58 protein-coding genes (1 of these 58 running past the window's edge) are annotated in these 57,671 nt (G+C 37.8%); 31 read left to right on the plus strand and 27 right to left on the minus strand.

Annotated elements, in window-relative coordinates:
• Positions 1-132: 132 nt before the first annotated feature.
• The gene (gene rpmA / locus MB14_RS06200; protein WP_062303575.1) at positions 133-408 is read right to left on the minus strand and encodes a 50S ribosomal protein L27; all 276 of its coding nucleotides are present in this window, start codon (positions 406-408) and stop codon (positions 133-135) included.
• 9 nt (positions 409-417) lie between these two features.
• Positions 418-729, minus strand: coding sequence for a 50S ribosomal protein L21 (rplU, locus tag MB14_RS06205; protein ID WP_053222506.1), 312 nt, complete (start codon positions 727-729; stop codon positions 418-420).
• A 475-nt stretch (positions 730-1,204) separates the two neighbouring features.
• On the opposite strand from rplU, the gene MB14_RS06210 reads away from it, so the two are divergent.
• From MB14_RS06210 to MB14_RS06225, 3 genes are all read left to right on the plus strand, one after another.
• Positions 1,205-2,203, plus strand: a complete 999-nt coding sequence (locus MB14_RS06210) for a ribonucleotide-diphosphate reductase subunit beta (protein WP_053222507.1) — start codon at positions 1,205-1,207, stop codon at positions 2,201-2,203.
• 33 nt (positions 2,204-2,236) lie between these two features.
• A complete protein-coding gene (locus MB14_RS06215) occupies positions 2,237-4,606 on the plus strand; it encodes a ribonucleoside-diphosphate reductase subunit alpha (protein ID WP_062590541.1) in 2,370 nt (789 codons plus the stop codon).
• 344 nt (positions 4,607-4,950) lie between these two features.
• Complete coding sequence (locus MB14_RS06225; RefSeq protein ID WP_062590545.1) at positions 4,951-5,577, plus strand: hypothetical protein; 627 nt, start codon at positions 4,951-4,953, stop codon at positions 5,575-5,577.
• A 280-nt stretch (positions 5,578-5,857) separates the two neighbouring features.
• Here MB14_RS06225 and MB14_RS06235 read toward each other — a convergent pair whose 3' ends face one another.
• The 5 genes from MB14_RS06235 to MB14_RS06255 all read right to left on the minus strand — a co-directional run bounded on the left by MB14_RS06235 (position 5,858) and on the right by MB14_RS06255 (position 8,707).
• Positions 5,858-6,541 carry an NRDE family protein gene (locus MB14_RS06235; RefSeq protein WP_062590549.1) on the minus strand — a complete coding sequence of 228 codons (684 nt, stop codon included), beginning with the start codon at positions 6,539-6,541 and terminating at the stop codon, positions 5,858-5,860.
• On the minus strand, positions 6,529-7,044 hold the full coding sequence (locus MB14_RS06240) for a hypothetical protein (RefSeq protein ID WP_062590551.1): 516 nt from the start codon (positions 7,042-7,044) through the stop codon (positions 6,529-6,531). Before MB14_RS06240 ends, MB14_RS06235 begins: the two co-directional genes overlap by 13 nt.
• A gap of 111 nt (positions 7,045-7,155) precedes the next feature.
• The gene (locus tag MB14_RS06245; protein WP_062590552.1) at positions 7,156-7,623 is read right to left on the minus strand and encodes a YHS domain-containing (seleno)protein; all 468 of its coding nucleotides are present in this window, start codon (positions 7,621-7,623) and stop codon (positions 7,156-7,158) included.
• A gap of 118 nt (positions 7,624-7,741) precedes the next feature.
• Entirely contained in the window at positions 7,742-8,107 is a 366-nt protein-coding gene (locus tag MB14_RS06250; protein WP_062590554.1) for a TonB-dependent receptor plug domain-containing protein, read from the minus strand.
• A 180-nt stretch (positions 8,108-8,287) separates the two neighbouring features.
• Positions 8,288-8,707 (minus strand): TonB-dependent receptor plug domain-containing protein, encoded by a 420-nt coding sequence (locus tag MB14_RS06255; protein WP_062590556.1) that lies wholly within the window; start codon positions 8,705-8,707, stop codon positions 8,288-8,290.
• A 188-nt stretch (positions 8,708-8,895) separates the two neighbouring features.
• Between MB14_RS06255 and MB14_RS06260 the strand changes: the two genes are divergently transcribed.
• From MB14_RS06260 to MB14_RS06275, 4 genes are all read left to right on the plus strand, one after another.
• Positions 8,896-10,761: a sigma 54-interacting transcriptional regulator gene (locus MB14_RS06260; protein WP_084375981.1), complete on the plus strand. Its 1,866-nt coding sequence runs from the start codon at positions 8,896-8,898 to the stop codon at positions 10,759-10,761.
• Positions 10,762-11,148: 387 nt separating this feature from the next.
• Positions 11,149-12,213 carry an ATP-grasp domain-containing protein gene (locus MB14_RS06265; protein WP_062590561.1) on the plus strand — a complete coding sequence of 355 codons (1,065 nt, stop codon included), beginning with the start codon at positions 11,149-11,151 and terminating at the stop codon, positions 12,211-12,213.
• Positions 12,210-12,833, plus strand: coding sequence for a LysE family translocator (locus MB14_RS06270; protein WP_062590563.1), 624 nt, complete (start codon positions 12,210-12,212; stop codon positions 12,831-12,833). Before MB14_RS06265 ends, MB14_RS06270 begins: the two co-directional genes overlap by 4 nt.
• 5 nt (positions 12,834-12,838) lie before the next feature.
• Positions 12,839-13,519: a Crp/Fnr family transcriptional regulator gene (locus tag MB14_RS06275; RefSeq protein WP_062590566.1), complete on the plus strand. Its 681-nt coding sequence runs from the start codon at positions 12,839-12,841 to the stop codon at positions 13,517-13,519.
• Positions 13,520-13,530: 11 nt separating this feature from the next.
• Here the strand turns inward: MB14_RS06275 and MB14_RS06280 are convergent, their stop codons facing one another.
• The 5 genes from MB14_RS06280 to acs form a co-directional block, all read right to left on the minus strand.
• Positions 13,531-13,848 carry a type II toxin-antitoxin system RelE/ParE family toxin gene (locus MB14_RS06280; RefSeq protein WP_062590568.1) on the minus strand — a complete coding sequence of 106 codons (318 nt, stop codon included), beginning with the start codon at positions 13,846-13,848 and terminating at the stop codon, positions 13,531-13,533.
• Complete coding sequence (locus tag MB14_RS06285; RefSeq protein WP_062590570.1) at positions 13,848-14,054, minus strand: hypothetical protein; 207 nt, start codon at positions 14,052-14,054, stop codon at positions 13,848-13,850. The genes MB14_RS06280 and MB14_RS06285 overlap by 1 nt, the downstream gene beginning before the upstream one ends.
• Positions 14,055-14,180: 126 nt before the next feature.
• On the minus strand, positions 14,181-15,068 hold the full coding sequence (locus tag MB14_RS06290) for a cation diffusion facilitator family transporter (RefSeq protein ID WP_062590572.1): 888 nt from the start codon (positions 15,066-15,068) through the stop codon (positions 14,181-14,183).
• A 66-nt stretch (positions 15,069-15,134) separates the two neighbouring features.
• Positions 15,135-16,355 (minus strand): DUF4221 family protein, encoded by a 1,221-nt coding sequence (locus tag MB14_RS06295; protein ID WP_062590574.1) that lies wholly within the window; start codon positions 16,353-16,355, stop codon positions 15,135-15,137.
• A 112-nt stretch (positions 16,356-16,467) separates the two neighbouring features.
• Entirely contained in the window at positions 16,468-18,366 is a 1,899-nt protein-coding gene (acs, locus tag MB14_RS06300; protein WP_062590577.1) for an acetate--CoA ligase, read from the minus strand.
• A gap of 106 nt (positions 18,367-18,472) precedes the next feature.
• On the opposite strand from acs, the gene MB14_RS06305 reads away from it, so the two are divergent.
• The 11 genes from MB14_RS06305 to MB14_RS06355 all read left to right on the plus strand — a co-directional run bounded on the left by MB14_RS06305 (position 18,473) and on the right by MB14_RS06355 (position 29,648).
• Positions 18,473-18,949, plus strand: a complete 477-nt coding sequence (locus tag MB14_RS06305) for a YdeI/OmpD-associated family protein (protein WP_062590580.1) — start codon at positions 18,473-18,475, stop codon at positions 18,947-18,949.
• A gap of 159 nt (positions 18,950-19,108) precedes the next feature.
• Positions 19,109-19,897 (plus strand): glycosyltransferase, encoded by a 789-nt coding sequence (locus tag MB14_RS06310; RefSeq protein WP_157716551.1) that lies wholly within the window; start codon positions 19,109-19,111, stop codon positions 19,895-19,897.
• Positions 19,894-20,841 (plus strand): hypothetical protein, encoded by a 948-nt coding sequence (locus MB14_RS06315; RefSeq protein ID WP_062590584.1) that lies wholly within the window; start codon positions 19,894-19,896, stop codon positions 20,839-20,841. Before MB14_RS06310 ends, MB14_RS06315 begins: the two co-directional genes overlap by 4 nt.
• On the plus strand, positions 20,834-22,300 hold the full coding sequence (locus MB14_RS06320) for a B12-binding domain-containing radical SAM protein (protein ID WP_062590586.1): 1,467 nt from the start codon (positions 20,834-20,836) through the stop codon (positions 22,298-22,300). The genes MB14_RS06315 and MB14_RS06320 overlap by 8 nt, the downstream gene beginning before the upstream one ends.
• Positions 22,297-23,085, plus strand: coding sequence for a class I SAM-dependent DNA methyltransferase (locus MB14_RS06325; protein ID WP_062590588.1), 789 nt, complete (start codon positions 22,297-22,299; stop codon positions 23,083-23,085). The genes MB14_RS06320 and MB14_RS06325 overlap by 4 nt, the downstream gene beginning before the upstream one ends.
• Positions 23,082-24,470, plus strand: coding sequence for a B12-binding domain-containing radical SAM protein (locus MB14_RS06330; protein WP_062590590.1), 1,389 nt, complete (start codon positions 23,082-23,084; stop codon positions 24,468-24,470). Before MB14_RS06325 ends, MB14_RS06330 begins: the two co-directional genes overlap by 4 nt.
• A gap of 22 nt (positions 24,471-24,492) precedes the next feature.
• Entirely contained in the window at positions 24,493-25,674 is a 1,182-nt protein-coding gene (locus MB14_RS06335; RefSeq protein ID WP_062590593.1) for an SGNH/GDSL hydrolase family protein, read from the plus strand.
• Positions 25,664-26,461 carry a class I SAM-dependent methyltransferase gene (locus MB14_RS06340; protein WP_062590595.1) on the plus strand — a complete coding sequence of 266 codons (798 nt, stop codon included), beginning with the start codon at positions 25,664-25,666 and terminating at the stop codon, positions 26,459-26,461. Before MB14_RS06335 ends, MB14_RS06340 begins: the two co-directional genes overlap by 11 nt.
• Before the next feature lie 10 nt (positions 26,462-26,471).
• Positions 26,472-27,221: a glycosyltransferase family 2 protein gene (locus MB14_RS06345; protein ID WP_062590597.1), complete on the plus strand. Its 750-nt coding sequence runs from the start codon at positions 26,472-26,474 to the stop codon at positions 27,219-27,221.
• Positions 27,187-28,659 carry a glycosyltransferase family protein gene (locus MB14_RS06350; protein ID WP_062590599.1) on the plus strand — a complete coding sequence of 491 codons (1,473 nt, stop codon included), beginning with the start codon at positions 27,187-27,189 and terminating at the stop codon, positions 28,657-28,659. Before MB14_RS06345 ends, MB14_RS06350 begins: the two co-directional genes overlap by 35 nt.
• A 26-nt stretch (positions 28,660-28,685) precedes the next feature.
• Positions 28,686-29,648, plus strand: a complete 963-nt coding sequence (locus tag MB14_RS06355; RefSeq protein WP_084375982.1) for an acyltransferase family protein — start codon at positions 28,686-28,688, stop codon at positions 29,646-29,648.
• Positions 29,649-29,685: 37 nt separating this feature from the next.
• Here the strand turns inward: MB14_RS06355 and MB14_RS06360 are convergent, their stop codons facing one another.
• Positions 29,686-30,780 carry an SGNH/GDSL hydrolase family protein gene (locus tag MB14_RS06360; protein ID WP_132644155.1) on the minus strand — a complete coding sequence of 365 codons (1,095 nt, stop codon included), beginning with the start codon at positions 30,778-30,780 and terminating at the stop codon, positions 29,686-29,688.
• Between the two features lie 8 nt (positions 30,781-30,788).
• On the opposite strand from MB14_RS06360, the gene MB14_RS06365 reads away from it, so the two are divergent.
• The 9 genes from MB14_RS06365 to MB14_RS06405 all read left to right on the plus strand — a co-directional run bounded on the left by MB14_RS06365 (position 30,789) and on the right by MB14_RS06405 (position 40,692).
• Entirely contained in the window at positions 30,789-31,856 is a 1,068-nt protein-coding gene (locus tag MB14_RS06365; protein WP_062590605.1) for a glycosyltransferase, read from the plus strand.
• Complete coding sequence (locus MB14_RS06370) at positions 31,843-32,934, plus strand: radical SAM/SPASM domain-containing protein (RefSeq protein WP_084375983.1); 1,092 nt, start codon at positions 31,843-31,845, stop codon at positions 32,932-32,934. The genes MB14_RS06365 and MB14_RS06370 overlap by 14 nt, the downstream gene beginning before the upstream one ends.
• 120 nt (positions 32,935-33,054) lie before the next feature.
• A complete protein-coding gene (locus tag MB14_RS06375; protein WP_132644156.1) occupies positions 33,055-33,795 on the plus strand; it encodes a class I SAM-dependent methyltransferase in 741 nt (246 codons plus the stop codon).
• 164 nt (positions 33,796-33,959) lie between these two features.
• Entirely contained in the window at positions 33,960-35,111 is a 1,152-nt protein-coding gene (locus MB14_RS06380; protein ID WP_062590612.1) for an SGNH/GDSL hydrolase family protein, read from the plus strand.
• An 87-nt stretch (positions 35,112-35,198) separates the two neighbouring features.
• Entirely contained in the window at positions 35,199-36,365 is a 1,167-nt protein-coding gene (locus tag MB14_RS06385) for an MATE family efflux transporter (protein ID WP_062590613.1), read from the plus strand.
• A 76-nt stretch (positions 36,366-36,441) separates the two neighbouring features.
• On the plus strand, positions 36,442-37,956 hold the full coding sequence (locus tag MB14_RS06390) for a B12-binding domain-containing radical SAM protein (protein WP_062590615.1): 1,515 nt from the start codon (positions 36,442-36,444) through the stop codon (positions 37,954-37,956).
• 1 nt (position 37,957) lies between these two features.
• A complete protein-coding gene (locus MB14_RS06395; RefSeq protein ID WP_221405467.1) occupies positions 37,958-39,370 on the plus strand; it encodes a B12-binding domain-containing radical SAM protein in 1,413 nt (470 codons plus the stop codon).
• Positions 39,357-40,055, plus strand: coding sequence for a methyltransferase (locus MB14_RS06400; protein ID WP_062590619.1), 699 nt, complete (start codon positions 39,357-39,359; stop codon positions 40,053-40,055). Before MB14_RS06395 ends, MB14_RS06400 begins: the two co-directional genes overlap by 14 nt.
• The gene (locus MB14_RS06405; protein ID WP_062590622.1) at positions 40,045-40,692 is read left to right on the plus strand and encodes a class I SAM-dependent methyltransferase; all 648 of its coding nucleotides are present in this window, start codon (positions 40,045-40,047) and stop codon (positions 40,690-40,692) included. Before MB14_RS06400 ends, MB14_RS06405 begins: the two co-directional genes overlap by 11 nt.
• A gap of 2 nt (positions 40,693-40,694) precedes the next feature.
• Here MB14_RS06405 and MB14_RS06410 read toward each other — a convergent pair whose 3' ends face one another.
• From MB14_RS06410 to MB14_RS06465, 13 genes are all read right to left on the minus strand, one after another.
• The gene (locus tag MB14_RS06410) at positions 40,695-41,567 is read right to left on the minus strand and encodes a 2OG-Fe(II) oxygenase (protein ID WP_062590624.1); all 873 of its coding nucleotides are present in this window, start codon (positions 41,565-41,567) and stop codon (positions 40,695-40,697) included.
• Complete coding sequence (locus tag MB14_RS06415) at positions 41,554-43,170, minus strand: glycosyltransferase family 39 protein (protein WP_062590626.1); 1,617 nt, start codon at positions 43,168-43,170, stop codon at positions 41,554-41,556. The genes MB14_RS06410 and MB14_RS06415 overlap by 14 nt, the downstream gene beginning before the upstream one ends.
• 132 nt (positions 43,171-43,302) lie before the next feature.
• Entirely contained in the window at positions 43,303-44,421 is a 1,119-nt protein-coding gene (locus MB14_RS06420; protein WP_084375986.1) for an SGNH/GDSL hydrolase family protein, read from the minus strand.
• Between the two features lie 94 nt (positions 44,422-44,515).
• Positions 44,516-45,439: a GNAT family N-acetyltransferase gene (locus MB14_RS06425; protein ID WP_062590630.1), complete on the minus strand. Its 924-nt coding sequence runs from the start codon at positions 45,437-45,439 to the stop codon at positions 44,516-44,518.
• 203 nt (positions 45,440-45,642) lie between these two features.
• Complete coding sequence (locus MB14_RS06430) at positions 45,643-45,852, minus strand: hypothetical protein (protein WP_062590632.1); 210 nt, start codon at positions 45,850-45,852, stop codon at positions 45,643-45,645.
• 228 nt (positions 45,853-46,080) lie between these two features.
• Complete coding sequence (locus tag MB14_RS06435) at positions 46,081-46,440, minus strand: hypothetical protein (RefSeq protein ID WP_062590633.1); 360 nt, start codon at positions 46,438-46,440, stop codon at positions 46,081-46,083.
• A gap of 54 nt (positions 46,441-46,494) precedes the next feature.
• Positions 46,495-47,469, minus strand: coding sequence for a polysaccharide deacetylase family protein (locus tag MB14_RS06440; protein ID WP_062590636.1), 975 nt, complete (start codon positions 47,467-47,469; stop codon positions 46,495-46,497).
• Complete coding sequence (locus MB14_RS06445; protein WP_132644157.1) at positions 47,459-48,424, minus strand: hypothetical protein; 966 nt, start codon at positions 48,422-48,424, stop codon at positions 47,459-47,461. Before MB14_RS06445 ends, MB14_RS06440 begins: the two co-directional genes overlap by 11 nt.
• Positions 48,425-48,477: 53 nt before the next feature.
• Positions 48,478-48,870: a hypothetical protein gene (locus tag MB14_RS06450; RefSeq protein WP_062590639.1), complete on the minus strand. Its 393-nt coding sequence runs from the start codon at positions 48,868-48,870 to the stop codon at positions 48,478-48,480.
• Position 48,871: 1 nt separating this feature from the next.
• Positions 48,872-49,021 (minus strand): DUF5989 family protein, encoded by a 150-nt coding sequence (locus tag MB14_RS19100; RefSeq protein ID WP_221405281.1) that lies wholly within the window; start codon positions 49,019-49,021, stop codon positions 48,872-48,874.
• Between the two features lies 1 nt (position 49,022).
• Positions 49,023-50,831 (minus strand): carbamoyltransferase family protein, encoded by a 1,809-nt coding sequence (locus MB14_RS06455; RefSeq protein ID WP_062590641.1) that lies wholly within the window; start codon positions 50,829-50,831, stop codon positions 49,023-49,025.
• 12 nt (positions 50,832-50,843) lie between these two features.
• Positions 50,844-51,590, minus strand: a complete 747-nt coding sequence (locus tag MB14_RS06460; protein ID WP_132644158.1) for a ZIP family metal transporter — start codon at positions 51,588-51,590, stop codon at positions 50,844-50,846.
• Between the two features lie 86 nt (positions 51,591-51,676).
• Positions 51,677-52,702: an FAD:protein FMN transferase gene (locus MB14_RS06465; protein WP_062590645.1), complete on the minus strand. Its 1,026-nt coding sequence runs from the start codon at positions 52,700-52,702 to the stop codon at positions 51,677-51,679.
• Between the two features lie 113 nt (positions 52,703-52,815).
• Between MB14_RS06465 and ruvB the strand changes: the two genes are divergently transcribed.
• Together ruvB and queG are read left to right on the plus strand one after the other, a co-directional pair.
• On the plus strand, positions 52,816-53,850 hold the full coding sequence (gene ruvB, locus MB14_RS06470) for a Holliday junction branch migration DNA helicase RuvB (RefSeq protein WP_062590647.1): 1,035 nt from the start codon (positions 52,816-52,818) through the stop codon (positions 53,848-53,850).
• Between the two features lie 223 nt (positions 53,851-54,073).
• Positions 54,074-55,003: a tRNA epoxyqueuosine(34) reductase QueG gene (queG, locus tag MB14_RS06475; RefSeq protein WP_062590650.1), complete on the plus strand. Its 930-nt coding sequence runs from the start codon at positions 54,074-54,076 to the stop codon at positions 55,001-55,003.
• A gap of 41 nt (positions 55,004-55,044) precedes the next feature.
• Here the strand turns inward: queG and MB14_RS06480 are convergent, their stop codons facing one another.
• The gene (locus MB14_RS06480; protein WP_062303634.1) at positions 55,045-55,233 is read right to left on the minus strand and encodes a hypothetical protein; all 189 of its coding nucleotides are present in this window, start codon (positions 55,231-55,233) and stop codon (positions 55,045-55,047) included.
• A gap of 143 nt (positions 55,234-55,376) precedes the next feature.
• Here MB14_RS06480 and MB14_RS06485 point away from each other — a divergent pair, with 143 nt between their 5' ends.
• On the plus strand, positions 55,377-56,825 hold the full coding sequence (locus tag MB14_RS06485; RefSeq protein WP_062590652.1) for a BatD family protein: 1,449 nt from the start codon (positions 55,377-55,379) through the stop codon (positions 56,823-56,825).
• Positions 56,826-57,671, plus strand: the 5' portion of a protein-coding gene (aroC, locus tag MB14_RS06490) for a chorismate synthase (RefSeq protein ID WP_062590654.1). The gene runs 231 nt beyond the window's last position; only the first 846 of its 1,077 coding nucleotides appear in the window; it begins with the start codon at positions 56,826-56,828; its stop codon lies off the right edge, out of view.

Here is a 57,671-nt window from a genome sequence, read left to right on the forward strand (position 1 = left end):
TGCAGCATATTTTATGTCATTACTCTGAAAGTTTATTGCCAATTCCTGTTAGCGTCATCTTGGTCAAAAGTAAACAGAGAAAGCCCAATCCTTTTGAGATTGAGCTTTCTTATATTTTAAGAACCTTATTGATTAAGCTTCAGCAGCTTCTCCTGAAAAAGGAACAACAGAAACGTATGATCTGTCTTTTTTACCTTTTCTGAATTCAACTACACCATCAGATAAAGCAAATAAGGTATGGTCTTTACCAATGCCTACGTTTGTACCTGGGTGATGTTTAGTTCCTCTTTGTCTTACAATGATGTTACCAGCAATAGCGGCTTGTCCACCGTATATTTTAACACCTAGTCGTTTACTTTCCGATTCACGACCGTTTTTCGAACTACCTGCTCCTTTCTTATGTGCCATGGTAAGTTGTTATTTAGATATTGTTTCGATTAAGACTTTGGTGAAGTTCTGGCGATGGCCATTTTTCTTCTTGTAACCTTTTCTTCTTTTCTTCTTGAAGACGATTACTTTATCACCTTTAACGTGTCCGATAATTTTACCGGAAACTTTTGCACCACTAACGGTAGGTGCGCCTACCTCGACTGTGCCATTATTGTCTAACAATAAGACTTTGTCGAACTCTACGGAAGCGCCTTCTTCGCCTGCCATTAATGGGGCATAAACGAATTGGTCTTGTGTTACTTTGAACTGCTTTCCTGCTATGTCTACAATTGCGTACATTATTTTGAATCTTTTCAAAAACGGACTGCAAAGATAACAGTTTGATTTCTAAAACCAAACCAAATGTTCGGCATAAATGCAAGAGATTTAACAATATTAAATTTTCATTTTTTTTGATCTTCAATTACGTTGAATACAAGTGTAAGTTATTGATTATATAAAGTGTATTAATTAATTGTTAATTAGTTATTTATACGATCATATTGAAGGTGCTACATATGAAAAATAATCAAAAAAATCACGTTGATTTTTACGCAGTTTTGTGTAATATTTGTTTCAGGTTACGACCCCAAAACAACAACCTATCTTTCTGCTAAAGTCTCATTCCCAAGAATGCCAGACACTTATAGTAGAAGTACCTTATATTGTATAGGAATACTATCCAGAGGTGATGCCTCAAGGATAAAAATTTGCGTCAGGCAAAACTTGATGCAGCGTAATCTTTTTATTTAAAAAATAAAACCGATATCGAGAGATGAGTGAGCGAAGAGCGATAACAGAAGAACCATTATTGAAAGAGAACAAGGACAGATTTGTGCTTTTTCCAATCAAGCATGATGACATCTGGGGTTACTATAAAAAGGCAGAAGCCAGTATGTGGACTGCTGAGGAAATAGATTTGCATCAAGATTTAACCGATTGGGAAAATAAGTTAAATGATGACGAGCGCTATTTTATTAAGCACGTGCTTGCGTTTTTTGCAGCTTCTGATGGTATCGTAAATGAAAACTTGGCAGAGAACTTTATTAATGAGGTTCAATATACTGAAGCAAAGTTCTTCTACGGTTTTCAGATCATGATGGAGAATATCCATTCTGAAACGTATTCGCTTTTAATAGATACTTATATAAAGAACCCTAAAGAGGCCGATGAGCTTTTTCACGCTATCGAAAATTTTGATGCGATTAAGAAAAAAGCAGAGTGGGCACTGAAATGGATTGAGTCTCCTTCTTTTGGTGAAAGGCTGATTGCTTTTGCGGCAGTAGAAGGTATTTTCTTCTCTGGTAGCTTCTGTTCATTGTTTTGGTTAAGAAAAAGAGGCCTAATGCCTGGACTTACCTTTTCGAATGAACTGATCTCTCGTGATGAAGGTTTGCATTGTGATTTTGCAGTACACCTTCACAATCAGCATTTAATTAACAAGGTGCCGAAAGAAAGAATTAAAGAAATTATAGTTGATGCTTTAGATATAGAGAGAGAATTTATTACTGAATCTCTTCCCGTGCGTTTGATTGGAATGAACTCCGATTTGATGACGCAATACTTAGAGTTTGTTGCAGATCGACTGTTGATGGAATTGGAATGCGAAAAAGTATACAACTCCACCAATCCTTTTGATTTCATGGAAATGATTTCACTTCAAGGTAAAACCAATTTCTTCGAAAGAAGAGTAGGCGAATACCAAAAAGCTGGCGTGATGAAGGAAGGAGATGACGCGGATGCTCACAAGTTTAGTATGGATGAAGATTTTTAGTTTATATTTATAGACACCCCCAAAACCCCAAATATGTTAGTAGTAAAAAGAGATGGCAGACACGAGTCGGTAAAGTTCGACAAGATTACTGCCAGGATAGACAAACTATCCTACGGATTAGACCCTGCTTTCGTTGAGCCAGTGGAAGTGGCTAAGAAAGTAATTGAAGGATTGTATGACGGAGTAAGCACGCTAGACTTGGATAATCTAGCAGCTGAAATTGCGGCTACTATGACCGTGAAACACCCTGATTATGCAAAACTTGCGGCAAGAATTGCCATAAGTAACTTGCATAAAACTACCAGTAAGTCGTTTTCAAACACTATGAAAAGGCTCTACACTTATGTAGACCCTAAAACAGGTGAAAATGCACCATTGGTATCGAAAGAAACTTATGGAATAGTGAAGGCCAACGCTGCCACACTAGATTCCAATATTATCTACGATAGAGATTTTAGTTACGATTACTTCGGTTATAAAACCTTAGAGCGTTCGTACTTAATGAAAATCGATGGTAAAATCGTTGAACGTCCACAACACATGCTCATGAGAGTAGCTGTGGGTATTCACGGAGAAGACATTGAAAAGGCAATCGAAACCTACAATCTGCTTTCAGAAAAATGGTTTACACATGCCACTCCTACTTTATTTAATGCAGGTACGCCAAAACCACAGCTTTCATCTTGCTTTCTACTAACAATGAAAGATGATAGTATTGATGGTATTTACGATACCCTAAAGCAAACTGCTAAAATTTCGCAGTCGGCTGGCGGTATTGGGCTTAGCATTCATAATGTGAGAGCAAAAGGTTCATATATCAAAGGAACAGGTGGGGTTTCCAATGGTATCGTTCCTATGTTAAGAAATTTTGACATGACGGCTCGTTATGTAGATCAAGGTGGTGGGAAAAGAAAGGGGTCTTTTGCCATCTATATGGAACCTTGGCATGCCGATATCTTCGATTTCCTTGACTTGAAAAAGAACCACGGAAAAGAGGAGCTAAGAGCTAGAGATTTATTTTATGCACTTTGGATTTCTGACCTCTTCATGAAGAGAGTTGAGAATAACGAAGATTGGACACTTTTCTGCCCTAACGAAGCGCCAGGTTTGGCCGATTGTTATGGTGAAGAGTTTGAAAGATTGTATGAAAAATACGAGCGAGAAGGCAAAGGTCGTAAGACAGTAAAGGCGCAAGATCTTTGGTTCGAAGTGTTAGAATCTCAAATCGAGACGGGTACACCTTATATGTTGTATAAGGATTCGGCCAATAAAAAATCAAACCAGAAAAACTTAGGTACAATTAAGTCATCCAACTTATGTACTGAAATTATAGAATACACTGCTCCTGACGAAGTAGCGGTTTGTAACCTTGCTTCTTTGGCATTGCCAAAGTTTGTGAACGAAGAAACTCGTCAGTACGATTTCCAAGCGTTGTATGATGTTACGTATGTAGCAACTAAAAACTTGAACAAGGTAATTGATGTGAATTATTACCCTGTTGAAGAGGCTAAGAATTCAAACATGCGCCACAGACCAATTGGTTTGGGTGTACAAGGTTTGGCCGATGCATTCATCTTAATGAGAATGCCATTCGATTCTCCTGAAGCGCGTAAGTTAAATAAGGACATTTTCGAGACCATTTACTTTGCTGCCATGACGGCTTCTAAAGACTTGGCAAAAGTAGAAGGGCCTTATCAAACGTTTAAAGGTTCGCCAGTATCTAAAGGTATCTTCCAATACGATATGTGGGGTGTTACTCCAGAGTCAGGCCTTTGGGATTGGGATAACTTGAAAAAAGAAGTGAAGAAGCACGGAGTGAGAAACTCGCTATTAGTGGCACCAATGCCAACGGCTTCAACTTCTCAGATTTTAGGAAATAACGAGTGTTTTGAGCCATATACTTCAAACATTTACACAAGAAGAACTTTATCAGGCGAATTCATTATTGTGAATAAGCATTTAATGAAAGATTTGATTGAGCTTGGTTTGTGGAATGACAACATGAAGAATAAGCTAATAGCAGCGAAAGGTTCAGTTCAGGCCATTCCTGAAATTCCTCAGCACATCAAAGACCTTTATAAAACTGTTTGGGAAATTTCTCAGAAGAGTATTATTGAAATGTCTGCCGATAGAGGTGCCTACATCTGTCAGTCTCAGAGTTTGAACATTCACATTCAAGATCCGAATTTCGGAAAAATGACTTCTATGCACTTCTACGCTTGGAAGAAAGGCTTGAAAACAGGAATGTACTACTTGAGATCAAGAGCCGCAGCCGATGCTATTCAGTTTACAGTAGACAAGGCCGCAGCCAGTACACCAACTGCAGCACAGCTAGAACAAAAAGCAGCCGATATGGCTTGCTCGCTAGATAATCCAGATGCTTGCGAAGCTTGCGGTAGCTAAATTAGAATTATCATACTTGATAAGGAGCCCTTACAGCAATGTGAGGGCTCTTTTTAAGCTAAAATTTAGATATGAAAATATCTTTATTTTTTTAAGAAAAGGAGGTTTAAACAATAGAAAATAAAAAAACCGAAAGGATGCTGTAACATCTTTTCGGCTTCACAGGCTTGTAACCTGATATGAATTTTTAAAGCAGTCTTTTGGTTTGCTTTGATTAGTTTGATAGAGTCAAATGTAATTGAATTTTCCTTTCTAAGGAAACCGTTCAAAACATATTTCACCAGAGTAATCCGTAAGGCTGTGATTTTTAATCATTTAATTTTTAACAAAAAATAAATAAAATCATGGCTGAAAAAATAATAATATCAGCAACTGATTTAGTTGACTTTTCTCAAAGAAGAGGAGTAACTAAAGTAACTAAGGTGAAAAATGTGTTTGAGAGAGAGCCTTATAGCCCCGAAAAGGATTTTTATTTTCGATTAAGAAGAAAACTTATATCGAATTTAAAAGGAGCCAAAGGGGCAGAAGATCTATTGACTTTTATAGAAAATGAATCTGATGCTCGAAAGAAGCCGCATTTCTTGGCCATAGTAAAAGGTTATATCAAATTTCTAAAGAAGAAGAATGTGAGTTGGTTAGTCCCCAATCATGCTGATTGGAACTATAAAAATGAACTGATAATTAAGGTAAATCCTGAATTAGGTTTACTTATAGGTGAAGAAAAGTACCTTGTTAAGCTTCATTTTAAAGATTCGAAAATAAACTCTTCTGAGGCTCAATATATTTTGAGGCTGATGGAAATGAGTTTGTGTAATGGCCTCTATAAAGGCTATAAGTGTGCACTCTTAGATTTGAGGAAAGGTAGTTTTCATGCGGTTAATACAAAAAGTATCATGTTAGATGAGCTTTTAGAGGCAGAGGCAGAGTCTTTTCTTAAGATTTGGAAGGGATTTGAGCGAAGAAGCGCATAGTCCCATTATATACTTGATTGAAAGCCCTTACAGCAATGTGAGGGCTTTTTTTGTATCTTTAATAGACTAATGGATTGCAAATGAAAGTCTTAGGTTACTTTTTTATGTTGCTGGGTATTCTTGCTGGGGTGCTTGTCTTTTTTGTTTCTGGAGTTATTGAAATAGAACTGTTCGAAGGGCTATGGAATTTACCCATTAAGGCATTTACCCTAATTCTTTCGGTGATCTTACTTTTCTTTGGAATAAGAATTTTGAGAAGAAATAACAGGAGGCTAGAAGTTTAGCTTAGCAAATCTTCATACACCATGTTGTAATCAGAGTCCTTTTCAATAGAAGTAACGCTCACGGTCTGTACTTTGCCCTCTCGGTTCATTACGAAGTCATTCCATTCATCGCCTTTACCGCCAGTTTTATGGAAATCAATAATCTCTTGTTGCACAAATGTATCGTGCGTTTCGAGCCAAAGTTTAAACCAATGTCTTCTTTCTGCCCTAACCGCTTCAGGGTAAAGTGTGCTTGAGCTCCAAATGTGAGGTTGAGTTGCATCTAATGACTTTACATGCAAGTTATTTTCATCCCAAACCAATTCAGTAGCGCTTAGATTTCCTTTGTCTTCAATTAAAATTAAAGTAAAGGGTTCTATTCCACCAAAGTCGTATTGATCTACAAAGCGCTGAACATTGCTGTATTTGAAAAAATCGAGCAGCATAATGCCTCGACTTAGTTTGTAAGGTGGTTTGTGATGGTGCTTTTCGAATGCCCCATTCAGTAAACATAAGGTAAATTGCTTCTTGTCCGTAGCTACCCAAGTTCCTCCGGCAAGCGGATCTTTAGGAAAGAACACTTCTTTACCATGGACTTCATAAGCTTGAGGCACATGGGCAGCCCGCTTAGGGGTTTCGTCCCGGTTAGAAGTTAAAATATATGATGAAGCTCCTTTAGGAAGGAAGGTTACTGTGCACATTCAGAATCTCTCTGATATTTTATAGTAGAATAAGCCACCCCAAAACTTTCAGGGATTTTGACCTCAGAAAAGGCGTTCATCAATGCAATTTTAATAATCGCCATATGGTGTACAGCATGTTCAATATTGTATTGCAATTCTCTAAATAAAGTGGTGTTGATTGTTACGGGTTCATTACCATCAAGAGAATAGTTGGCGTACATTGTTACAGGCTGATCTTCTGAAATGGCCATGATTTCTAGTCCTAGGCTATTCATTTTTTCAATGGCCAAAACACGATTTTCTTCTAATACTTTATCATGCGAGCGCTTATCATAATCTACTTTTCCAGATATGTGCCCCACCATCATTAGGTCATAAAACTCAATGATATGTCTGATGTGTTTCCCAATAGAATTCTTAGATAGAATATTCAAAGGAGACCTAAACTCATTATCCTTAAGTTGATTTGAGATGGTAATGAGCTGGTTGAGTATTTCAACCGAAATTTGCTGTAACTGCATTTAAAGTGTGTTAAAATTTAGGCCACTAATAGGCGAAGTTACCAAAATATTCAATTATGTACATCTGCCTAAGCCTAAAGAAATTAAGCCTGTGTTTAAAAAGCAAGAAGATTAATTTTTAGAAATAATTTTTTCCCATTCGCTTTCTGCCTTCCTAAAAAGGTTGGTTTCGTCCTTATTCCAATCCTTTAATGTGTTATTGAACCTAAAGTTATAGAAAAGGAAAAGTCGATCGTCCTTTATTTTAAATGTTTCTGGGTCAATTTTAACCTTATCTCCAAAGGCCATGGCATAAGCACAATAGCCCCCATAGGCAGGTTCGTATTTTGAAGGTTCGTTATCAAACAATGTTTTGTGTTTGATATTGGCAAAGTAATAAGTAGCTCCGTTATGGGTTGATGAAATACTTTTATTGCCCTCTAGTGCTTTATTTTCTGTAAAGTAGGCTACAGGATCGTAGCCCTGTATGGCCAAGCCCTTTTCTAGATTATAATTTCCTGAATTAATGGTTTGTGCATTCAGTCCGTTAAGGGAAGAAAAACAGATAAGTAGTAGCAAGGCGAAACTTAATTTTTTCATTCACTTTTATTTTGTCTGTCAGGTAACGCTAGTTACACTTTAGTAGTTGCTACATCCACTTACGTAATTAGCTAAAGTGTTAGATCGAAGACATTTTTAACTCGTAAGAAATTGAGGATTAATTATTTTTGTCTGGTTCTTTTTCTTTCGTTGTGATAAGCACTACGCCACCTGTTCCGCGTTCACCCCACCTCATCACTGCTTCAGGACCATTAAGTACGCGAATAGATAAAATATCTTTAGGAGTAACTAAGGATGAAACTGCTCCATAGTCTTTGCTTCGGTCGATACCATTGACCACATACAATACACTCCCTGGGTTAGACATAAAGTTGGTGTTGGCATACCTCCCTGCTATAAGATTTACTGTATACATACCACCCTGACCTGTTACTTTTAGCGTGCCTAAACTTTGTAGGGCGTCACCTAAGGTTTGATAAATGGAATAGTCTTTTTTGGGAGCTCGGGTTCTCGAGTTTTGCATATTTTGTGCACAAGAGGAGCTAAATAGAAGGATTGAAAAAATAATGACTGATTTGGTTAAGTGCTTCATAACAAAAGTTTTGGTTGATTGCTTGTTAAAGAAACAATGCAATCAACGTAAGCCCTTACAAAAAAGAGTTTAATTGGTTTTGTCGGCTCGAATACAATTAATAAATATAGATTATGGTGCGTTATTGGTCGAAGTCTTTATTTCGACAACTCCTCCAGTACCTCTTTCTCCCCATCGCATAACCGCCTCCGGGCCATTCAAAACGCGTATCGATATGATGTCTTTTGGAATCACCAACGATGAAGCATTGCCATAGTCTTTCCCTTGGTCAACTCCATTAATTACATAAAGTACACTTCCAGGATCAGCACCAAAATTGGAGTTGGCAAACTTACCAGCTACCAGTGTTACAGTAAATGCCCCGCCTTGCCCAGATACCCTTAATGTGCCGACACTTCGCAATGCATCGCCAAGGGTTTGATAAATAGAATAATCCTTTTGCTTTTTACTGCTTGATCCAGAACTACTCGCGCATGCTCCTATAGAGAGAGATAAGAGAATGATTAAGAAGGGTTTAATAAGAGGTTTCATAGTTAGTAAAGGTTGATTTTGTTCAACTAAATATACAAGAATGGAAAGGAAATCCCTTACTTAATTTTAATTCGTAGTTACACGAAATTCTCAAGAGATGCTTTTTTGCGTTGTAAATCCAATCATGACTATCCCTTGAAAATTCAGATTAGCAATAAATTGACGATATTTCGTGAAAAATTGCTTCGATGGCACAACGGAAATATAGCTTAGAGGACCTTACTCGATTATCGTACTTTACCCTAGAGCGAGCTTTGGCTTCCATTTTTTGGATGGATAGTGAAGGTAGAATTGTGTATGCCAACGATACTGCCTGTAAGAATTATGGCTACACAAAAGAGGAGTTTCTTAAAATGCTCATTTATGATGTAAACAGAAACTACACAGAAAGTAGCTATAAGGAGATGTGGAAGCGTTTTCCTACTGAAACCAGATTCACCATGGAATCTACACATTTCACTAAAAATGGAGAGGAAATTCCGGTGGAGATATTTTTAAACTATGCCGAATTTGAAGGCGAGGCCTATAACATCAGTTTTGTTCTTGACATCAGCGAACGAAAACGAAAGGAAAAGCTATTAAAATCCATTACTCAAAATACCACTGCAGCAATTGGTGAAGACTATTTTAAACTACTGGTAGAGAATATTACTGATGCCTTAGGAGTAACCATGTCGATTGTAACGGAATGTACCAGCGAAGAAAAAACTCGCTTGCGTACTTTGGCTTATTATGAAAATGGGCAGCTACAAGAAAACATTGAATATGATGTGGAAGGAACGCCTTGCGAAATTATTCTTAAGACACTGAAGCCTTACCATCAGAGTAATAGTGTAGGGAATGATTTTTATAAAGATGAAGGAGTAGAAGGCTATATCGGTTTTCCTATTGTGTCTAGAGTGGGGGAGTGCATTGGCAATTTGGCTTTGTTTAGTGACCATGAACTCCATATTTCTGAAGAGGAAATTCAGATCTTAAACACCTTGGCCGAAAGGGCAAGTTTGGAGATTGAACGAAATGCGGCAAACGCTAAATTGATTAAGGCCTTAAATGAAGTTGAAGACTTGAAAGATCGCCTCGAGGCAGAAAACTCATACCTACAGCAGGAAATTAAAACTGAACATAACTTTGAAGAGATCATAAGTCAGAGTCTAAAATTCAAACAGATTCTGACCCAAGTAGAGCAAGTAGCCAAAACGGATGCTACCGTTTTGGTGTTGGGTGAATCTGGTACTGGCAAAGAGTTGCTTTCACGTGCGGTGCATAATATCAGTAATCGAAAGAATAGGCCATTGGTAAAGATTAATTGTGCGTCACTTCCTTCCAACCTAATTGAAAGTGAACTTTTTGGACACGAAAAAGGAGCTTTTACTGGTGCATTGATGCGTAAGTCGGGTAGGTTTGAGTTGGCCGATGGCGGCACTATTTTTTTAGATGAAATTGGAGAGTTGCCTATTGAGCTTCAGGCCAAGCTGTTGCGCGTATTACAAGAAGGAGAGTTCGAACGGCTTGGTGGTACAAAAACCATTAAGGTGAATGTTCGAATTATAGCGGCTACCAACCGCGAGTTAGAAAAAGAAGTGGCAGAAGGAAGATTTAGGGCCGATCTCTATTATCGGTTGAATGTATTTCCGATTTACAGCATTCCGTTACGAGAACGTAAAGAAGATATTCCTTTATTGGTCAGTCATTTTGTAGACAAGTATGGAGCAATATTGGGTAAGAAAATTACTAGTATTCCGAAGGGTGTAATTAAGGCGCTCCAAACGTATCATTGGCCTGGTAATATTCGGGAATTAGAAAATGTAATAGAAAGAGCTGTAATCATTAGCGGTACTCAAAAGCTCGAATTGGTAGGCTGGATGCCCAATAAAACAACTGAGCAATCAGAAACAGAATTACTAACCTTAGAAGACTTTGAAAGAAAATACATTCTCAAAGTATTGAACGAAGTGATGTGGAGAGTAAGCGGAGAGAAGGGAGCCGCTAAAATCTTAGGAATGAAACCTACTACGCTAGAGTCGAGAATGAAGAAACTAGGGATAAAAAGGTAGTTTGAATGAAATTTATTTTTCCCGAAATATCGTGACTGTTTCTTATGGTTGCTAACTGCTGAAGGGAGTTTAGCTCATAACTTTCTGAATAAGTGATGCTTGTCGAATTAGTCGCCCAAATTACATTCTCGAAATACGATTCCGCTTATTTCATGATATTCACTTTATATCGGGAATATTTATCAGTGTTTTTGGCATGGTATATTTGAAAATTGTGATCAATTAACTGTATATCAACCAATTAAAACTATAAGTTGTTGCTTGGCACATTCATTGTCTTAATGCAGACAATTCTGCAGACGGCAGAATGACAAGTATGGCTTAGTAATTAAAGTAGGGCTAAAAGTGTCTAAGGTTTTAATCGGTTGTTTATCTTTCAGCCCTCAAATGAAGAAGAAGAAATTACCTCTGTTTATTGTTAAGTGGTTGAGCTATGAGTACTGGCCCTTTTGGTTGTTTTTTATGCCATTGGTGCCATGGTGGATTTACCTTGCTTTCAGAGCTCGATCCTTCACTTACTTTACGGCTGCCAATCCAGGCATAGAACACGGAGGTGTTTTTGGCGAATCTAAAATTGATATTCTTAAGAAAATTGATTCAAAATATTTACCTAAAACCCTTTTCTTCAAGAAGCTAACCCCTTGTGAAATTGTAACGCAAGAGTTGAAAAACTTAGCATTAGAGTTTCCGATTATTGTGAAACCCAATGTGGGTGAGCGTGGTAACGAGGTGGAGAAAGTTGAAAATGCAGCTGCATTGGATCGATACATCAAAAGGTCGAAAGAAGATTTTATTATTCAAGAATTTGTGAGTTATGATATCGAGTTGGGCGTTTTGTACTATCGCTTTCCAGACAGTGATAAAACCGGAATTACCTCTATTGTAACCAAGGAGTTTTTGACGGTAACGGGCGATGGTAAATCCACCATTCGCGAACTGATGGAGTACAACGACCGCGCTAGACTTCAGCTGGAAAGCATGACGAAAAGACTGGGTGCTGCATTGAATGAAATAATTCCCGAAGGTGAAAAGAGAAATCTAGAACCGATAGGAAATCATTGTCGAGGTACCAAGTTCTTAAGCGGAATGCATCTGTTGAATGACCAGTTGGTAAACGTGTTCGATGATGTAGCTTCTGGAATTGATGGTTTCTATTTCGGTCGGTTCGACTTAAAAGTGAAATCGGTGGAAGACCTTTATAAGGGTGAAAACATCAAAATTTTAGAACTCAACGGAGTAACTTCCGAACCAGCGCACATTTACGACCCATCTTACTCATTGTTCAGGGCTTATAAAGAAACGGCTGAGAATATGATGATGATGTACCGAGTGAGCAAGGCCAATATAAAACAAGGGGTAAAAGTGACTCCAGTTTTTGAAATGGCGCGTTTGATCAAAACACACTTTGGTCGTGAGAAAAATGAAACTGTAAACCAAAGCATGACTACATGATTTGGCACATATTTCAAGCTTTAATTTTAGCAACAGCAATTAGTTTCGCAGGGTCGATTCAATTGGGGCCGGTTAATTTCGGAACCATCAGAACTGCCCTTCGGTACAATAAAAAATCAGCCATACTTTTCGGTTTTGGGGGAAGTTTACCCGAATTATTCTATAGCGCTTTGGCCTTAGGTAGTTCGAATTTACTCAGTCGTTACGAATATCTTGATGACTACCTCAAATACCTGACAATCGGTGTTTTATTCATTTTTGGAATATATCTGATATTTCAAAAGCCCACTGAGGCAAGTGAAAAGGACAGTCCAGATAAAGGCAACCACGTATGGCGCGGTATGGGTTTCGGAATTCTAAACCCTCAATTATATCCTTTTTGGCTCTTCATTATTACAAACCTCAGAAGCAATAATCTGCTTACGGATGAGCGCTGGCCCGTGCAAGCCGCATTCGTGATTGGAACTGCTGCAGGGGCTTTTCTGCTACAATATATTGTAGCGATAGTAACCTCTAAAAAGAGGGAGTTTGTATACATGAAATTAACGAAGAACTACAACAAAGTACTCGGGGCAGTAATCCTCGTAGTGGCAGTTTTTCAACTGGTAATAAACCTGTAAGAGCAATGCAAAGAGAAATTAAGTACTGGTATTTGAGGAACTACGACCTTTTCTCAAATCTCACAAAAGAACAAATCAATGACCTTTGTGGTATTTCTAAATTCGTGAGAATGAAGAAAGGCCACACCATTTACTTTGCTAGCGATGAAGTGAAACGCGTTTATTTTCTCATTAACGGGAAAATAAAAATCAGCGAAATGGATCAGTCTGGCAATGAAATGATCAAGGATATTTTACTTACGGGCGACTTGTTTGGAGAAATCTCTTTCAATATGCTTACGCTCAGTCATGAGTATGCTGAAATACTTTCTAGCGAAGTAATTCTCTGTACTTTCACTATGGACGAGTTTGAAGAACTGATGCACAAACACCCAATGCTGTGCTTAAACTTCACCAAAAAGATCGGGGATAAGCTGCGCAAACTCGAGCATCGACATGCCAATTTGGTGTTTAAAGATGTAAAAGAAAGGCTCAAAGACTTCCTTAAAATGTGGGCGATCAATGAAGGCAAAGACACTCCCGAAGGCGTATTGATCAAAAACTACTTAACCCATAATGAAATCGCCAGTTTGATCAGCTCTTCTCGCCAAACCGTAACCACCATTATCAACGAACTTAAAGAAGAAGGCGCATTGTCTTACTCCCGCAGCCAAATTGTTATTCCGAATATTGCGGTGTTGAGTTAGGGTTTAAGTGGTTAGTATATGTTACTGGCCTCGGCCAGCTTTTTAAGAAGCTGTTCTGGATTTTGTCTATTGTCCCAAATAAGTAAGAGTTTAATGTATTCTGGATAGCTCCGATAAAAGAGTGATGTGGATTTGTGAATAAGAAGTTGACGAAATTCACTGTTTATAAAAGTAGGAGCTAGATCTGGATTTCTTTGAATTTGCGTTATTCGATAGTCCAATTGATTTACAAACTCATCGACTATCTGGTCATTCCATATCTCTGAAAGGAAGTCAGCGGTTTGCCGAAGAGATTTTATTGCAACAGGAGTCCAGATGACCTTCTTCATTACCTGCCCAATATCGCTTTGGCGTTTGTGTGTTCAATGCAGTTAGTTTCTTCCGCAGAATCCGACATTTCTAGAAGTGCTAGAATTTCCTTTGGCAGTTCGTCCAGAGATTTTTTTCGAAAACTCTCCACTTGACTTATTACGGATTCCTCATGGAGGTTTGTAATCCAGTTAATTAAAGCTATTTTTCTTTGTTCGAGAGTCATAATTTAAAGTTAATGAATTTCTGTTCTGAGAACAACCTATAATCAAACGACAGATTCAGTGTCCTAGTTCACGCAGCCAAATTGTAATCCCGAATACTGCGGTGTTGAGTTGAGAATAATGTTTTGTCAACACCCCCCACAATGCTCATCTTTCCCTTCAAATTCAAAAGTGGCGTGGTCGATGTGTTCTTCTTTAAGTAGGGATTTAGCTTTTGATTTTATGCTGGCCATTTCATCCATTGAGATTTCTTTTTCGATGACAAGGTGTGCAGAAAGTACATTGTATTCTCCGTCCATTGACCAGACATGGCAATCGTGTACGCCCGTAATTTCAGGAATGGAAAGTAGGGTCTTGTGGATTTCCTCAATGTCCACCTCATTGGGTTTGGCCTGAAGAATTATCAGTGTGCTCTTTTTAAGATTTCGGAAGGCATTGTAAATAATGTACACCGCAATGAGTAGGGATAAAATTGGGTCAATAATGGGCAAGTCCCAGAACATCATCACCAAGCTACCGATGAGCACCGCCACCCAGCCTAAAACATCTTCTAACAGGTGCAGAGAAATAACTTCTTCATTGATGGAAGAACCCTTTCTAAGTTTCAACACCGCAGCTCCATTGACGATGATACCAAAAATAGCGAGGAACATCATGCCTTTAGCATCTACAGTTTCAGGGGCGAATAATGCAGGAATGGCTTGACTAAGAATAATACCCGACCCCACCAACAGCACTACGGAATTGATAATGGCGCCCAGCAGTGAAAAACGCTTGTAGCCGTAAGAGAAATTTTTGTCGCGGCCTTTTAGGGAAAGCTTCTGGAAGTACCATGAAAGTCCAATGCTGAGGCTATCGCCTAAATCGTGAAGAGCATCGGAAAGAATGGCCAAACTGCCGGTATAAATTCCGCCAACAATTTCAACCAGTGTGAAAAATAGATTTAAGAAGAAGGCAACGCGTAAGTTACCCGTGCCATGATGATGATGGTGTCCGTGATGATGATCGTGCCCCATGCCCAAATGTACAAGACAAAACCGTGCAACAGGGCTTCAAGAAGACTTTGCTTTATGAGTGAATATTTATTGAGTCACTTTGAAAAACCTAAACTGTACCTGATCTTCATTTTGCTGGTCTTTCACTCGAAAGAAAATGCCTTCATTGCTGACAAATAGACTATTCTCGAAATATAAGGGCAAGTCAATTTCACCTGCCGGTAAGTCGTAGTAACTCAATGTTTCTGTTTCTGTATCCATTACAATTAGAGTCGCACCTAAAGGCTTGGGAATAGGCCTTTCTTCCCCTTGAATAAATTCTGGTTTTGTGCCATGATGTAAGACTCTATATATAAATCGGCCATCGGGAGATAATAGCATGCTCTTATAATGAGGTGGTTGCTTAGGGTTCTCAAAAGCCCTTGCCCCATTATCATAGCGTTCTATAATTTGTAGGGTTGAGTAATCAGAATAGTTGGCTATTTCTATTGTTGGAACTCCAGCATAAATAGCTTTGGAAAGCTTGCCTTCTTTGAAAAGAAAGAGGCTATCGGAAATGGAATTGTTACTATAGAGGTAGTTTTTATTACTAGCGAAAAACCTATTAATGGCATAAGCACTTTCACGCCTTTCGTTTGCTTCTTCTTGCACTTTCTGAATCTCTCTAAAGTTGTTAATTATTTCTTCTGTTTGAACAAATTCCTCGATGATGGAGTCCTTCTCAAAATTGAAAATTGCATATTCATGATTTTTACTATCTCTACGCATTTGGGAAATCACCATTTCTATCTGGCCGTTCTTGAGGCGTGAATCTGGGTGAAAACGGTAGAATTTTGAGTCAGAAGTAATCAGTGGCATCCCATTGTGGAGTTTGGCACCCTTGCTCTTCTTTGTAAGCACTTCTCCTTTACTGTTGATGAGATGGATGCCCATTGAACCGTCAACAAAAATTGAATCTATGGTATGTATGAAGAATTTGCTAGCATTTTTTACTGCGTTAGGACCATCTTTTTCCATACTTACCTTCTTGAAAAGGTTATTAGTCTCATAATCGTACAAGTAAATGGAGTGGGTAATGCGGTCGTAAAAAGTAATGTATGCCTTGTTATCGATGGTGGACAGTTTGAGGGCAGTTAAACCTTCAAAATTGACCCCGTCTTCAAGGGCTAAGGTTTTAATGCCACCATCAGAAATGGTTAAGGCTTGAGTTGTGCTGTTTTCATTGGTGCTCTCCTTTTCCTGCTGGCAAGAAAAAAGGGTAAGAATACAGGCTGATAAAAGTAGTATCGTATGACTTGATCTATTCATCTCATTTATTTGAACTATTAATTTAGTTAAAATAAATGTAGCCACAACAATTCCGTGAAATTCTTAACCAAGGATTTCACTCTTAACTAATTCACTGATCCCTGATTTCTGATCACCGATTTGCTCCCTCCTTAATCGCCTCCACCACTTCTGGGTTAAACAGCGTTGAAATATCTCCCAAATTATCACCTTCACCAGAGGCTATCTTTCTCAGGATTCTACGCATAATCTTGCCCGAACGGGTTTTAGGCAAGCCTGGAACAATCTGTAATTTATCTGGTCTGGCAATTGGGCCAATGATTTTAGTAACCGTTTCTTTGATTTCCTTGATCAGACCTTCTTCAGTTCGGCCATCCATATCGCAAATAACAAAAGCGTAAATGCCTTGCCCTTTTATATCGTGCGGATAACCTACCACGGCTGATTCAACAACTTTAGGATGTTCATTGATTGCATTCTCAACTTCCGCTGTACCCATTCTGTGGCCAGAGACATTGATTACATCGTCCACTCGACCTAGAATTCTGTAGTAGCCGTCTTCATCTCTTTTCACGCCATCGCCAGTAAAGTAATGGTTAGGGAAAGTAGAAAAGTAAGTTTGCTTGCATCGGTCGTGGTCGCCATAAGTGGTGCGGAGCATAGAAGGCCACGGGAACTTGATGCAAAGATTTCCTTCCACAGAATTGCCTTTTAATTCGTTTCCTTCATTGTCTAAAATAACGAGTTGAACCCCTGGTAATGGTAAAGTGGCATAGGCTGGTTTGGTAGGGGTAATTCCCGCTAAAGGTGAAACCATAATTCCACCCGTTTCGGTTTGCCACCAAGTGTCTACGATTGGGCATTTTCCTTTTCCAACATGGTCGTGATACCAATGCCAAGCTTCTTCATTGATGGGTTCGCCTACAGAACCCAATACTTTCAATGAATCTAGTTTATATGGTTCAATCGGTTCGGTGCCATAAGCTTGCAAAGCCCTGATGGCCGTTGGCGCGGTATAAAATTGATTGACTTGATGTTTGTCGCAAATAGCCCAGAATCGGCCTGCATCAGGAAAAGTAGGTACACCTTCGAAGATGATAGACGTGGCGCCAGCCAATAATGGCCCATATACAATGTAAGAGTGGCCAGTGATCCAACCGACATCGGCCGTACACCAATACACATCGCCTTGGTTGTACTGAAATACATTTTGAAAAGAATAGGCAGTGTAAATCATATAGCCACCGCAAGTGTGCACTACACCTTTGGGCTGGCCTGTGGACCCAGAAGTATATAGAATAAAAAGGATGTCTTCTGAATCCATTTCTTCTGCTTTGTTTTCGGAAGAAACGCCTTCAATTACATCGTGCCACCAAATGTCGTGGCCTGAAGTCATTTGAATGTCTTGACCCGTTCTTTTTAATACAATTGTGCTTTCAACGGAATCGCAATTCTTTAGAGCTTCATCTACCACTTCCTTTACTGGAATTTGCTTGCTGCCTCTAAAGTTGCCATCTGATGTAATTACCATTTTGGCCTTACAGTCATTAATGCGGTCGCTTAACGCATTGGCCGAAAAGCCAGCAAATACAATAGAATGTATGGCACCTATTCGAGCACAAGCTAGCATGGCGATGGCTGCTTCAGGCACCATCGGCATGTAAATAATTACACGGTCGCCTTTACAAACTCCTTTGGCTTTAATAGCATTAGCAAACTGACAAACTTTGGCGTGAAGCTCTTTATAGGTGAGGGTGATATGCTCTTCTTCGGGGTCATTCGGTTCCCAAATGATGGCCGCTTGGTCGCCTCGGGTGTACAGGTGGCGATCTAAAATATTTTCGGTGATATTCAGTTTTCCGTTAACGAACCACTTTACATCTGGTGTTTCAAAATTCCAGTCCACAACCTTATCCCATTTTTTCCTCCAGTGGAAGGAATCGGCAATTCTAGACCAAAAAGATTCTGGATCTTGAACACTCTTTTGGTATTCGTACATATAACCGCTTAGACTGTGGATTCTATCGCTCATGTTTTCTGATTTTACAGCCCATTTTAATCATTTATGTGCTTAACTGAAAGAGGTTTTTCTATTCTAAGTGTAGGAATGTTAGATTTGGTAAAAGCCAATAATCATTATGAGTGAAAAAAATTACAAGTTCGAAGCTGTTATCCAAAATGGAGGAGAAAAATGGCCAAATGCAGCTTGTGTTACGCTTCCGTTTAATGTAGAGGAAGAGTTCGGGACTAAAGGTCAGGTTAAAGTAAAAGCTACTTTTGATGGGGTGCCATACCGCGGCTCTATAGCCAATATGGGTGCTGGACATATTCTGATTTTAAGAAATGATGTTAGGGCTGCGATTGGAAAAAGTCATGGAGACACAGTAATTGTAACCGTTCAGAAGGATACTGAAGAAAGAGTGGTAGATGTGCCAGATATATTAATTACCCAGTTTAAGGTTCATCCAAAAGCCGAAGCTTTTTATAATTCGCTCTCTTATACCAATCGCAAAGAATACGCCCGATGGATTGACACGGCCAAACGTGAAGAGACTAAAGCCAAGCGTTTAGAAAAAACGATTGAGATGCTCTTGACTGGGGTGAAGCATCCGTAAAGAACTGCGTGAAAATATTAGCAGGGTTTACTTTTTTGTATTGAAAAAGCCGTTTTTTTTGTCAAAAATTGGTATTCTTGCTATATGTCGTCAGTTAAGAATCGACTCACTATTTCAATAGTACTATATAAGAATGACTTAATTCACATCAGGCAATTGATGCGCAGTCTTTTGCACTGTACTTTATGTCCTGAAGTCTATTTTGTTGATAATTCTCCTACAAAGGAATTGGAAAGTCATGTGCATAGCGACTTTCATTATCAGTGGGTAGGAGCGAATATAGGTTTTGGGAGGGCTCATAATATTATTATTGAAAAAGTGATTGGCTATGGGGATTACCATTTAGTCATGAATGCGGATGTTTTTTTTGATAAAGGCATGCTCGAGAAAATAGTGGCATTTATGGATCGAAATGAGCGTGTTGGACTTTTATTGCCAAGAGTTCTTAACCCAGACGGAACCGCACAGCCACTTTTTAAATTACTGCCTCACCCTCAAGATCTTTTTACGAGGAGGTTTATACCTGATTCATTTAAAAGAATTTTTGGACTCAATAACCAAAAGTACAGTATGTTATTTGCTGATGATAAGAGTACTTTTGATGCGCCCTACCTTTCTGGGTGTTTTATGTTTCTTAGGAATGAGGCTCTCAGAGAGGTTGGTGGTTTTGACCCTAGGTTTTTTTTGTATTGTGAAGATGTAGACTTGTCAAGAAGAGTAAGAATGACATGGAGAACGACATATTATGCTGATGCTTCTATATATCATTATTTCTATAAAGGCTCATATAAAGAATTACGTCTACTTTGGCGTCACATGGTTTCTGCTATAAAATATTTTAACAAGTACGGTTGGTTTATCGATTCAGATCGTGAACGAATAAATAAAGAGACTCTTGAAGGATTTGCCTTAAAAAAGAAGGTCAACGTTCTACCCACAATTAAATGATTATTGATGAAAAAATAACGTCTCGGATTGAATGGGAGGTAATAAGAGTTCTCGCTTATTATCAGCTTTTTCACCACCCATTGAAGGCAAGTGAGATTACACGGTTTGTTAATATAACTCCCTTGGTTACCAAAGATGTTGATAATGCACTAAGTACTCTTTTAAGCCTGAATGTCGTGTTTGAGTTTGATGGGTACTTTTCTCTGGAAGATAATAGTACATTAGTGGATGCTCGTTTGGAGGGAGAAATAAGGGCCGAATCATTGTTGAAGGTAGCGAATAGAATGTCCAAACTGATTTATTCTTTCCCTTTTGTTAAAGCGGTGTTTATTTCAGGCTCACTATCAAAAGGCGTTGTGCCAGAACATGCCGATATTGATTACTTTATAGTTACAAAGAGAAATAAGTTATGGATCGCTAGAACCTTGCTTGTTATGTTCAAGAGAATATTCTTGTTAGGATCTAAGAAATTCTTCTGTGTAAATTATTTTGTTGATGAGGATCATATGGAAATACCAGACAAAAATATTTTCACGGCAACCGAGATTGTTACGCTTATCCCTATGCAAGGCAAGAGTTATTGCGAAGCTTTTTTAGGTTCCAATCATTGGTATAAAGATCACTTTCCAAATGTATTGTTAAAAAAAGAAGAGATTGGACAAATGGGTATAATTAAACGGTGTTCCGTATCAATACTGGAGCCTCTATTTTTTAATAGGCTATCGGATAAGTTCGACAAGTACTTGATGAAGAGGACTTATAAGCGCTGGAAAACACTTTATAACGAAGGCTACTCTGATAAAGAATTTGAGTTGGCTTTTAGGACTCACCGGGGCACTTCGAAAAACCACGATAAGAATTACCAAAAAAGAGTGTTAAACTGTGTAGAAGAAAATATGAAATCGGCATTGTTTAAAATTAGGGATCAACAAGGTCATGGGTAGAGTTTTAGTTACTAATACATATTTTTATCCTTTAGATGCCAAACAGTGGCATTTTAAAAAGCCATATCCACCCTTGGGTACCATTCAAATTTCTTCTTTACTGAAGAAAGAAGGGCATGTTGTTCGCTTTTTCGACAATTGCTTGAACGATGATCCTCGAAAAATCAATGGTGTCATTGAGGAACTTAAGCCCGATTATTTACTCATTTATGATGATGGCTTTAACTACCTGACCAAGATGTGTCTGACGGCTATGCGTGACGCTGCTTATACTATGGCCGGTTTGGGGCAAGTTGCAAAGGCCAAAGTGATAATAAGCAGTTCAGATTCAAGTGATAGGTTTGATCAGTATTTACAGAATGGTGTCGATTATGTTGTAATGGGAGAAGGAGATACCACCGTGGTAGAGCTTCTTTCAAAGTTAGATCAAGAATTGGATCCTAATGAAATATTAGGTTTAGCTCATCTAGGTTCTGATGGGCAAGTTAATAAAACAGTAAAAAGGGCGGTATTACAGAAGTTAGATGACCTGCCTTTGGCCGCATGGGATTTGGTGGATATGGAAGCATATCGAAAAATTTGGACTACCAACCATGGTTATTTCAGTATCAATATTGCGACAACCAGAGGCTGCCCGTACAAGTGTAATTGGTGTGCAAAACCAATTTATGGAAATAGATATAACTCCCGTTCCCCAGAGCATGTAATCCAAGAAATCAAAATACTAACTCAAGATTATGGTGTGAATCACTTTTGGATGTGTGATGACATCTTTGGGCTTACACCTAGCTGGGTACAGCAGTTTAATATGTTGGTGAAGGAGAATAATCTTAACTTCAAGTACATGATCCAATCTAGGGTCGATTTATTACTTAAAGAGGATACAATTGATGTTTTGGTTGAGTCGGGATTAGAGACTATTTGGTTAGGGGCAGAATCGGGCTCTCAGCATATTCTTGATGCAATGGACAAAGGGATTACCGTTGAGCAAATTTATGAAGCTGTACCAAAGCTTCAGAGAAGAGGAGTGAGTGTAGCACTTTTCTTACAGTTCGGTTATCTTGGAGAAACCCTTGAAGATATTTACAGAACCATTGATATGGTTCAGGAAATTATGCCTGAAGAAATCGGTATTTCAGTATCCTATCCCCTGCCAGGCACTAAGTTTTATGAAAAGGTAAAGGATGACCTACAAGTTAAAGCCAATTGGGTAGACTCAGATGATTTGGATTTGATGTTTACTAATAAGTATTCACCTTCTTTCTACAAAAAACTTCATCGTTACGTTCATAATAGGCATAAACTAAAAAGAGGCCTATTGGCTCTTAAACAAGGGGTGAAATCTCCATCAAGTATAAATAATAAGAAATTAAGACAGATATTGACGATTGGATATCACTTACCAATGGCTTTGGTTAATGGAGCTCAGCTCAAAATTCAAGCGAAGAAAACGGTATGATTGAGCAGTTCGATACAGCGTCTGAAACATATGACGAAGATTTCACAAATACCCTTACAGGAAGGTTGCAAAGGAAATTGGTATGGAAGTATCTCGATGAGAAGATCTTGAACAGGGGTGTGTTAAATATACTTGAACTGAACTGTGGTACTGGGGAAGACGCCCTCCATCTAGCTGAAATGGGGCATAGAGTAACGGCAACAGATATTTCTATAGAAATGCTCAAACAAGCCCAGAACAAGACTCCAATCAATAAGGATAATGTGACATTCAGTAAGTTGGATGTTACAAAATTGAGTCATTTCAAATGTATAGATCGGTTTGATTTGGTGTTCTCTAATTTTGGTGGATTAAACTGTATTGATGAAAAGGAGATGCAGAAGCTTAGTCGAAATTTGACTAAAATTCTTAAGCCAAACGGAGCACTTATTATGGTAATAATGCCGAATCTATGCCTGTGGGAGAGTTTTTACTTCTTTGCCAAACTCAAGTTTAGTGAGGTTTTTCGAAGAAAGAAATCATCGGTCTTGGCTGACGTTTCTGGGCTCAAAATCGAAACTTGGTACTATTCTCCAAATATGATTATTGAACTCTTTAAGCCTCAATTTTCCAAGGTTAAAGTAAGACCCATTGGTTTTTTTGCCCCGCCATCGTATATGGAAACCTTTGTAAAGAAGTATCAAAAGCTGTTTCGTTGGATTTCGTTTTTGGAGATTAAATTTTCAAGATTTGCTTGGCAAGCCAGGCTGGCTGACCATTACTATATAGAATTACAAGTCAAATGAAAGTGCTTTTAACGCATGGTTATTTTATAGCTGAGGATGAAAAAGAGCAGCAGATTATGCGTCCATATCCGCCATTAGGATTGTTGTATATCTCTGGTTTTCTCAATCAACAAGGAATTCAGAATGGCGTTTTTGATAGTACTTTTTCAGATAAGGAAAGCCTGTTTAAACAGATTGAAGTAGAGAAACCAGATGTACTGGCGATTTATGCCAATTTGATGACCAAGGTGAATGTGCTTGAAATTGCCAAAACATGCAAAAGTATTTCACCAGAGACAACGGTGGTGTTTGGTGGTCCAGATGTTACCTATAACACTGAGAATTACTTAAAGCATGGCGCGGACTTTATTATAATAGGAGAGGGGGAAAACACGATGTTTGAGCTCGTAGCGTTTTTGTCGGAAAAGAGCGAAAAATTACCTCATGAGGTTTCAGGCTTAGCTTTTATTGATAGAAATGGCGAGCTAGTAAAGACCAGCCCTAGGGTCAAAACGAAAGAAATCGATGAACTTCCTGTTCCCAATCGCGATGCCATTGATATTCATAAATATATAAATACTTGGAAGACGCATCATGGAGAGAGTGCTTTGAGTGTGAGCACCCAAAGGGGCTGTCCTTATACTTGTAAATGGTGTAGTACTGCTGTTTACGGTCAAAGTTACCGGAGACGATCCCCTGAAAAAGTGGTGGCAGAACTCAGAGAAATACAAGACAAATATGCTCCCGATACGATTTGGTTTGTAGATGATGTTTTTACCGTAAGCCATAAATGGTTAGGTGAGTTTGTAGAGGCTCTAGAGGTAGCGAAAGTTAAGGTAAAGTTTGAATGCATTAGCAGGGCAGACAGAATGAACAAAGAGGTTATTGGGCTACTAAAGAAAGCTGGATGCTTCAGGGTTTGGATAGGTGCAGAAAGCGGGTCGCAGAAAATTATTGACGCAATGGATCGCAGGGTTTCTGTAGATCAAGTACGTGAAATGATAATTGAAACACGTGAACAGGGTATTGAAACAGGAACGTTCATTATGCTAGGCTACCCAGGAGAAACCGAAGAAGATATCGAAGAAACAGTTAAGCACCTTAAAGTTTCTAACCCAGACCACTTCACCATCACAGTAGCCTATCCTATCAAAGGGACAACATTATATGATGAAATTGAAGCCTTAAAGACTACCGAACCTGAGTGGCACTTAAGTACTGATCGTGATATCGATTTTAAGAGAACCTATTCAAAAAAGTATTATGACCATGCTGTTAGGTATGTGATTGCAGAAGTTAATTGCCATAAGGCATTACAGAAAAAAGGTTTGTCTAGAAACTTTATTAAACTTAGGCTAAAGAGTTTCCATGCTAAGACAATGATGAAATTGGCAAAAAAACGTTGAGACCCTTTTAGTTTTATTCATCATGGAAAGAGACTTAGAGAAAAATAGTTTGTTGAATTTGCTTAAAAGTAATATGGTGATCAACATTACTTTGCTTGCTTGCAGTTTCGTTGTTGCTTTTTTGATAGCTGAGCTCACTCTAAGAATTGTATCACCACATAAGCAGTTTTCCTCTCTCTACCTTAATGTTAATGAGCAGAGTGTTTTCCCTGGGTACGCCCTTTATCCAGGGCTGAATGAACAATTCACCTATACTTCTAACCACCTAGGCTATAGGTCTAATCACTTATTTGGTAAGGATAGTTATGGTATTTTGGCGATTGGGGGCAGTACAACGGAGTGCGTGTATTTAGGTGATGAAAATGGATGGACACAACTTTTGGAAACTAGGTTGAATTCAACGAGTAATCAAGCTATTACTGTGGGTAATGTTGGCTCAGCAGGCTTAGCGGCACCGAACCATTATTTACAATTGAAGCATCTAGTACCTCAGTATAAATATGTTGATATGGTTGTTGTCTTAGTTGGAGTGAATGATTTTCTTAAGGCTCTTCAGTTAAATGGGGTTCAGGATGAAATGACTCTTGAAGAAAACTATAGAAGGACTTTCAAAGATTACCCAAGAGCAGTAAATAAGAAATGGTATCGTAAAACTGAGCTTTGGATGCATATGAGAGATGTTAATAATGGTTGGAAGAACCTTTTTGGGCACCTTACTCCAGACAGCCTAATCTCAATTTCAAATAGTACAATGGAAATGAGGCGTAAGGCCATAAAGACCGATGCCCTCCCTGATTTATTAATTTACCTCGATGGATATGAAGAATACATCAGGGATATGGTGAGCTTGTCCAATCAATACAAGACCAAGTTAGTGCTTATTACACAGCCAGTCCTTTGGCATGAGAACATGAGTGATTTTGAAGAGCAGCTTACGATTTTTGGAATTCCACCAACAATTGATGGTTACACTTATTCAACTAAAGCTTTGGCAGAGGGGATGGAACTGTATAATGACAGATTGAGGATGGTAGCAGATGAGATGAACGTTACGATCATCGATTTAGCGGAAGTTCTCCCAAAGGATACTTCGATTTTTTATGATTACTGTCATTTCAATTTAGAAGGAGCCGAAAGAGTAGCCGATACTGTCTATGACCATTTGAAACTTTTAATTTCAGAACCAATAGTTCATGATAATTGAGAATGTGACTTTGCTAGAAGATATTTTAAACCATAAAGACCGATGGCTATTTGATAAGTCGATTTATGTTTTTAACGATGAGGAGGAATCTCGCGCTCAATTCGAAAGAGGTTACTTAAGAGTAAGGGAGAAAGAGGATAGGATCCTAGACGAATCCGAGATAATAGGGTTGCCACATCTCCCTAAATCACATAAATATAGTGCTGAATGGGGGCTAAGGATTAAATCGGTTGAACGAATACTCAAACATCTGAAAACAAAACAGACTAATGGACCTATTTTAGACCTTGGTTGTGGAAATGGCTGGTTTACCAACTGTTTAAGTCAAGCTACTTCGTCACTAGTGCTTGGGGTTGATGTTAATAAAATAGAACTTAATCAGGCGGCAAGTATTTTTAATAGTGGGAACCTATTCTTTTGTTACGCAAACATCTGGGATGATCCATTTAAAAAGGGAATATTCGAAACCATAACATTAAATGGATCAATTCAATATTTTCCGTCATTTCACAAGATTATCTCTAACCTATTAGAGTTGTTAATTCCAAAAGGAGAAATTCATATTATTGATAGTCCTTTTTACAGCTTAGAAGAAGCCAAGAGAGCACGCGAAAGAACAGAAGAATACTATAAAGGGATTGGAGAGGATGACTTTGCTAAGAGTTATTTTCATCATACTTGGGATGTTCTAAACGGGATAAATTCAGAGGTTAGATATAAAAAAGGGCTTCTTAGGCGATTAACTAAGGATTCACCATTTCCGTGGATTGTAATTACAAAGGATTAGTTAGGCAATAATGTTAAAAGGAAAGAAAATAGTAGTGGTAATGCCCGCATTTAATGCCGAGCGTACCTTAGCTCAGGTGTATGATGAAATACCCTTTAGTGTAGTTGATGAAGTAATTTTGACAGACGATTTCAGTAAAGATAACACTCTTGCTCTTGCCGAAGGATTAGGTATCAAACATGTTTTAAGACATGATAGGAACATGGGGTATGGTGCTAACCAAAAGACTTGTTATAAAAAGGCGAGAGAGTTAGGAGCAGATATTGTTTTGATGATTCATCCAGATTATCAATATACCCCTAAGTTGATTGAAGCTATGTCATCAATCATTGCGAATGAAGTGTATCCAGTAGTTTTGGGTTCAAGAATTCTTGGAAAAGGAGCACTGAAAGGGGGGATGCCACGGTATAAGTATATAGCCAATAGAGGACTGACGTTAATTCAGAATGTGCTTATGGGCCAGAAACTTTCAGAATACCATTCTGGGTTAAGAGCTTTTTCAATAGGTGTATTAAATGATTTAGAGTTTGAGGAGTACTCAAACGATTTTATATTTGATAATGAAATGCTGGCTCAAATTCTCTACAAAGATTATGAAATTGCTGAAGTTACCTGTCCTACTAAGTATTTTCCAGAAGCTTCATCGATTAATTTTAAAAGAAGTACCATTTATGGATTTGGTGTTTTGAGAGTCTCATTTCAATATTTTTTGTCTAAGAAATTCAATGTCAAATTCTCCCTTTTTAAGAGCATTAACTAACCCATCTACGGCCCCAAATCTTGCCGCCTTGGCTATCTTCTTGTTAGCCTTAGTTGTTATTTTTGTCTTCGACTTTAATGGGTTGATTGGGCAGGATACTCATGAATACTACCGGTTTAGTCATGTCATATCTGATTTCCTTTTAGGGAAGGGAGATATGGAAGGTTTTTATTGGACGATTATGTATCCTTTTATAGGAGCATTATCTCAAATGGTCACAGGAGAGAGTCCATATGCTCTTCAGGTCATCTCATTACTTTCACATATTGGAAGTGCTGTTTTCTTACTCAAGTATATTCAGAGAAATCATATAGACAAGGCAGCAATTATTCTCATAGTTGTTGGCTATGTTTTTTGTCCGGTAATGTTGAAAAATGGGTTTCATGTGATGTCTGAACCCTTAACCGTGTTTTTTCTGTGTGGCTCAATCTATTATTTCAATGAGTACAGCAAGTATTCCAAATTAAAGCACTTAACCTATTGGTTCTTTTTTGCTGCCTTTGCCGTTTTTACCCGATACCCTGTTTTTATTTTATTGGTCCCCCAGAGTATTTTCATTTTTTTAAGGATTGTCAAATTACGTAAGTACCAATACTTAGCTATTGGAGCTCTTGCTATCTTTTTTGCTTCATTGCCTGAAATGTTAATATCAGTTGCTAATCCTGAAGGGGGCGGTTTATTCGATAATTACTTCCTTAAAAATTGGTCGTTTTTAAATTTGTTTAAGAGCAGCTTTCTTACTGCTGATGGGACGCAGGTTTATGTGCTGCCAAACATATTATTTGCGAGTAAATTGTTTTGGTACCCTGTTTTCTTCACCCTTTTCTTTTTTCTACTTTTTTGGTCTAAGAAATCTGATTTTGTGAAGTCGGAATACCTCATTTATACATCTTCTGTTGTGCTTTATTTATTATTCTCAGCTGGGTTCCCTTTTCAGAATATTAGAATTTTAGTGCCAGCATTTCCCTTCTTAATCATTTTAAGTATTAGACCCTTTATCAGGTTTTGGAATTGGAAGAGATTTGAGAACTATAAAGCGTTTAGAAACGGTGCCATATTACTTTTTTTAACTGCTCAACTCTTCTTATTCTTTTACTTAATAAATGCCTCAGCAAATCGAAACCATTTTGAAAAGGAAGTAGCTGCTTATATCGAATCACTGAATAAAGAGCGGTATTTTGGCTATGACATTGATGTAGCTGTCAATAGTTATTTGGATAAATCGAAAAAAATTGAAAACCTGATTATAGAACTTCATGAATTCAGAGAGGGTGATGTTCTGTTTTTTAACAGAGATCAATATGAAAAGGTATGGACAAAGTCCAATGTCCACACTAATATTCAGAGGGCTTTGTATGCTCACGATACAGTCAGAATTCGTGGTTTTGGGAGTGAGTGGTCTGTATATGAGCTAATTAAAAAGGAAGAAAAGAAGTAATGCTTTAGAAGCCAAACAAATTGACTATGCAGCGATACCAGTCCATAGATTTACTTAAAGTCGTCTTAGTTTTATTGGTTGTGGCTACGCACAGCAGCTTTTTATATGACTATAGCCAAGCAATGGGCCATGCTATTAGTAATGGGCTAGTTAGAGTTGTAGCTCCACTATTTCTGATTATTAGTGGTTATTTTTCAGAGCGGATACTCAGAGAAGGTAATGCTGCTCGTTGGTTAAAAAGGGTAGTGTTTCTGTACTTGACTTGGATGTTAATCTATTTGCCTTATTGGGTAGATTTTGACGAATTAAATCCTTTTAGGAGTATAATTAGCTTAATTTTTGGTTACCATCACATTTGGTATGTTTCTGCCTTATTGGGCGGTGGTGTAGTACTCTATTTTTTAAAGAGTCACTCAAACCGAACATTACTTATTGTAGCCTCGCTATTTTTTGGAATAGGGGCTTTTATTGAATATGCTGGAGAGTACCACCTTTTTTCTGCAATCCCGATTGTTGATAAATTATTAGGACTTAGTTTCTCACATAGAAACTTTTTACTAATCGGTTTTCCTTTTCTAACAGTGGGCTATTTAATAAAGAAAACTGGGTTTGAACATAAAATCAAGCAGTCAACACTGATAATTTCTCTAATTATTAGTGTATTGATTTTTACTTTAGAAAGTGTTGTGCTTTTTTTTAGACTCTCCGGTAGATATGGAGGTTTTGATGTTTACATAATGTCCTTTTTCACTTGCTCACTAATATTCCTTTCCGTATTGAACCTGCCCATTGAACTAAAGAAGTTCAGAACCGAATCGATGAGGTACTATTTAGCTTCTATTTACTTTATACATCCTATTTTTATTATTAACTATAACAAGTACTTCGAATTGACTTCGATAGGGTTGATGCTTTCAACCCTTGTATCTTCTGTAATAGCCTCCTACTTTATTATTCAAGTTCATAAAAGGTTCAAATACATTTTATAACTATGGTTTACAGTACAGCTTCTGTTTTAAATTGTGATTAGCGTGAAATATTAAAGACAGAATCAATTTTATCGGCAGCCCATTTGTGACCAATAGTATTCCAGTGTGCATCACAGTCAAAGTATAGACTTTTCCATTCTGTACTATCCATTCTATCTGCTTCACTTAATAGATCATAGTATTGAAAACCCAATTTCGCACTCCATTTAGTCAAACTATCTCTAAGAGGGACTTCGTATCTATGATCCTTATATATTTTATAGGAATGATCTCCTGGAATAGTGACGATGTACAGTTTTTTATCGCCCATAGCCTCTTTCATTTTTTCTATACTATATTTTGTTCTATCCCATTGTTCATCGTTGATTTGGAAATAACCAGGGCTATCACTTAAGTCGAATTCAGGTACTTGAGTTCTTTGATATACATACTTAAATGCACGTAACATATTATAGGTATAAGTGAAGTTTTTCAAGAATGATTTTATATTATTTGGTTTCTCAAAATAAAAATGTGATTGTTGAACTGAGTCCAACCCATGTTCAATATGATAGTCGGGATACTCCCCTACCCAATAGGCCCTGTATCTATTGTGTGAATACTTTGCATGAAATTCAATGTCATCATCAACGATGTCATTAATAGGGAATAGTGCCCATAAAACAGCATCATGCTCAAAGGGCATTACTTTCTTCTTGTATATAAGGTACTCTTGTGTCAGTCCAGCACCTCCAACTGCAAAGTTCATGAACTCTATACCAGTTCTTCCTTCCAATAAATTCGAAAATCTGTCTTGATCTTCAACACCCCACCCCTCCGCAAAGGAGTCACCAATGACGGCAAATCGGCTTCCACTGGCAGAAATCTGTCTTTCTTTGTCCCTGGCACCAATCGAATTCGTTAAGTATTTAACGTCAAAACATTCTTTTTTATGTCTAAACGAATAATTTGCGGAATGCCAAACACCAAAATCAGGATCGTTTTCGGCCCAAAATCTTCTAGAGTTATCGAAAGAGTAAATTGGTTCTTCTAGTTTAATGATATTTAGAGCATTGAGAATCATAAGCCCTAGTTCTAGGGAAAAGAAGAAAATTGTAAAAGGAATGAGTATCTTGAAGAGCTTTTTTCTCATGATCATAAATGTCTAACAATTTATTAATAATAACGCCTGGTTTCCCTGAAAATGAAAATGACGATACATGCATATCAGCACTACAAATATATTTGAAAGGGTTCATTGAAAAAAAATGGTTCGATAAAATAGAAGTAGTGTCAATTTTCTATCCTTATGTGGCAAAGGAATATGAGTGGAATACTATAAGCGTCAGAGCCTTTGCATTTCCTCAAAAGAACCCACTACATAAACTTCAAGTCGGAAAAAAGGTATTCAAAAAAATTATTGCGGATAAAACTATAAGTAAGCCTGATATTGTCCATAGCTTCTGGTTGAATCATTGTGCGATGATTGGCGAGCGTCTCAGCAATGCATGGGATATTCCACACCTATGTACTTTAATGGGGCAAGATGTTCATTATACCAAGCGTTGGCAATGGCTGCCTGCTAGGAAAGACCTAAACCTAATTGCTGTTTCAGAGTTTCAGAAAGGGTATAGCAAACTGCCAATTAAAAGCACAATCCATTGGGGATTGGAATCAGTTACCCTAGAATCTTCTGCAAAAACATATGACCTCATTGGCATAGGGTCACTCACTCCACTCAAAAACTATTCAGCTTTTGTGAATGTGGTAGGTGAATTGGCACGTAAGCATTCAGGAATAAAGGCTATAATTATTGGGAATGGCCCAGAAATGGGGCATCTGACCAAACAGATTGATCGCCTTGGCTTACGGCAGAATATTGAATTAATGGGTCACCTCACCAGAAAAGATACGCTAAGTTTATTAAGTCATAGTAAGATATTATTACACCCTTCTAAATTTGAATCATTCGGTATGGTGATAGCTGAAGCATTGCAGAGAGGCTTGTTTGTCGTGTCAAAAAAAGTTGGAATAGCAGGAATTCATGAGAAATCTAGGGTGATTTCCTCAGAAACCGAAATGGTGAAGGAAATCGATTACATTTTAAATGGAACAGAAGATTACCCTTCTGTTTTTAATTTTGATATAAGTAAAACCATAAATGGATATATTAGAGAATATATAAGCTTGACAGAGAGTTGGGCGAAAACAAAACATGTCAAAAGTTAAAAATCTTGCTAAGCTAATCAATAGGCAGTATTCACCTGGGAAACTGTTGTACCACCCCGGCTGGATTGTACTGGGTGTTAATAATATCTGTAATCTGCATTGCAAAATGTGCGATGTAGGAACCAAGAACCTAAAGAGCAACTTTGCTTCCAATTTAGTAGGTACGCATCCTATCAACATGCCTGTTGAGTTGATTAAAAAGATTTTTGATCAAACAAGCCACTACTTCCCCGACTCCAAAATTGGTTATGGCTTCACAGAACCTCTAGTTTACCCGCATTTAATAGAGTCTCTAGAGTACGCACGAAAGAAAGAACTCCACACGTCCGTTACCACAAATGCACTCACTTTACCACATAAAGCCAAAGCCCTTGTGGATGCTGGCTTAAATGAACTCTTCATTTCTCTCGATGGGCCAGAAGATGTTCACAATTACATTCGTGGTCACAAAAGTTCTTTTCAACGTGCAGTGAAAGGTATTGAAAGTGTATTAGACCAAGGGCTGGGACCCGAAATCGGAGTGTTTTGTGTAATTACAGAATGGAACATTGGCCGTTTGAAAGAATTCGTTGATTTTTTTAGCCAATTCCCATTGAAGCATTTAGGTTTTATGCACACAAACTTTACTCCTCAGAGCGTAGCTGATGCGCACAACCTCACTTTCGGAGACACCTATCCCGCTACTGATTCCAATATCAATGAAATTAACATTGAGGCCATGGATATGGACGTACTTTGGGAAGAGGTTGTAGCTATTAAAAACAACGAATATTGTTTTCCTGTTACGTTCTCGCCCAATATCGATTCAAAAAGTGATCTGCTGGATTTTTATTACAAACCTGAGAAGCTTATGGGTAAAAGGTGTCATGATGCTTTTAATAATATTATGATAAAATCCGATGGTTCTGTAATTCCTGCACATGGCCGATGTTATAACCTCACTATAGGTAACCTCTACAATGACAACCTCAAATCAATATGGAATTCGTCAGTAATATCGCAGTTTAGAAAAACACTTAACGAGGTCGGTGGACTACTGCCCGCTTGTAGTCGCTGTTGCAGTGGTTTTGGTAAATAGTACATGCATTTGTTAAAAATACGGCTAATGATTATAACAGTAAAAAAAGTTTTCGGTGTATGACAACAAGTCTTATCTTAGACAGAGGTATTCTAGTTTTTCCTGATCCATCATCTAATTATGTTGAAACTCTTTCTAAAAAGTGTATTTAAAAAAAGAATAAAGACAATACCTAGCCATCCTTATCCATCTAGGTTAAGCTCTTCAGTAATTTGTTGTGGTCCCTTGCCTGAAGGAAGTAAATACCTCATGGATTTGGCCATCAAGAATATGCCTAAAGATGGTTGCGTCTTGGAAATAGGCTCTTATGGAGGTCATTCAACTTGTTTTCTATTGTGGTTACTTAAAAAACATCAACGCCAAGAAAAACTTATGAGTTGCGACATTTGGACCTATGAGGGCTTCGATGATCATATGGGCAAAACATCAAACTGGATAGATGGAAGTACGGAGGTGAGTAGGAAAGATTATACGAATTACATCAAACAAGCCTATATCAATGCCATGATGTTGTTAAGTAAAGATAATTTGCCACATACCTTTGAACACTCATCAGATTTTTTTTTTCAAAGCTTTCAGAAGCCTAGTGCTTTGATAGATGTTTTTGGACAAAAGGTGAAGTTACCATGTGAAATTTCATTTGCTTATATAGATGGAGACCATTCCTATGAAGGTGTAAAGCAGGATTTAGAAAACTTAAACCCCTACTTAAAAAAGGGTGGGTTCGTCTTGTTTGATGATTCTCGTGATGGTCTGCACTTTGGTTCCGCAAAGTATATGCGCGAAATGCTAAAGAATAAGGACTTTAAATTAGTGGACAAGAATCCGCATTATCTTTTTCAGAAAGTCAATCTTTCCTAATCCATACTACAAAGAAAAACATAATGAATAGCTCTAAAAACCAGATATGGATGATGAATTGTAATTTGTACCTAGCCACTGCTGAAGTATTTTTTGAAAAAAAAATGACCATTGATGATAATTAAATATTGTCAATCTATTTTAACGGTTAAAACAAAAATATTTTGAAGCAACTAAAAAAAATAACTAGAATAATCATTCTCAACATTTCTCTGTTGGCAGTACTTCTTATTCTGGTGGAGCTTGTTTTTCAATTTTCCCCTATTGGAGACCCTTATGAACAAGACAAAATTTCCACAAGGCACTACTTTAATCCAGTTAAACTCCCTAACAAAAAATTCACCTTTATTATAGAAGATTCTCTTCCCGGTTTTGAAAATTACACAAAACACCCTCAGATCACTTCTAACAATCTTGGTTTTAGAAATTCTAAGGATATCCTAACGAATGACAAAGAGGATAGGGAGTATCGAGTTTTCGCCATTGGAGGCAGCACTACTGAATGCGCTTTTCTGAATGATGGAGATGATTGGCCGAGTTTACTTGGTGATAAGCTCAACACATTAGGCTTAAATAAGACATTCAGAGTAATTAATGCGGGTCAGTCAGGACATAATCTAATGGACAACTTACATTTGATTATTCAAAAGTTGGTTCATTTAAAGCCTGATTTATTTATTGTTTATGCTGGAGTTAACGACTTATTTGCCCCCCTTTCAGATAGGGATATTTATAAACTTGATTTGAAGAATGCACATAAAGATAAAGGGATGAATCTTTTTTTTACAGATTCTCAAATAGGCAGAAGGTTGTATTATCTATTAAAAGGATTTAAACCGAATGCATACCATATGACGGCAAGTACAGGGCAGAAAAAATTGGCCAGCGATTTTAGGAAAATGCCTATATCTAATTTCCCAAAGGGTTTAGACTTTCAGCTTGCTCGAAACAACTTAAAAGCGCTAATAGGCATTTGTCAAGCGTTAGGAATAAAACTAATTGTGTCCACTCAGGCCGTTTCTTGGGATACGAACGATAGAGATTTGGATGAATGGCAAACAGCAGTATATGCTGGTAAAAGATATGCTGAAGGTGATTTGAGAGCAGCCATGGACTCGCTGAATGTTGAGTTTGAAAATATTTGTAATGACCTAAATACTCCCGTTGTAAATGTTCAGAGTAAGATGGTTCCTACTTCTGAGAATTTCTATGATGATATGCACTTTAACCTTTCTGGAAGTATAAATATGTCTGATTTGATGTTTAACTATCTGACTGAAAATCCTAAACTTATTGGTGAGAATCTGCCAGAGTAATAATGAAGTGGACTAAAGATTGGCGTTTGAGGTTTTAAGCGGCAATCTAATTTTGTGTCTACTTAGTTTACGTGATATTCAAAGGAAATGAGAATAAGTAGATTTAGAACCATAGGTATAAGCGCTCTTCAAGGCGCAATTTTGCCATTTTCTAGCCTTATTAGTGCATCATTAGGAATATACCTTTTTGGTATTGAAAACTGGGGCGGTTTTGTGTTCATACAGCTTGTGATTTTCCCAATTACTTTGATGTGCAATTGGGGGAGTAGGAACTTTCTGATTAGGGAGGTAAGCCGTGATCCATCAAAAATTGGGGAAGCATTCTTAACTAATCTAATAAACAGAGCATTTCTGCTGCCCTTAAGCTTGGTGTTGTTCGCTTTACTACCATTCTATACTGCCTTAATAAGTATCTTAATTGTTGTCATTCAATTTTTTTATTTGAGTTATGATGGCCCTACGGTGTTTTCTGAAAACTTTAGCAAGCGTATAGTAGCTGAAATACTGGGGGTTGCTTTTTTTGCCACTGGGTTACTTTCCATTTTAGAGTTCGATGTGAACCTAATTCTCTTAATTCAATTGGGAGTTCTAATCATCAAGTCAATCTACTTATCTGTGGCTTTAAGAGGGTTAAGGTTGTTCAACGTTAAACCACGATTTAAGCTGGGCGACACACTTAGGTATGGTATCCCATTTTTTGCAATTGGTTTTGGTGGTTGGTTACAGTCCAAGTCTGATTTATACATGTTAACATTCATGAAAGGGAGCGATGATATAGCCGCTTATCAGCTGCTGATTGGTGGCTTGTCCTTCATTCAAGCTGTGATTGGTTTTTTACTTGAACCGTTAATTAAGTTTATTTATAGATCTAAAGATTTGGTAGTAAAAAAGATAGGGGCACTGGTTTTTAAAATAAGTTTCCCTATTGTACTACTTGGTGTGTTTACACTATCACTTATTCTTAAATGGTTGGCGCCAGATCGTTTTGATGTTTATACCTATCTTCTTGGACTTTTATATCTTATGCCTTTCCTTATTTTTATGCCTTCTATTTTTAAACTTTACAAAGCTAATGAAGAAAGTAAAGTCGTGTATGTTAGTTTTATTGCTGCTGGGGTTAACCTACTTCTTACAGGGCTGTTTATTCCCGTCTTTGGACTCAACGGAGCTCTATTAGGAAGTGTATGTTCTCAAATTGTACTCTTAATCCTTTTTAAGGTACTTATAGGTTGTTCAAAAAGTAAATCTGATTAATCGATGTGGTTGAGAGGGACGAAACCCCTAACTTAGGGAATCAGAAATATTAAAAACAAACAGACTTTTATTTTAAATGTCAAGCAATAATTCAGTAATACTGTTCAACCCAAGAAGTGCCAATGGTAAATACCGAATACCAAACTCAATTTTGCAAGTAGGCGCCTCAATACATGGTAAGTTTGATTATGTATTTGTTGATGGCAACATGGAAGAAGATCCATGGATTGTAATAGAGGCATACCTTAAAACGGGGAAGTTTAAATACTTTGGGTCATCAGTAATGCCAGGGCCTCAACTCAAGCAGGCAATACCATATGCTAAGCGTATAAGAGAGGAATATCCCGATGTAATAAACATTTGGGGGGGCTACTTTGCTTCAAACCAGAATAAAGTGTGCTTAGAAAGTGGTTATGTTGATGTAATCATTAATGGGCCTGGCGATGACGTATTTCCTAGGCTTTTAGAGGCTATAAATGAGAATCAATCTTATGAGGGTATAGAAAACCTTATTTTTAAAAATGGGCAAGGGGAGATTATAACTACACGTAAACAAGGACTACTTAACCAAGATAAACTTCCCAATTTACCTTACGAGTATTTAAATGAATTCTACCCACTTACTAACTTTTTACCCAAAACATTTTTAGGGAAAAGAACCTTAGGATATCATGCCAGTTTTGGCTGCCCGTTTACCTGCTCATTTTGTGCTGTTGTACCCATTTATAATGCGCGTTGGAAAGGGCAATCGGCAGAAAGAATTTATAGCGAGTTTAAAAGGATTAAAGATGAATTCTCAATAGACTCAATTGAGTTTCATGATAATAATTTTTTTGTTTCTAAGAAACGTGCAGTCGAGTTCTCTCAACTAGTGATGGGTGATAACATCCAATGGTGGGGCGAGGGCAGAATTGACACAATGGATCAGTATAGTGATGAAGACCTCGATACGCTCAGTAAGTCGGGCTGCCGTATGATTTTTTTTGGTGCTGAAAGTGGTAATGATGAAGTACTCAAGCAGGTAGACAAAGGAGGAACTCAGACTGCTGAACAAATTCTTCGCTTTGCCAAGAGGTTAAAAAAGTTTGATATAGTTCCTGAATATTCATTTGTATTGGGCTTTCCTGGGAAAGATGAAAAGTCTGTCATGAGGCAAATTGATCAAGATATTGATTTTATTAAAAAGGTTAAGGAAGTAAACCCAGAAACAGAAATCATAATTTATATATACAGTCCTGTCCCTACTGAAGGCTCCGATTTAAATGATGAAATTATCGAAGCTGGCTTTTCTTTCCCTGAAAAGTTAGAGGATTGGCTGAACCCTTCTTGGGAAAACTTTGACCTGAGGAAGAACCCATTAACACCATGGCTAACACCTCAGATGATAGATAAGATTAAAAACTTTGAAACCGTACTTAATGCGTACCATCCTACGGTTTCTGATTTGAGAGTTACTCCATTTAGGAGAAAAGTAATGCGCACTGTGTCTGCACTGCGTTATAAAACCAATACTTTCCATTATCCCTATGAACTAAAGGTGCTTCAGAAATATTGGTTGAAGTACAGGCAACCAGAAATTGAAGGTTTTTAAAATGAGAAAAATAGCTTTATATAATCCCCTTGCCGTTTTCTTTGATATGCCACTGGCATTACTGTCTATTGGCTCTTGTTTGGATACAGAAAAGTATCAGGTAGATATCATCGATGCTCGTGTAGATGAAGACTCAGACGAGAAATTACTGGAGTCGTGTAATGGAGCTTTGTGCTTAGGAGTCACTGCTCTTTCAGGCGCTCCACTTAAAGATGCTCTACGTGTAACCAGAATGGTTAAGAGACACTATCCGGAGATTACGATTATATGGGGAGGTTGGCATCCGTCCTTATTTCCAGTTGAGATTTTGGAGGAAGAAAAGAGCATTGACATATCTGTATATGGGCAAGGCGAAGTTACTTTTAAGGAGATAGTTAATGCGCTGGATTTCAACACTGATCTTCAGTCGATTCGTGGTATAGCCTACAGGAGGGATTCAGGAGTCGTAAAAACTCCTGCCAGGCTGATGACAGACATGAATGAACTAACAAGCGTCAACTATGATTTAATTGACGTTGAAAAATACTTTAAAGCCAAAGGGAAAAGGCAGTTTGATTATATCTCCTCAACAGGATGTTTTTTCAGGTGTTCCTTTTGTGCAGACCCATTTGTATTCAAGAGAAAATGGACAGCAATTTCGCCCAAAAGAATGGTAGGTGAGCTTGCTCATTGGCATGAGAAGTATGGCTTTACTGATTTAAATTTTCAAGATGAAACTTTTTTTACTTATAAAGACAGGAGTGTTGAAATAGCCGAAGAGTTGATAAAAGCAAATTTGAATATCTCTTGGGCGGCCACAATGCGAGCAGATCAAGGAGTGCGCTTAGAGAAGTCTGATTTCTTATTATTGAAAAAGTCAGGTCTAAGACGTGCTTTGATAGGAGTGGAGTCTGGTTCACAAGAAATGATGGATTGGCTTAAGAAGGACATAAAGATTGAACAGGTTTTAGAGTGTGCTGATAGGTGTCGTGAATTTGGTATTTCAGCGCAGTTCCCTTTCATTGTTGGTTTTCCAGAAGAATCTGACAAAAGCGTACGTGATTCTATTAATTTCATTAAGGTTTTGCGAGAAAAGAGTACACTGTTTCAAACTCCTATTTTCTATTTCAAACCATATCCAGGGACAGCTATTACTGAAAATGCGGCAAAGAATGGATATGAATTGCCAGTGACCTTAGATGCTTGGTCAGAGTTTGACTTTGTAGATTCAAAAGGTGGCCCGTGGGTTAGCGATGAGAAATATGAATTAATAGAGAACTTTAAGTTTTACTCAAAAATGGCTTGGGGTAAGCATCATTGGGTATTTACCCCCTTGAAGAAGTTTGCAAAATGGCGTTGTAAGAAAGATTTCTATAAAATTCCTGTTGAAAGATTTCTCATTAATAAACTAAGAAATCGCGTTGAGTTATCCTGAGAAAAAAACAAGGGTAAGTAAATTATTAGCAAAAAAAATTGAACCCCTTTTTCAAGTAATATATAAGCTTTATTGTAGAAGAACTCACCTTTATAGTTATCATGGAGTTCAGGTTTGCGTACCTCCTGGTATCTTTAATCCACGGCTATCCTTTAGTTCAAAATATCTAGTAAATTTTCTTTCAAAGGAAAATCTCAATGGCTGTAGTTTTTTAGAAATAGGCTCTGGCAGTGGTGTAATAAGTTTATTTGCTGCTAAGCTAGGAGCACGGGTTACGGCAGTAGACATTAACCCATTAGCGGTAACTTGTACTCGGGAAAACGCGGAATCTAATGAGCTTAATTTGGAGGTTATACTGTCGGATATTTTTGAATTGCTTCCCGAGAGCCCTTTTGATTTTATAGTTGTAAACCCACCTTATTACCCGAAGGACCCCAAAAATGATATTGAGAAAGCTTGGTTTTGTGGGGAGAATTTCGATTTCTTTTATCGATTTTTTTCTCAATTAAAAAGTTATTTGAAAATTGATTCGCGAACCTTTATGGTTTTAAGTGAGGATTGCGAAATTGAAGAAATTAAGTGTATAGCAAATATGAGTGGCTTTTCTATGGAAGTAGAAAGTGAAAAACTAATTTATTGGGAAGTAAACTACATTTTCTTAATTCAACCTATCGATGCCAACTAGTCACCCATTTCAGCTTAACGAAATAGTTAACCTTACTACTATACTAAAACCTACAACGGTGATGGAAATAGGTGTTGGGTTTGGTAAATACGGGCTTTTGTTAAGGGAGTATTTAGAGATTTGGGGAGAGGGAGAAGTCTATGAAGACTGGCTTCGAAAGATTGATGGTATTGAGATTTTTGAAGCCTATATAATGGATCATCATAGGGTTATTTATGATGAAATTTATATTGGGAATGCACTTGATATTATGCCTGAGAGAGACTGCTACGATCTTATTCTCCTGATTGATGTTTTAGAACATATTGAATATAAGCACGCCATAAACTTGCTGAATATTTGTAAGCAAAAGGCGAAACACGTTATAATTTCAACCCCAAAAGATATCGGTCATCAGGGAGTTGGTTATGATAACATCTATGAAAGTCATTTGTCTCAATGGAATAAAAGGAGTCTTAGAAAGGCTTTGGGTCGTGATACTCTCTTTATATCAAATCCACATTCCCACATTTGTCTATATTCTGACAGCATTACCGTATCAAGGGTAAAAGGCCGTTTAAGTAAGGAAAAATTGTCCTTCTTTATAAAAAGATATTTTTTCCCACTCTATAAACTGATTAAGCCTAAGAGAAATTGATTCTATTTTCTTTTTCTATTTATGAGTCTTAATATTTTGCTTGCAAAGTCATCGTTCAGCCCAAAAGTGCGCTTAATCAAAGTGTATAAATTTATAAGTTGCTTATCTCCGTATATAAAGACCTTTTTAATACCGTCTCCAGGTCTAGCTTTGTAGTTGGTGGACCTAACAGATATTTCTTTATTCGCAGCAGTGTAATAGTATAGAGCAATAGATTTTCTAGTCATCCCTTCTGGGCACTGAATTGGGTCTGGGAACCCGTGGTATGAATCACTGTTTGTAGCAAAAATCACAGCGCGGTTGAAGGTAGGTGCTAAACTGGCCTTACATTCAGTCATTTTGTTATCCCATAGCTCGAGTTTGCCATTATAACTTTCTTCCCAATCTGTATTAAGGTAAATCAAGAGGTTTAATCTTCTTTCCCATGTTTTTCTGTGTGGGTGGACAGTGAAATCGGCATGTATATTTAGAAAGCCTCCTCTTTCGCTTAAATGGAGTCCTCCTCCTTCTAAAGAAGGATCTGCTATAAGGTTTTCAATACCAGAAAGGCTTGTAAGATATTCCAGAAACGATGGACTGTTGAGCTCATCAATTAATTTCTTAATTGTTGATGGTAACTGCTCGTACTTATTTAGGCCAAATTTCTTTTCATTGTAATGCAGGTAACTGATCCATTCTTGCTTGCCAACTTTAGGGAATTGACTTAAGGCCTCGTTGGCAATCTCTCCATTTAAAAATGAATCCAAAACGATATAAGGAAAGGGCGTGTTTCGTCTAAAAACAGAACTGTCAGCACCTAATTTTTTTGTTAAACGGTTTATGTCAAAGCCCTTTATGTCTGCTTTTTGTATTTCAACTTCATTAAGGTTTTTCATTACTGACATCTTTAATTTTGCTCAAAACAATCATTCCCGCTTTACCAGGCATCCACTTCTTGTATGGATGGACGGATAGCGTGTTGTAATTGTCCAACGGAACGAAAGTGACTTTATAGGTTGGCGTTATTCTTTTCCACCATTCCGGATCATCATCTGTAAAATGATAGAAGCCATCAAACTCAACCCCAGCTTCAATTTGATCCAAAGGTATTTTGTTGGCAATTAGCCCATCTATTACTTGCCACCTAACACGGTTCCATGATAGCAGGTCGTGAGTGGCGAAAATTGAAAATACCATAAATACAAATAGTGTTGAAGCCATTACTCCTGTGCTCCAAATGGAAGGCTTTAGACTGAGCTGATCAGAGAGTATAACAAAAGCGGCAGGGAGCAAAATAATTAAGTAGCGATCGTAATAACCTGTAATAATGAAAGGAGCTATGTAGATGAGTATGAAAAGAAAGGAGAATACTTTTGGGAAATTGATTTCTCTTCTAGGTTTCTTTAGCCAGTCAAATGTGACAATCAATAGTACACTTCCTGAAAATGTGCCCAATACTGTTATTGCCCAGCGTAAAATCATAGGAGCATTGCCTCCTGGGATTGACCTGAATCCCCCTGGATGATCTAACAAGGTTGAAGGGCCTACACCAAAATCAACAAAAATATTGTCAATAGATGGAAGTGCTTTCCCCATTAAAATTAAACCACCAGATATTAAGAGTGTATAAGTAATAATACCAATCCACATTCTTTTTGAAAGTTTTGACCAGCTATAAAATGTAAGTACAGGGGTAAGAAATAGACCCAGATAGGTAAAAAAAACAAAAATATAACCTACACTATTCCTGAACATTCTTAGGTCAAAGTTGGACAGATTGGAAAGCACTAAATCTAATTTGGAGCCATAGTTTGCAGGTAGCATTCCGTATTGTTTCATGAAGTAACTATACAAGAATAGTGTGCCTCCAACAGTTAAAACCGGAAGCCATTTCCAACATAAAGTGAATTGTTTACTTTTTGAATCTATTAGTAGAGCAAACAACCAAGCCATAGAAAGCATTAAAGCCAGTTGCCTTATAAGTATTGCCCAAACGCATAGAAAAACAGCAATGAACAAGAGCTTTTTGTTGGCGGTATTATATGCCTTAATGAAGAAATAGGTGCTCCATGTAACGAATGTCATAAAAGGCACATCTGTCATGTAAGAAAAAGAGAGGGCCATAAATACAGGGTTTGCCATTACCACTATTGTGGCAATTAAGGCCGTTCTTTTATCCAATTTCATTAATAGTACTGTTTGATAAATCCCCAAAAGGCCTAATAAAGACAAAAGCAGTGTAGAACAGCGAAGAACGGTGAAAGAAAACCCTAAGAGGGATGTGAAGGCATATCCGAAAAATAAATGAGTAACAAGCGTCATTTCACCCCAATTGATTAGTTTGAGAGTGTCATCCTCGATCATCCGCTTCACTATTACTCCATAAGCCCAATCATCGTTCAAAGGGAAATCCCCTATGGGATTTATGATAAATATGACGATGAGCCATATTCCAGTAATCAGAAATATATTTTTATCAAATGTGGAATGGCTTTTCATGAATGGAATTAAAAAGTAATGGGATCATCGAAAATTCATGTAGGTAAATCTATTGGAAATTGGGTAAGGAATAAAACTTTATAGGATTGGCTTAAGTGAGTGTCATTTGTTCTGTTGCATATTTATCCTCGTCTATTTTTGGAGGTAAGAATCTCCTAAAAATTTATATAGTAGGTCTGCGACCTGTTTAGCTCCGTTTTCATTGAAATGGCAATCATCATAAAACGATGCTGTTGTTTTAGGCATTTTAGAGTCTAAGTCAAGGTATAAGACCCCTTCTTCCTTGCAAACTCTCATCAAACTCTCATTAAATCTCCCAATACCAGTATCTAAGACCCTTGGGGTAAAATAGAGAAGGCTATCTGGGTTTGAACGGTCATATGATCCTCCCATTAATAAAAGTTTTTCATACTGATCTTCTAGTCCTTCGCTCCACATTGTTGGCTGGGTCATGAAAATAGGGGCTATGCCTTTGCTTTTTACCGATGAAATAATGCTGCGAAGATTATTTTCGTAATGTTGCAAAGACTCTGACAAATCGGGTAAGGTGTCGGATTTTTTTGAGCTTTGCCTTAAGGTTTGCATTTGATGTTGTGAAAGGCCGAAGGCATTTTTTGAGGTTGAAGCTAAATATGACTGTTTAGCTTTCTTCAATAACTTGAATAGTGTTAACCTTCGGTAGAAGGGTATTTCGGAGTTTGGCAAGTAAGCAAAAGCAGCTAATTTCGTCTGATACTCACTACTACCTAAATAGTTATTCTCGTCTCCTAAAAACCTCCCAAAATCATTAGTTCCAACAAGGAATATAACGGCTTCGGTGTCCTTTAATGCATCGTGCTCTAACAATTGATTTACTTGTTGGACGTGATGGTTTGTGTCATTCCCCAATCTTCCGAAATTTCCAACCCAATAATCTTCTCCGAGTTTATCATTCAATAGAGATGTCCAAGTCTTTTCCTGTCTCAGGGCAAAACAAGCAGTAGTGCTTCCTCCAATGGCAATTATTTTGTGTTTGGTTGACTCAGTAATTTCTCCTGACCTAGCTCCAATCGAATTAAAAGAGACTGTAGAAATGGTGTCATAAATCCCATTTATATATTGTAAATCAATGTCAATATCGAATTGACTATTTGGCGGGTAAGTGTAATAACCAGAAGGGAAGTCGTAGGCCAAAGTTAACCCTAGCTCCAGTAAGAGAACTAGTATTAAAAAAATCCCCGTAGATATGCCTAAATGTTTTAACCTCCTCATTTTAAGTGATTTTTAAGTTGCCCTTTGGTTTAGAGTTAGTTGTTTTCTTAAAAAGAAACTTCGTAAAAATAATCAAGTAGGTTCATAAGCAAGTTCAGAATGTGTCATGATCACCATAATTAAGTTTGAGTTTGTCCAGAGGCATTGAAGAACCTAAATCTAAGTAGCCAACGGTCCATGAATTTAAGCCTGAATGTAATTGATTTAATTGTGAGTTTTGAGCGGTATTTTCAGAGACATGAAATTGAATTTCGTTTGCGCCTATTTTTTTACCAACCTGAACCAAATCTTTTAATGCTACTTTTAGGTCAAGAGTAGATTCAGCATGAAATGCACCAACATGAATAATGCTTTGAACCTTTAACCACATCTTGACACCTTTGATCTCGATTAGATAGTTGGGAGAGAAGTTCTTATAATCAAAAAACGATGAAGAGTATGCATGGCAAAGCCAATTCTCATTATGTAAAGGGTTGAGTAAGCTAGCTTGTATTTCAAAACGGGAAAGTATGCGCTGAACTTTTCTTTGATAGGCTGAATCCAAAAACCCGAGCCGACTAGTAACCTTAGCTATAGGAACTGTAAGGATTTTGATATGGTACCTAATCATACTCTCTCCAACTTTCCATCCTAACTTCTTTGTAGCTCGCATTGTGTTTTCACTGTGCATTGCATAAACAAACTTGATGTTATTCTCTCTCATTAATTCATATGAACGAATCGCCAAATTAGTATGGAGCCCCTTTCGATGATGTGAAGGAAGGGTTATAGAGTCGCAGGCATGGGCAACCTTAAATAACTGTTGGTCATAATTAAAGAGTTGAGGTATTGCGCCATAAAAAGCAACAGGCATACTATCATGGTAGGCTAGAAAACACATATGTTTGACACCAACATAATTAGTTGCATATTTTTTTAATAGGTATTCTGAAGAAACATTCTTTTTGAACACCTCTTTGAACAAGTATTGAACGTCTGCTATTCGATTATCGGACAATCTTTCATATCGATAATTCATAGATTGAAATTTATCTTGGTTGAAAAAGGCTTAATTAAAGTTAAGGACTTTCAATATACTCATAAGATCATTAAGGTACATTTAGGGTGATTTGTGATTCTGAATCAGAAACTCGGCAATTTTTTTTGAGCGAATTTCATTTCGTTCATGGCCGAAATGTATTCCATCTGTAAATAGTTTCTTGTCTACCGGAATGTATTTTGCTAAATCCCAGCACTTATATCTCTTAAAACTTCATTCTGTTCTTCTATTGCATCTTTAATCGCTTGATCTGAGAACAAAATGTTAGTCTCTGGAAATTCGTCTGAATATATAAAAGTGCTCAATACTACTCTTATACCTAAGCTATGGGCTAATGTGGTCAAGCTTTGAATGTTTTTCTCAAAGAAAATCGGTTTGTTGGTTTGAAGCACCTCTTTGAGGTTAAGGTTGTCGACATAACTCTTATTGAGGTCGTTTTGGTTTAAGATATAAGTGTCTGCTAACTTTATTATTTGGTTGATTGAGCCATGAGAATCAGTTAAGCCTAGCCTGATTAATGTAAGTCTGATGATTGCGCTATGCTCCCATAAAGGGATTAAATTGAATAATTTTGGGGATTGGTAAAGACCGCTTCTATCGGCCTTATAGAACTCAGGAGGCTAAAACAATCTTGAGTGTAAGTCATTTACATTTACTCCTTCGCTGTATGTTGTGGAGCCTCCTAGGCAAACAATGCGATAAACATTTTTTGGTTTTGGAAACTCTATTTCTTCTCCTCTGAAACCTAGTGAGTTATGCTTGTTTAAAATGTAGCTGTAGTTAGGAGTAGTGGTGTAACTTAAATAGCGTGAAGGGGTTAATCTTTGCCTTGTGTGCTTACTTTGAAGTTGTTGATAAGAGGCATATTTAGTAAACTGAGTATCATTAGCCACAAAGGCCAAAAAAAATCTAGCAGCTAATTCTCCAATTAGGAAGGTTATCAAAAGTATAAGCCCAAAATTGAGAATGTGTTTTTTCATCTTTTAAACTTCTTAATAGACAACTTGAACCAGGGAATGATGATGTATTATACTTCAGTAGTGACCATCAATTAAGCATTTTGCTTGATGCTCTAATTTAATAAATGGGTTATTTCCAATCCTATTAAATAGCCTTTTGTCTTTATAATCACCTTCGTGAAGATACTCAATGGCAAACTGATAATCATAGCCAATTTTTTGAGCTAGATCCAGCGTTTCTTTATTGTAAGAGCCGTCAGGAAATGCCAGAAACTTTACTTCATCTTCTAAAAGATTCTCTAAATAATTCTTCGAGTTTAATAAGTCCGCCTTTGTATCTTCTAAGCCAATTAAGCCAAGGTTATTGTGAAAATGTCCGTGCGATCCAATGGTTACCCACTGAGAATTTTTTAAACTACTGATTTGTTTAGCATCCATGAGCTGCCAATAGATGTCCAATTTAGGATTGTTTTTAAACTCTTCAGAAACCATTCTCATCATTGATTCTTTAAAAAGGAAGTCTTCCTGTCGACATACATTTTTTAAGCTTAAACCAGATGAACGTTCATAGAATCCATCCTTTTTTTTCTGGAATTCTCTTCCATTAATTTGAATATTGCTTTGAGTATAACCAAAGCCTAAGTCCAAATGGTCAGACCATAGAATGTTATGACCTGAAGCCTGTATTGAGGTAATAAAAAAAGTGGCAGGCACCTGATGTTTCTCCAAAAGAGGCACAACTAGCTCAAGGTTGTTTCTGTAACCATCATCAAAAGTTAGCACTATAGTAAAAACATTTTTAGGGTAATTACCCAAAACGTAATCCTTAATTGTTGCGATATGAAAGTGTTTTTTGAAGAATACTATTTGTGACTCCAGATTTTTTTGGCTGATGAATCTAGTATTGAACCCCAAACTCCCCACATGATCAATTCCATGATAGCAGATTACACATCTTCCTTTTTTTGACCTCCAATAATCAGTTGACTTAAAAGAATAGAAAAGGTCTTTTATCAGCCACTGAGAGCGCCTTTTAATTTTATTGATCATTGGGTTTAATTTCTTTCAATAAAAACTCACCTAGGATTTGCTGACCCATTACATTCAAGTGACTATCGTTGTTGAAGTAAACGGCATTTCCAGATACTTCAGAGCGTCTAAGTAAATCTATTGTATTCAAAATCTTTACTCTATGGTCATCAGCAAAGAAGTTGTTAAGCTTTAGATACAAGGGGTAAGAAGGACTTGCTACCTCGAATCGCTTTGTAAATACTGCCCCAACCTGTTCTGCTTGGTTTTTGTACATTTCACTCACCTGTGACATATGTGGAATGATCAAGAAGTATATTTCACAATCTTCTGATGCATATTTAAATAAGTCAGCCACTCGCTGCATGTAACTTTCAAAATCCTTTTCCCTTCCACCTTTAAGGTAAGCTGCATTTTCTACCAACATGGGCTCGGATTTGAAATAAAGCTTATCTCGTTCGAAATAGAGGTCTGGGGAAAAAGGTTTTTCTACCCAATCTAGTTTTGCGCTGGTGTCTGGTTCAGTAATGTTGGCTTTAATATTGCCTAAACCATAATTAAGATATGCTAAAGACCAAAGACTTTCAGAAAGACGCCAATAAAAGTTCCGAGCGAAGGATATCTCTCCCCAATTTAGGTGATGATCCCAACCCAGAAAATCATTGCCTACGTAAAATTGAAAGATTAAAATTTGAGGTTTCACATTCTTTAGGTGGTACCTACCAAAAAGATATTGTTCTCTAATTGAAGTACCAGGCACACTGATGTTTTTGACGCTGAATCCTGTGAGTGAATCATGTAAGACCTTTGGGTAGCCCCCCTTGAAAGATGAAAATGAGTCACCGATAATCATTAGGGTTTTATCAGTATTTCTATCGGCAAAGTCTGAATTAAGGTATTCGAAACTGCTCTTATAAAAGTCTATTAGATAAAGTCTGAATGTTCCTTCAAGAAGGAATAAAGTTATTGAAGCCACCAATGAGCATTGGATAGCTATCTTAAATATTTGCTTGGCTAGTTCCCTAAACTTCACCACAACTCTTCTAAATCCTCTTTAATGAAAGTGTGTTGTCTATCATGCCAATTGGTTTGACTTGATGAGTTGTTTGTGAATTTTCCTTTTCCGCTGAATACTTTTTGGAGTTTTGAAATAGGAGTGAGAAATAAAAAAAACACTATTGATAAAAGTATACCTCCTGTTACTTTACCCAATGCCTGACCTAAATACATCCATCCTGTAGAAATTAAATTTGCAACTTTACTTGAAAGCGTTGATAGTAGTCCAATGGAAACAGACAGGTAAATCAGTATATCTGCGTCTTTCTCCCACTTCCATTGGATTAGAATGTAAACCCCAATTAACCCAGAAACTAATCCTAGAATTATGGCTTCGGATGACTGCTTGATTTTTGGAGCTTTCAATTTAGAATAAAGAATAGATAAATGGAGATAAGGCAGAGCCGCCTCCGAAAACAATAAGAAAACCAAGGAGCAACAGTACCAATACAATTGGCATAAGCCAGTATTTTTTACGTTGCATCAGGAACTTTGATAGATCTCTTAAAACTGACATATTACTTTTTCTTAGTTAAAAAGAATTCTCCTAAAAATAGATAATCCATTTCCGTTTTCATAAAACAGCGATAAGCATCTTCAGGAGAACAAACTATTGGTTCATCTTTAACATTAAAACTTGTATTAATTAAAAGGGAGTTCCCTGTAAGATCTTTATATGCTTTCAGGAGCGGCCAGAAATTTGGATTAGTAGTTTTATCTACGGTTTGAATGCGAGATGAATAATCAACGTGGGTTATTCCAGGGAAAGTGGATTTCTCAACCCTGCTTTTCTCTACAATAGAAAGTTGTTGAAAGTTATCGGGGAGCTTTTTCTGAAACTCATCCTTAATCTGAGTGACTAAGCCCATGTATGGCGAAACCTCAGACATCTTAAAATAACTTTCTAAATCCTCCTCTAGCATTACAGGCGCAAAAGGTCGGAACGACTCTCTGAATTTTATTTTTTGATTTACGATTCGCTGAATATTTGGGGACTGTGGGCTGGCTATTATACTTCGCGCTCCAAGGGCTCTTGCTCCAAATTCCATTCTACCTTGCATCCAACCGATTACCGCCCCATTTACTAATAAAGAAGCCGCTTTTTTACAAAGTTCTGTTCTGTTCACAATTTTTTCAAAAGCAATGTTTTTAGCTAATAAGAACGCTTCAATATGTTGAGTTGAGTATGCTGGCCCTAAGAATGAAATTTTGTTTTTCAGGAATTCTTCTTTTATTCTAGGTACCTCATTTTGCAAATAATAGCTTGCTAAGGCTGCTCCACCTGCGCTGCCAGAGTCACCAACTGCTGGAGGCACAAAGACATTGTGAAATATGCCCTCGTTTAACAGTCGACCGTTAGCTACGCAATTATAGGCGACTCCCCCAGCAAGACATAGGTTCTTCATTCCAGTAATCTTTTTGGCTTCGCGGGCCAAATTCAACACAGCCTCTTCGGTGATATCCTGAGCGGCAAGTGCAAAATCGCAATGTTTTTGCTCAATCGGTTCGTCCTCTTTTCTAAGCGGTGTTCCGAATAGTGTCTCCCATTTTTTAGAAGAAATCATTCTTTCGCCATAAAGAAATTCGAAGTAACGCATGTTAAGCTGAATTGAGCCATCTTGATATAGATCAACCAGCTCTTTCTCTATTTTTTGTCGGTAAAATTTATAGTTGTCACTTTTATGATTACCGTATGGAGCCAGCCCCATCATTTTATATTCTCCATCATTTACTTTGAACCCGAGGTACTGGGTGAAAGATGAATATAATAGGCCTAATGAATGAGGGAAATGTTGCTCTTTCAGGACTGTGATTTCATTTCCTTTAGCACTAAAAATTGCGGTAGTGGTCCATTCGCCTACGCCATCGATGGTTAGGATAGCGCTTTCGTCAAATTGAGAGGTGTAATATGCCCAAGCAGCGTGTGAGAGGTGGTGTTCAGAAAATAGGATTTTGCAGTTCTTGTGGTTTCCTCTTGCTACCTCATTCAAACCGTCTTTCAGTAACTTTTTGAAGAAGATTTTCTCTTTAATCCATTCGGGTATATGCTTTACGAATGCACCAATTCCTTTGGGAGCAATCGCATAAAATGTTTCGAGAATTCTTTCAAATTTTATAAAAGGCTTGTCATAGAAAACTATTTTCTCCACATCCTCAAAACGTATTTGAGCATGGTCTAAACAGAATTGAGTAGCATGAATAGGAAATGAAGGGTCGTGTTTCTTTCGAGTAAACCGTTCTTCTTGGGCGGCAGCCATAATTAGCCCATTACGGATTATGCATGCTGCTGAATCGTGGTAATAAGCGCTTATTCCTAGTGTATACACATCGCGAAGATATTAAATAATTAACTGCGCTAAAACTGCTGCGCCTGCACCCAATAAAGAAACCGAAAATTTCTTCCAATCGAGTTTATGGTGCGGGTCACTTTCAATAAAAATAGTAGTGGAAATTTGAAGGAAGCTACCTGCCACCACTGCAAAGAAAATGATCAAGTATTTTTCGGGCAATAAGTTGGAATGGCTAAAATATTCTGAAGTAATTAAGCCTAAAGGAGAACTTATTGCAAAAATACATAACAAGCCGAAAGCCTTGTATTTGTTTTTAAGCTGAGCCACTAGTAATGCCATAAGTGCCAAGGAAGCGGGTATTTTGTGCATTACAATACCCAATAATATTTTTGGAGAGCTGCCATGACTATACACGGAATCAGGGCTGTGATTTGAATGTAAAGAGTCTGTTAGAATAGAGCCTTCCAAAAATGAATGCAGTACCAGTGCAATCAATAAATAAGTGACAGGAACTCGTGTATGAATATGGGTGTGACCGTGCTCTACTCCGTTAGAAAAATTCTCTAATATTTTCTGAATAAAGAATCCGATAAGGATATAAAGCCCAAGGTTAAATGGGTCTTCTCCGCTCATAAATATATCTGGAATCAGATGTATTACTGTAACAGAGAATAAATATGCGCCAGCAAAAACAAGAAAATAACGAATTCTAGTGTCGCTAAAAGTTGCATTACCTAAAATGAAAAGTCCCGGTACAAGGGCGCAAAGCAATAAAATGATGACGTTTATTAGCAAACTTGAAAATCGTTAATGCAACAGCATTGCAAATATGATAAAGAAAATCGAATTTTCATTTAAATAGTTCCCGATAGGTTACGGTCTTACTGTTGGTTTACAGTTTTCCCCTTTAGGCCAGGTGAAATGTAAGTTTGAGTATTCCCATCTTGATCGGAGTAAATAAAGTAGGCCTCCAAGTTTGAGTTACTTTCTATCATTGCTTTTGCTTTGTCTAATCCCATGGCCATTGAGGCGGTAGCATATGCATCGGCATACATGCAAGTGGGAGCAACTACAGTAGCGCTTAAAAGGGTAATCATTTTCGGGTAGCCAGTTTTCGGATCAATAGTGTGGGCTACTTTTTTTCCATCTACTATTTTGTAATTACGGTAGTTACCAGAAGTCGCCATTCCGTGATCTTCCAATTGAATGGCATCGAAAACACCACCAACACGATTTTCATCGGGTACTTCAATGCCAATGGTCCATGTTTCACCAGAGTCGTTTTTGCCTTTGGCACGTACTTCGCCACCAATTTCGACCATAAAATTTTGAATGTTCTGTGCCTTTAAGTACTCCGCTACTACATCAATTGCTTGACCTTTTGCAATAGCCGAAAAGTTAAGTTTCAATTCAGGAATGGTTTTGAATACTTCTTCGTTAGTGAAACTTACTTTTTCAAAACCTACATATTTCAAAACTGAATCTACTTGACCGCTGTCAAGCGAAACACTTTTCCCATCACCAAAGCCCCAAGCGTCTACCAATGGGCCAACCGTTGGATCGAAATAACCTCCAGATGCTTTATATACTTCCTTACTGGCAATAAGTACTTCTGAAAAATAAGGGAAATTAAAGGTCGCCTTTCCTTCTTTATTAAAGATTGAAATTTCAGAATCGGGGATGTAAGTAGAAAGCGACTGGTTGAAGTCGACCAAAAGTGAATCAATTTCCTTTTTGAAATTCCTGAGGTCTTCGTCAATATACTTAATGTTGTAAGCAATAACGCCCATTGTGGTGCCTTGAACCAATACCATTTTTGGTTTTTGACTCTCGCGGTATTTCCAAACCACAAAAATTGCAATTACTAACACGAGTAGGTATATTCTAGACCTTTGATTCTTGTCCATTATCTCAAAATTTGAACAAAGATAATGAGTGCTTTTCCTTGATGTAAGGTTAAAGAGTAAAAGATTGATTAAGTGAAAAAAACTAACTGCTATCTTAGCAAAAAGATTGGTGAATGCGCGAAGACTATTTAAATGCTGAAGATGACCATCTCAACCCCGAAGAAAAGGATATTGAGAGAGCACTGAGGCCGCTGAGTTTTGAAGACTTTACGGGACAGCATAAAATTGTAGAGAACTTAAAGATATTTGTTTTGGCAGCCAAAGGGCGTTCAGAGCCTTTGGACCATGTGCTGTTACATGGCCCTCCGGGGTTGGGGAAAACCACCCTTTCTCACATTATTGCCAATGAACTTAAATCTGATTTAAAGATTACTTCTGGGCCAGTGCTCGATAAGCCTAGCGATTTGGCTGGTTTACTGACCAATTTAGAACATGGCGATGTGCTTTTTATCGATGAAATTCACAGGCTGAACCCTATTGTGGAGGAGTACCTGTATTCCGCGATGGAAGATTATCGCATCGATATTATGCTTGATTCGGGACCAAATGCGCGTTCGGTTCAAATTTCATTAGAGCCATTTACTTTAATCGGAGCCACCACCAGATCGGGTTTATTGACATCGCCATTACGTGCGCGTTTTGGTATCAATGCCAGATTGGAATACTACGATGCAAAATTATTAACCACCATTGTACAGCGTTCCTCGGATATTCTCAATACACCAATTGATGACGATGCGGCCTATGAAATTGCTCGAAGGAGTAGAGGAACCCCGCGTATTGCCAACAACCTTTTACGCAGAACAAGGGATTTTGCTCAAATCAAGGGAACAGGAACCATCACCAAAGCCATAAGTGAAATGGCATTGAACGCCTTGGACGTTGATTCGCATGGTTTGGACGAAATGGATAATCGTATTTTGCTCACAATTATTGAGAAATTCAAAGGCGGGCCAGTTGGGATTTCTACCATTGCCACGGCTGTGGGTGAAGAGGCCGAAACCATAGAAGAAGTTTATGAGCCATTTTTGATCCAAGAAGGATACCTTAAACGTACCTCCCGCGGTCGAGAAGCAACAGATTTGGCTTATAAACATTTGAATCTTAAACCCCTTGGCGGACAAACAGGGAGTTTGTTTGATGCTTAGTTAGGATTTATAGTGTAATACAACACACCCCTAATCCCTCTCGAGAGGGGAATGGTTTTGAGGTATAGCAGATATTTTCAGCCTAAAGCAAAATGCTTTTTATGTGTAAAGGCTGAGTTATTAACTGACAAATTATTCCCTCCTAGAGGAGGGTAAGGGAGGTGAGAGGTGACTGAACACTAAAAACAGAAGCTCATTTTAAGAAATTTAGGATTTAAACTAATTGCACAACATTACCGCAAATACTACCATCGTCAAACAAACGGCCCAAAAGCTAGGTTTTGATTTCTGTGGTATTTCCAAAGCAGAGTTTTTGGCCGATGAAGCTCCACGCTTAGAAGCTTGGCTTAAAAAAGGTAATCATGGTGAAATGCGCTATATGGAAAACCATTTCGATAAGCGTTTAGACCCTAGTAAGCTAGTGCCAGGGGCTAAATCTGTGGTTTCACTACTCTATAATTATTATCCAGAAAAAGATTTGGCCGAAGAGCACCCTGACCATTTAAAGCTGGCCAAATACGCTTATGGAGAGGATTACCATTTTGTAATTAAAGATCGACTGAAAACCTTTATTTCGATTTTAAAAGAAGAAATTGGTGATGTAGAAGGGCGTGTGTTTGTGGACTCAGCTCCTGTGATGGAGCGTCAGTGGGCAGCAAAAAGTGGTTTAGGTTGGTTAGGGAAAAACACGCTGTTGATTAATAAAGGGCAAGGCAGCTACTTCTTTTTAGCCGAATTAATTATTGATTTAGAGCTTGAGCCTGATGGTCCAATCAAAGACTATTGTGGAACCTGCACCAGATGTATAGACGCTTGCCCGACAGATGCGATTACTCCTTATGAAGTAGACGCAAACAAATGTATTTCTTACTTAACCATTGAGCTGAAGGATCAGATTCCCGATACTTTTCAAGGCAAAATGAACAACTGGATTTTCGGCTGCGATATCTGTCAAGAGGTTTGTCCATGGAATCGGTTCTCAAAACCCCATTCAGAACCTACCTTTCATCCTAAAAATGAACTGTTAGAATTATTTAACAATAATTGGCAAGATTTAACAGAGGAGGTTTTTAGGTCAGTTTTTAAAGGTTCGGCAGTAAAGCGGACTAAGCTAGAAGGTTTAAAAAGAAATATAATAATGGCAAAAAAATAGCCCATTGCTAAGGCTGCAATGGGCGGTGTTATTCAATAATTTTATTTAGCGAGTAAAAACTGTTCTTCGAGAACATTTCCGTATAAGTGCCCAAATTTTGCGTAGCACCACCGTTTTAATTCTTCTAATTCATCTCCGATTACGGAATGAATAGCCTTTCTCAACTCTTTTTCAAATAGCTTCTTGTCGAAGCTCACCTTCGCGAGGATAGTTTTGAAATATTCCAACATGTCAAGATCGTTTAATTGGTTATGAATCTAATGTGCCTGCCGCACGTAGTTACGAACGAAGCGATGAAGATTTAGTTACCCCAAAAATTTAAATTATCTTTAAATCCTCTTCGTTTGAGGAGAAGCGAATATAATAAATAGACATGAGAATTACCAGTTCAAAATTCATTCTTGTCGCCTGTCTCATATGTTTTGGCTTGGTGGCAAAGGCGCAATCGACTACTATTGAATTAGGGCCTGATGAAGTGGGCCTCAATCAGCTTTTTACAATTAAAGTAACGGTGTTGAATGGAAAGCTGAAATCGTATACAGACTTCCCGAATATTGATGGTTTTGCCAAAAGAGGAACTTCTTCTAGTAGCAGCACGAGCATAATTAACGGGCAAGTGAGCTCTTCTCAGAGTATTATTCAACGTTACCTTCCTTTAGAAGAGGGTACCTACCAGTTAGAAGACTTTTCACTTGAAGTAAACGGAGAAACGATATCGTCTAAAGGCAAGAAAATTAAAATTACACCTCCAGTTGAAACAAGAAGAAATACGGGCAGAACACCATATGGCCATAGCCCATTTGATAACTTGTTTGGAGAAGACAAAGACCCTGAGTTTGTAGATATAAAAGAAGATGCCTTTTTGGCCCTTACCACAGATAAAGACGAAGTATATTTAGGAGAAGGCTTTACAGCCACATTTGCTTTTTACGTTGCCGATGATAACAGAGCTCCTTTACAATTTAGTGACCCCGGCACTCAGTTATCTGAGGTGTTGAAAACCCTACGCCCTACAAATAGCTGGGAAGAGAACTTTAATATTGAGAATATTGCTCCTGAGAAAGTGAATGTTGGCGGCAAGGGTTATACAAAATATAAAATCTATCGGGCCACATATTATCCGCTTAACCTCGATCCAATAGTTTTCCCTTCCGTGCCTTTCGAAATGATAAAATATCAGGTAGCCAAGTCACCATCTTTCTTCGGAAGAGACAGGAAAGAAGACTTCAAAACCTTTTACTCTAAAGAAAAGACCGTGAAGGTAAAACCTCTGCCTCCACATCCGCTTAAAGAGTCAGTAGCTGTAGGAGAGTTCTTTTTAGATGAAAAAATGAACAAAAGAACGCTAGAAACTGGTGGTAGCTTTGAATATACCTTCGGGATTTATGGAGAAGGAAATATTTCGGGAATTACTGCACCAAAAATTCCTAGTAATAAAGCCATTGAATTCTACCCTCCAGACGTGAGCCAAGATATAAGTCGTAACAATAGTAGAGTAACGGGCTCAAAAAAATTCACCTATTATGGTTTGCCAAATGAACCAGGCGAGTACAATATGGGAGATTATTTTAGTTGGGTATACTTCAACCCAAAAACAGCGAAATACGATACGCTTAAATCTGAAGTGAAGTTTGAAGTGACTGGTGAAAGCAAAAAGAACATTTCAATTTCTTCAGTCGATTTAGGCTCGTTTTACGACTCAATCGAAGATAAATCTAATAAATTAGAGAGTATGACTGAAGATAAGACCATGCAAATACTGGCTAATATTTTAATATTAGCTATGTTCGCAGGAGCTGGTTTTATCTACTTTAAAAAATAAATGGGCAACAGTTTCGGTAATCTTTTCAGAATCCATACCTACGGTGAATCGCACGGAAAGGCTTTGGGTGTAATCATTGATGGCTGCCCAGCGGGTTTGCTTATTGATGAAGCGTTTATTCAATCAGAATTGGACAGGAGAAAGCCTGGTCAGTCAAAAATTACAACCCAAAGAAAAGAAGCAGACGAGTTTGAAATCGTTTCAGGTGTTTTTGAAGGGAAGTCTACAGGAACACCCATCAGTATTATTATCCGAAATCAAGATCAGAAGAGCAAAGACTACTCGCACATAGCGGATAAGTTTCGGCCTTCGCATGCCGACTATACTTTCCATACAAAGTATGGTATTCGGGATTATAGAGGAGGCGGAAGAAGCTCTGCGAGAGAGACGGTTGCACGTGTTGCGGCCGGAGCCGTTGCTAAACTTTTTCTCAAGCACCACGGTATTTCATTCCATGCTTATGTGTCTCAAGTAGGCCACTTAAAACTCGATAAAGATTATACTCAACTCGACCTCACAAAAATTGAAGACAATATTCTTCGTTGCCCTGACCCGGAAATGGCCGATAAAATGATCGAGTTAATTGACCAAACACGTAAAAACCGCGATACCATTGGTGGAATTGTTACAGGAGTGATTCAAGGGGTTCCGGCCGGTTTGGGCGAGCCAGTTTTTGATAAACTTCATGCCGAAATAGGCAAGGCCATGCTATCTATAAATGCGGTTAAAGGCTTTGAATATGGAAGTGGTTTTGAAGGAGTAAAACTCAATGGTTCGGAACATAATGATGAGTTCTATATGGACAATAACTTAGTGAAAACCAGAACAAATTACTCTGGTGGTATA

Source organism: Roseivirga ehrenbergii, assembly GCF_001593005.1.
Lineage (GTDB): Bacteria > Bacteroidota > Bacteroidia > Cytophagales > Cyclobacteriaceae > Roseivirga > Roseivirga ehrenbergii.

Excerpts from the sequence above, each read along its gene's own strand:
- rpmA (WP_062303575.1), bottom strand. The coding sequence starts at position 408 with ATGGCACATAAGAAAGGAGCAGGTAGTTCGAAAAACGGTCGTGAATCG.
- rplU (WP_053222506.1), bottom strand. The coding sequence starts at position 729 with ATGTACGCAATTGTAGACATAGCAGGAAAGCAGTTCAAAGTAACACAA.
- MB14_RS06210 (WP_053222507.1), top strand. The coding sequence starts at position 1,205 with ATGAGTGAGCGAAGAGCGATAACAGAAGAACCATTATTGAAAGAGAAC.
- MB14_RS06215 (WP_062590541.1), top strand. The coding sequence starts at position 2,237 with ATGTTAGTAGTAAAAAGAGATGGCAGACACGAGTCGGTAAAGTTCGAC.
- MB14_RS06225 (WP_062590545.1), top strand. The coding sequence starts at position 4,951 with ATGGCTGAAAAAATAATAATATCAGCAACTGATTTAGTTGACTTTTCT.
- MB14_RS06235 (WP_062590549.1), bottom strand. The coding sequence starts at position 6,541 with ATGTGCACAGTAACCTTCCTTCCTAAAGGAGCTTCATCATATATTTTA.
- MB14_RS06240 (WP_062590551.1), bottom strand. The coding sequence starts at position 7,044 with ATGCAGTTACAGCAAATTTCGGTTGAAATACTCAACCAGCTCATTACC.
- MB14_RS06245 (WP_062590552.1), bottom strand. The coding sequence starts at position 7,623 with ATGAAAAAATTAAGTTTCGCCTTGCTACTACTTATCTGTTTTTCTTCC.
- MB14_RS06250 (WP_062590554.1), bottom strand. The coding sequence starts at position 8,107 with ATGCAAAACTCGAGAACCCGAGCTCCCAAAAAAGACTATTCCATTTAT.
- MB14_RS06255 (WP_062590556.1), bottom strand. The coding sequence starts at position 8,707 with ATGAAACCTCTTATTAAACCCTTCTTAATCATTCTCTTATCTCTCTCT.
- MB14_RS06260 (WP_084375981.1), top strand. The coding sequence starts at position 8,896 with ATGGCACAACGGAAATATAGCTTAGAGGACCTTACTCGATTATCGTAC.
- MB14_RS06265 (WP_062590561.1), top strand. The coding sequence starts at position 11,149 with ATGAAGAAGAAGAAATTACCTCTGTTTATTGTTAAGTGGTTGAGCTAT.
- MB14_RS06270 (WP_062590563.1), top strand. The coding sequence starts at position 12,210 with ATGATTTGGCACATATTTCAAGCTTTAATTTTAGCAACAGCAATTAGT.
- MB14_RS06275 (WP_062590566.1), top strand. The coding sequence starts at position 12,839 with ATGCAAAGAGAAATTAAGTACTGGTATTTGAGGAACTACGACCTTTTC.
- MB14_RS06280 (WP_062590568.1), bottom strand. The coding sequence starts at position 13,848 with ATGAAGAAGGTCATCTGGACTCCTGTTGCAATAAAATCTCTTCGGCAA.
- MB14_RS06285 (WP_062590570.1), bottom strand. The coding sequence starts at position 14,054 with ATGACTCTCGAACAAAGAAAAATAGCTTTAATTAACTGGATTACAAAC.
- MB14_RS06290 (WP_062590572.1), bottom strand. The coding sequence starts at position 15,068 with ATGGGGCACGATCATCATCACGGACACCATCATCATCATGGCACGGGT.
- MB14_RS06295 (WP_062590574.1), bottom strand. The coding sequence starts at position 16,355 with ATGAATAGATCAAGTCATACGATACTACTTTTATCAGCCTGTATTCTT.
- acs (WP_062590577.1), bottom strand. The coding sequence starts at position 18,366 with ATGAGCGATAGAATCCACAGTCTAAGCGGTTATATGTACGAATACCAA.
- MB14_RS06305 (WP_062590580.1), top strand. The coding sequence starts at position 18,473 with ATGAGTGAAAAAAATTACAAGTTCGAAGCTGTTATCCAAAATGGAGGA.
- MB14_RS06310 (WP_157716551.1), top strand. The coding sequence starts at position 19,109 with ATGCGCAGTCTTTTGCACTGTACTTTATGTCCTGAAGTCTATTTTGTT.
- MB14_RS06315 (WP_062590584.1), top strand. The coding sequence starts at position 19,894 with ATGATTATTGATGAAAAAATAACGTCTCGGATTGAATGGGAGGTAATA.
- MB14_RS06320 (WP_062590586.1), top strand. The coding sequence starts at position 20,834 with ATGGGTAGAGTTTTAGTTACTAATACATATTTTTATCCTTTAGATGCC.
- MB14_RS06325 (WP_062590588.1), top strand. The coding sequence starts at position 22,297 with ATGATTGAGCAGTTCGATACAGCGTCTGAAACATATGACGAAGATTTC.
- MB14_RS06330 (WP_062590590.1), top strand. The coding sequence starts at position 23,082 with ATGAAAGTGCTTTTAACGCATGGTTATTTTATAGCTGAGGATGAAAAA.
- MB14_RS06335 (WP_062590593.1), top strand. The coding sequence starts at position 24,493 with ATGGAAAGAGACTTAGAGAAAAATAGTTTGTTGAATTTGCTTAAAAGT.
- MB14_RS06340 (WP_062590595.1), top strand. The coding sequence starts at position 25,664 with ATGATAATTGAGAATGTGACTTTGCTAGAAGATATTTTAAACCATAAA.
- MB14_RS06345 (WP_062590597.1), top strand. The coding sequence starts at position 26,472 with ATGTTAAAAGGAAAGAAAATAGTAGTGGTAATGCCCGCATTTAATGCC.
- MB14_RS06350 (WP_062590599.1), top strand. The coding sequence starts at position 27,187 with ATGTCAAATTCTCCCTTTTTAAGAGCATTAACTAACCCATCTACGGCC.
- MB14_RS06355 (WP_084375982.1), top strand. The coding sequence starts at position 28,686 with ATGCAGCGATACCAGTCCATAGATTTACTTAAAGTCGTCTTAGTTTTA.
- MB14_RS06360 (WP_132644155.1), bottom strand. The coding sequence starts at position 30,780 with ATGAGAAAAAAGCTCTTCAAGATACTCATTCCTTTTACAATTTTCTTC.
- MB14_RS06365 (WP_062590605.1), top strand. The coding sequence starts at position 30,789 with ATGTCTAACAATTTATTAATAATAACGCCTGGTTTCCCTGAAAATGAA.
- MB14_RS06370 (WP_084375983.1), top strand. The coding sequence starts at position 31,843 with ATGTCAAAAGTTAAAAATCTTGCTAAGCTAATCAATAGGCAGTATTCA.
- MB14_RS06375 (WP_132644156.1), top strand. The coding sequence starts at position 33,055 with ATGTTGAAACTCTTTCTAAAAAGTGTATTTAAAAAAAGAATAAAGACA.
- MB14_RS06385 (WP_062590613.1), top strand. The coding sequence starts at position 35,199 with ATGAGAATAAGTAGATTTAGAACCATAGGTATAAGCGCTCTTCAAGGC.
- MB14_RS06390 (WP_062590615.1), top strand. The coding sequence starts at position 36,442 with ATGTCAAGCAATAATTCAGTAATACTGTTCAACCCAAGAAGTGCCAAT.
- MB14_RS06395 (WP_221405467.1), top strand. The coding sequence starts at position 37,958 with ATGAGAAAAATAGCTTTATATAATCCCCTTGCCGTTTTCTTTGATATG.
- MB14_RS06405 (WP_062590622.1), top strand. The coding sequence starts at position 40,045 with ATGCCAACTAGTCACCCATTTCAGCTTAACGAAATAGTTAACCTTACT.
- MB14_RS06410 (WP_062590624.1), bottom strand. The coding sequence starts at position 41,567 with ATGAAAAACCTTAATGAAGTTGAAATACAAAAAGCAGACATAAAGGGC.
- MB14_RS06415 (WP_062590626.1), bottom strand. The coding sequence starts at position 43,170 with ATGAAAAGCCATTCCACATTTGATAAAAATATATTTCTGATTACTGGA.
- MB14_RS06420 (WP_084375986.1), bottom strand. The coding sequence starts at position 44,421 with ATGAGGAGGTTAAAACATTTAGGCATATCTACGGGGATTTTTTTAATA.
- MB14_RS06425 (WP_062590630.1), bottom strand. The coding sequence starts at position 45,439 with ATGAATTATCGATATGAAAGATTGTCCGATAATCGAATAGCAGACGTT.
- MB14_RS06435 (WP_062590633.1), bottom strand. The coding sequence starts at position 46,440 with ATGAAAAAACACATTCTCAATTTTGGGCTTATACTTTTGATAACCTTC.
- MB14_RS06440 (WP_062590636.1), bottom strand. The coding sequence starts at position 47,469 with ATGATCAATAAAATTAAAAGGCGCTCTCAGTGGCTGATAAAAGACCTT.
- MB14_RS19100 (WP_221405281.1), bottom strand. The coding sequence starts at position 49,021 with ATGTCAGTTTTAAGAGATCTATCAAAGTTCCTGATGCAACGTAAAAAA.
- MB14_RS06465 (WP_062590645.1), bottom strand. The coding sequence starts at position 52,702 with ATGGACAAGAATCAAAGGTCTAGAATATACCTACTCGTGTTAGTAATT.
- ruvB (WP_062590647.1), top strand. The coding sequence starts at position 52,816 with ATGCGCGAAGACTATTTAAATGCTGAAGATGACCATCTCAACCCCGAA.
- MB14_RS06480 (WP_062303634.1), bottom strand. The coding sequence starts at position 55,233 with ATGTTGGAATATTTCAAAACTATCCTCGCGAAGGTGAGCTTCGACAAG.
- MB14_RS06485 (WP_062590652.1), top strand. The coding sequence starts at position 55,377 with ATGAGAATTACCAGTTCAAAATTCATTCTTGTCGCCTGTCTCATATGT.